Genomic DNA, 57,671 nt, shown 5'->3' on the forward strand with positions numbered 1-57,671 from the left:
GACGGATCGCGTTCGGGACTTCATGATCTGGGAGCGCGGCACGATCCAGCCCAAGTACGGCATCAACTACGGCGTGGAATACACGCATACGATCGGGGTCGCGGAGCTTTACGACTACGAATGGTACTTCGGCGGATTTCCCTTCTCCACGAGCCCGGAGTTCGCTCGAAGTCTGGGGATCAAGCCGGGCGAGAAGGTCGTCTACTTCCCGCGCCGGTCGTTCGACATGTGGAACACCCGATACTTCATCCTCCCTTCGTTCACGAGCGACTGGATGGACGAGGATCGCGGCTTCGCGGCCTTCGTTTTCGACTCTGAGATCATCGTCCCGCAGAAGGAGGGGCCGGACACCCCGGAGTCGACCGCCAAGGCCCGGGAGTGGGTGGAGACGAAGGATTACCAGATCCGTCGGAATCGCCGATGGTTTCCGCGGGCGTGGATCGTCCATGGCGCGGTCGAACTGCCCAAGATCACGGGGCTCACGCGGGAGGCCCGAACCGCTCCGATGATGGACATCATGTACGACGACCAGGATCCGATCTGGCGAGATCCCACGCGCGTCTCGCGCAACCCGCACGAGGTCGCCTGGATCGAAGAAGCGGACGCGATCACGCTCGCCCCGTTCACCCGTCGCACGCCCGTCAGGCCCTCGGAAAAGGTTCAGGTCGCTTATCCCGAGTCGACTCGCGTCGAACTGACGGCGACTTTGGAGACGCCGGGGATCGTCGTTCTGGCCGACGTCTACTATCCGGGCTGGAAACTCACCATCGACGGCCAGCCGGCTTCAGTCTATCGCGTGAACCGCATGATGCGCGGGGCGGCGCTTGCGGCGGGGACTCACAAGCTCGTTTATACGTATGAACCGATGTCGTTCCGGATCGGTCTGGCGGTCACGGTCGTCGGACTGGTCGCGACGCTCGGTCTGGCCTCGCTGGCGATCCGGCGGCCTCGCACACCGCTCCCCTGGACTCAGGGGGGGCCGACAGAGGGAGAGTGAACCGATGATGAAGAGATCCGTTCTCCGCACCGCCGCGTTCCCGGTCGTCCTGGCCTGGGCGGGGGCAGTCCAGGGTCAGACGGCGGCGCAGCCGAAGATCCAGCCCGGCCCCAACGAGCCCGACTGGGTCGTCGTGCTGAAGGACCGCTACGGGCTTTCCATGTTCGGCGACCTCCTCAATCCGGTCAAAACGACCGCCACGGCCACGCCAGGGCTGTTCCGCAAGGCCGGGCCGGGACCCGTGATCTACCGCCCGGTCATCGCGCTAGGGCTTGAGACGAAGAACCGGGGCGGCTGGTATCGTCCGGCCGCCGACGCCGCGCCGGAGAAGATGGAACTCTGGTCGTACGTGTTCAAGAACACGACCAAGGATCTGGAGTCGGGCGCGAACCTGCCGCCGCCGATCGATTCGGCGTCGAAGATCGAATTCGAGCCGGGCGACGCGCCGTTCGGCCTCTGGATCTCCAACGACGGCCTGAACGACGGCGGGGTGTTCTCGGAGCCGGCCCAGGTCGCCCGAGTCAACAAGCGGCTTGCGAGCCAGCCCTACAAGGCCATGATCTACCCCTACCGCGACAAGGCCACGGGGAAGGACGTTCCCAACAGCTACCTCATCGGCTGGGAATATTCCACCAACGACGACTTCCAGGACGTCGTCTGCCGGATCGACAACGTCGTGCTCGTCGAACCGGCGAAGTGAACCGAACCCCGCGCGGGCGGACGAATCGCCCGCGCGGGCATTGCCGGGCGATCAAGGAGCCTTGGCGGCCTCGGGCTTCGCCACCTCGGCGGGGGCCGCGGGCTTGGGCGCCTCGGCCGGAGTTGGAGCCGGGGCAGGAGCCGTTGCGGCCGGTTGCACAGGTTCCGGCTTGCCGAGCTTGTCGAGGTAATACTCGATCAACGGCTTGACCGCGAGGTCGGAGGATAGCTCCAGGGCCTTGGCGAAGTGGACGGCCGCCTGTTGCGGCTCGCCCCATTCGAGGAGGCACTGGGCCGTGTCGAACTCCCAACTCGCCTGACGGCTGAGCATGGGCCCGACGGCGGCGGCTTCGTTGGTGGTCGCGACGAGATCGCCGTGCATCGAGCGAACGGCCACCCCGAGCGCCCGATTGGTGCGGTCGTAGGCCAGTCGAGGCAGAGCCTGCGTCTGCCAGAGCATCGACGCGTACGAGTAATTGCCCATCAGCTTGTAGACCAGGCCCTGACGGAACGAGGCGATCGAGGGTTCACCCAGATTCGGATCCGCGCCGGCGGAGGGCTTGATGATCTCCAGCGACCGCTCGGGCTGGCCCGTGCTGCAGTAGAGGTCGACGAGCTGGGGCTTCACCACGGTTGGGCTCAGGTTGCTACGGTCGGCGTCCTCGAACTGGGTGATCGCCAGCCCCACCGCGCCCTGGTTGAGCGCGAACTGACCGAGTTCGATCGGCCCCGCCTGACGCTCGATCTGGAGGCTGCTCATCGCCTGCTCGATCTGGCCGATCTGCTGGTTGTACTGATCGAGGGTCGTCTGATACTGGGCGCGAGCCTCCTGATTGAGGTCGCCGGCTTTCGCGGTGTCGAAGACGGCCTGCAACTCGTCGCGGGCTAGGTCGACGAAGCCGAGCTGCGAGTAGGCGTCGAACAGGTCGAAGTGGAGAGAGATCAACTCCATCCGTTCCTGCTGAGTACGAACCGGCGGAGTGGTCTCCACGGCGTACTTCAGCGCGGTCACGACCTGACGGATCCGCTCGTTCATCAGCGTGCCGGAGGGCTTGATCGCGGCGATCCGGTCGCGGTTCTCGGGCGTCAGTTTGATGCCGGAGATCAGAGCGGCCTCTTGCTGGGCGAGGGCTCGATAGGCGATGGCGAGCAATCGATAGGCCGAGAAATCGTCCGGGTTCTGGGCGAGGGCGCCGCGGGCCTCGCGGATCGCCATCAAGCAGCGGGCCGGGTCGGGAGGAGCAGGGGTGCCGTCGGGGTTCGTCCCGCCGGCCAGCCAGCGCCGAGCGGCGTTGGTCTGAGACCGCGGCGGCGTCAGCGATCGGCTCCGGACGATGTCGTCGATGAACTCGACGGGCGTCGGCGGCCGGTCGGGCGCAGGGCTCGGGGATGCGAGCTTGTAGGCTCGCCGCTCGGGTTCGAGGCGTCGGTCGCGGAAGGTGACCACGTCCGGCTCAGCGGCGTCGGCTCGGCCGAACATCGTCACTCGTCCGTCGTCGTAGAACGGGATCCAGTTCGGGCTCTGCGAGAGCTTCTGACGGGTGTTCGGGGCCGACTCGTCGACCATGACGGCCGAGATCTTGTACTCGTCGAGGATGGGCTTCCAGACCGCGGCGTCGTCGTCGCGGAGGGCGTTCAGAAGCGTCCGGTGCTTCTCCTGGATCTCGGACGGGAAGAGGAGCGAGCGGCTGTCGACGAAGGTTTTACGCGTCGGGCCCGCCTTCCAGACGATGGCGTCGCCCTCGCCGAGACTCCAGTTGAAGACGTTCCCCTTGATCCCCTCGCTCGTCGCCAGGAAGTCGGCCGCCTTGAAGGAGAAATCGTCGGGGTCGAAGCCGAAGCCGAAGCGAAGATCGCCCAGAGACTTGCCGTAGCCGGTGATGGCCATGCTGGTGCAAATGAAGAGGAGCGCCAGGGTGACCAGTCGCCCGCCCGTCGACCAGGTGGTCCAACCGCTTCCCAGTCGCCCGGAGGTCCCGAACTTCCGCTGATACCACTCCTGCCCGTTGAGCGTGGCGACCGCCGCCAGCACCACCGCGAATTCGGCCGCGTAGCGGATGTAGAAGGCCCACGCGACGGCCACGACCACGAACGGCAGGAGCCGCGCCCAGGAGAATCCCTTCGCGTTCAGCACGAACGTCGCCAGCCCGCCACCGACGCAGATGAAGTAGAAGATCATCCACAAATGCCAGACTCCGCCGTACTGCGGGGACCGGATCGTCGGCCCGAAGTACGAGAGCTGGCTGAGAGTCGGGAGGGCCTTCGACCCGCTGAAGAAGCTCGTGATCGGTTCCAGGGCGGCGGGATAGATCCAAATGTGCGAGGGGTTGAGCACCGCGACCAGGGCGCACACCGACAAGATGACGCCTGCAAGAGCCGCTGTGATCGGCGGCGGGGCATCGGTTTCCTCGACTCGGAGACTCCTGGAAGAGGCGGGCGTTTCCCCCTTCTTGCCGTCGAGGAACCTGCCGAGGGTCGCGGCCCCGAAAATCAGCAACCCGAGGAGGAACGTCGGATCGACGTTCGCCCAGAGGAGGAACAGCGGAATCAGAGCGTACAGGGCGAATCGCGAGGAATGCTGGAAGGCCCGGAAGAGCAGGAGCACCTCGACGGCCAGGAAGAAGGTGCTCCAGGTGGTGGAGTCGACGATCGCGGGCTGGCCGATCCCCCCGAGCATCAGCCCCCCCGGCGCAACGGCCGCCCCGAGCGCCAGAGCCGTGCAGACTGCGGACCACCACAGACCGGGGCCCTTGTGACGGACCTTGATCAGGACGAAGGCCGTCGCCAGTCGGAGCAAGGCCGTCAGAGCCACCAGCGCGCCGGTGGCGACCTGTTCAGCCGAGGCTCGGTGGGCGGTCGGGTCGTCCTGGGATTCTGGAACCATCCCGTAGACCATGTCGTAGACCGCCGCCGAGACCGTCTGGAACAGCCAGGGGACGTTCACCCACCGCTTGCCTTCCTCCGTGTAGGAGAAGGAGTCGGTCAGGACGGGCGACCCCTGACGGATGATCTCGCGGCCCATCTGGAGATTCGACCAGAGCGGGGCGTGGTTGGTCCGGACCGCCGACGTGACGAACGCCAGCAGCAGCACGGCGCCCAGGACGTAGAGGTCGTAATAGGCGTTCCACTCGGTGACCCGCTCTGGGGTCCAGGGTTCGGGCTGCGCCTCGGGCTCATCGTCGCCCTCGGGCGTCGCGACGCCCTCTGCGTCGGATGGGACGGCTCGACGGGGATCGTCGTCGTCGCGGTGGGGCTTGCCAGAGGGGGAAGAGGAGGCGTCGGATCGTGTCATGAGACTCAGCCGGCAAAGGAATCCGAAAATGATGGCGAAATCGAACCCTGGTCGGGAGGCGCAGCGCGCAATCCGATCGAGGTAGCGAAGGCTTCATGCTAGAAGCCGCCGCCGAGGGTGGTCAAGGGGGGTGGGGGGGCGGTCGTTGACTTCGAGGGGGCCGCACCTAGAATGCGTAAGTTCACGAAGGCGGCCGACGTCGACAACCCTTGCCAAGCGACGCCGCACCTCGTCACACGCCGGGATACCTCGCCGATGAAGCTCCTCACCGCGATCCCCGTCCATAACGAGGAAAAGTACCTCGAAGAGGTGCTCGCCCAGGTTCTTAAATACGCCGACGACGTTCTGGTCGTCGACGACGGTTCCAAGGACCGAACGCCTGAGCTGCTGAAGAAGTTCCCCGTCCGCGTGATTCGGCACGAGACGAACCAGGGATACGGCGCCGGCCTCAAGACGGCGTTCGCCGCGGCGCTCGAAGGGGGATACGAGGGGCTCGTCACGCTCGATTGCGACGGCCAGCATGAACCCGCGCTGATTCCCGAAATCGCCGCCGGGCTCGCCGAGGCGGACATCGTCTCCGGCAGCCGCTACCTCCAGGTGTTCGATCCTTCGCAGCGGCCCCCCGAAGAGCGCAGGAAAATCAACGTCGAGGTGACCCGCTGGCTGAACGAATGCCTGGGCCTCAACCTGACCGACGCCTTCTGCGGGTTCAAGGCGTACAACCGCCGCGCATTGGAGTGCTTTGACATCACCGATCTTGGGTACGCCATGCCGCTGCAGGCGTGGGTCCAGGCGGTGAAGCACGGGCTGAAGATCGTCGAGGCGCCCGTCCCGTTGATCTACCTGGACGAATCCCGGGCGTTCGGCGGCTCCCTGGACGATTCGACCTACCGGCTGAACCATTACCGGAAGGTCTTCGCCGACGCGCTTGAGCGTGCAGGCCTGGAAGTCGCGGGGGGCTGTCGGGGATGAAAGCCACCCGCCTGCGGGCTCCCTCTCATGACGGCGGCCTGCTGGCGGAACCTCCGCTTGATCGGGCTCCGTCGCTCGCCGAGGCCAACGTCGACCGTCTCGCTTCCTGGGATCATGATTTCCAGGGGCGGAGGGCGTCGTGGCTCCGTCCGTTCGTGCGGACTCAGGCCGTCGAGGCGGCGCGAGGGTATCTTGCGACGATCGGCGTCGAGCCGCCGGACGTTCCCGACGAGCCGAGCGGGTTGATCGTCACTGGGCATCAGCCGGAGATGTATCACCCGGGCGTCTGGGTCAAGAACTTCGCCGCCGCCGCGATCGCATCAAGGCGTGGGACGGCCGCGCTGAACGTCATCGTCGACGACGACATCCCCAAATCGGCGTCGATCCGCGTGCCTCACCTGAAGGACGGTCGACTGGCCGTCGGCCGGGTGGAGTTCGACCGCTGGGACACCGAGGCCCCCTATGAGGATCTCCCCGTTCACGACGAGGAACTGTTCGCTTCCTTCGGCGAACGGGTTCGCGCAGAACTTGGGGGGCTCATCTCCGACCCTCTCATCGATGATTTCTGGCCCGAGGTCGCTCGTGAGCGCGAAAGCGGCCTGATGCTGGGGCTTCGGCTCGCGGCGGCTCGGCGGCGGATCGAGGAATCGTGGGGCGTCTCAAACCTGGAGGTTCCGTTCAGCCGCGTCTGCCAGAGCGAGGGGTTCTACTGGTTCGCCTGCCACATTTTGGCCAACCTGGCCAGGTTCCAGTCCGTTCACAACAAGGCCCTGCGCGAGTATCGAACCCTCTACGGGATCCGGAGCAAGAATCATCCGGTCTCGGCCCTGAAAGCCGAAGGCGAGTGGTTGGAGGCGCCGTTCTGGGTCTGGCGTGCTGGCAGACCTCGCCGCCGTCCGCTGATGGTCCGGCAGGGTCCGACGAGCATGCTCCTGCGGATCGCCGACGAGGATGAGGCGTTCATCGAGCTTCCGCTCGCTCCGGATCGCGAGGCCTGCTGCGCCGTCGAGCGGCTGATGGATCTCCCCCTGACCGACGTCCGCCTGCGGACCCGCGCCCTGACGACCACCATGTTCAGTCGCTTCCTGCTGAGCGACCTGTTCATCCACGGGATCGGCGGCGCGAAGTACGACGAACTGGGAGACGCGATCGCCCATCGCTTCTTCGGCGTCGAGCCCCCCTCGTTCCTGACCCTCTCGCTGACCTCGTGGCTCGGGTTGCCTCAGACGTCCGCGTCCGCGGCCACCCTCGCGGCTCTCGATCGCGAGTCGCGGGTCCTCGAATACAATCCGGACCAGCGTCTCGGCGACGACCTCACCCCCGAACAGATCAGGCTCGTTGAGGAGAAGGCTCGTCTCATCGCCGAGGATCCCGAAACTCACCGCGCACGCAAGGATCGATTCCGGCGGATTCGGGCCATCAACGAGGCCCTTCATCCCGCTGTGGCCGAGCGATCCCAGAACCTTCGCGACGAACGTGCGACGATCGTCCGCGAGGTTGAGGAGAACCGGCTGGCCAGGAGCCGCGAATACGCCGTCGTGCTCCACTCCAGTGAGCGATTGCGACAGGTGATGATGGGAGTCGTCGAGACGCTCGTCGAGCCTGTTGCGGAACCTTCGGATTCCTGACGACGGCGTGGGGCTGCCCTGGCCTCACGGCTTGAGATAACGAGTCAGGAAAGCCTCAGCGGCCTCGTGTTCTGCGCGGCCGAAACCGACGCCATGGCCGCCTCCCTTCACGGTGCGGAACTCGACCGGGACACCGGCCGCCTGGAGGGCGTCGACCAGGAGGACGCTCTGACCGTGTGGGACCAGGGGGTCGTGGTCGCCGTGCACGACGAGGAATGGGGGCGTCTGCTTCGAGACGTAGGTGATCGGGTTGGCCTTCGCGGCCTTCTCCTTCTCCTGCTGGATGGGGCCGCCGAGCAAACGCGATTCGGGCGAACCAGGCGAATCGTGCTCCATGCTCTTGGGAAGGGCCTTTGACTGCTCGGTCATCTTCGTGAAATCGGTCGGGCCGAAGAAGTCGACGACGCAGCTCACATGGCTGGAAACGTCCAGGTTCCCGCCGACGTCGAAAGTCTTCGTCCCTCCCGTCGTCCCGAGCATCGCGACGAAGTATCCGCCCGCCGACGAGCCCCACGCGCCGAAACGCTCTGGATCGATGCCATATTCCTTTGCGTGCTTCCGCAGCCATCGGACGGCCGCCTTGCAGTCCTCGACCGGCGCGGGGAAGATCGCGTCCTGGGAGAATCGATAGCCCAGGCTGGCGACGGCAAAGCCTTTCTGAAGCAACGCGAGCGCCGGATTGCCTCCCCGTTTATCGCCGGCCATGAACGCCCCACCGTGAATCCAGATCACGAGGGGCTTCGGCCCGTCCCCCGGCGGGATGAACAGGTCGAGCTTCTGACGGAGGTGGCCGTTCTCGACGTACGCGGCGTCCCAGACGGCCCGAGTCCCTTCGGGGGCCTGCCTTGGGAGCGGCGGATCTTCGGCGGCGAAAGCGGCCAGGGCCAACGTGCAGGGGATCGCCAGAAACAGGGACATCAGAGCCTCCTCGATCGATGTCGAGCCGGACCTGGAAGCGCCGACCTCGCGAAGTCCGGCCTCGTCCGGTATACTAGGCTTTTACCCCCCCTGTACAGTCTCACCCATCAAGGTTAGGCGATGGCCAAGCACATCTTCGTGACGGGCGGAGTGGTCAGCTCGCTCGGCAAGGGGCTCACCTGCGCGTCGATCGGGATGATCCTGGAGCAACGCGGGCTGCGGGTGCGGCTCCAAAAATTCGATCCCTATATCAACGTCGATCCGGGCACGATGAGCCCGTATCAGCACGGCGAGGTCTACGTCCTCGACGACGGTTCCGAGACCGATCTCGACCTCGGCCACTACGAGCGGTTCACCCACGCCAAGCTCACCAAAGACTGCAACTACACGACCGGCAAGATCTACCTCTCCGTCATCCAGAAGGAGCGGGAAGGTCGGTACTACGAGGGGAAGACCGTGCAGGTCATCCCTCACGTCACCGATGAGATCAAGGCGGCCGTCCACCAGATGGCGACCGACGACGTCGACGTCGTCATCACCGAGATCGGCGGCACCGTCGGCGACATCGAAAGCCTGCCGTTCCTGGAGGCGATCCGTCAGTTCGCCCTCGACGTCGGCCGCGAGAACTGCGTCTACATCCACCTGACGCTGGTTCCATATCTCAAGGCCGCCGCCGAACTGAAGACGAAGCCGACCCAGCACTCCGTCGGCGCGCTCCGACAGATCGGCATCCAGCCCGACATCCTGATCTGCCGAACCGAGCACCCGATCCCCGGCGACGAGAAGGACAAGATCGCCCTCTTCTGCAACATCGAGAAGAAGGCCGTCATCGAGGAGCGCGATCGCCAGTACAGCATCTATGAGGTGCCGCTCAGCCTGGTGCAGAACGGCCTCGACAACCTGCTGGTCAAGCGGCTCGGTCTGAAGGCCAGCCCGATCGACCTGACCGTCTGGTCCGACATGGTCGAGCGGCTGGTGCACCCGAAGCACGAGGTCCGGATCGGCGTCGTCGGCAAGTACATGAAGCATCGCGACGCGTACAAGTCCGTGTACGAGTCGCTCGACCACGCTGGCATCGCCCACCGGGCGCGGGTGTCGGTCGTCCGGATCGAGGCCGAGGAAGTCAGCGCCCGCGGAGCCGACGCCCTGCTGGGCGGCATCGACGGCTTGCTCGTCCCCGGCGGCTTCGGCATGCGGGGGATCGAGGGGAAGATCGAAGCCATCCGCTACGCTCGCACGCGGGGCATCCCGTTCTTCGGGATCTGCCTGGGGATGCAGTGCGCGGTGATCGAGTATTCCCGCAGCGTGCTCGGACTCGAGGACGCCAACAGCACTGAGTTCGAGAAGGACTGCGAGCACCCGGTCATCGCACTGATGGAAGAGCAACTCGCCGTCACCAAGCGCGGCGGGACGATGCGGCTGGGGGCCTGGCCGTGTGCGCTGGAGCCGAACTCGCTGGCTCGCAAGGCGTACGGCCAGGAGCAGATCTCCGAGCGGCACCGGCACCGATACGAGTTCAACAACGCCTATCGCGAGCCGCTGGAAAAGGCCGGCCTGACCGCCTCGGGCAAGAGTCCGGACGGCCAGATCGTCGAGATCGTCGAGATGGCCGATCATCCCTGGTTCGTCGCCGTCCAGTTCCATCCCGAATTCCAGTCCAAGCCGACCGATCCCCATCCCCTTTTCCGCGACTTCATTGGCGCGGCGCTTCAGCGCCGTGAGGCGGGTCGGACGGCCGCGGACGGTGCCGCCGCAAAGGCGGCGACCCCATGATCGTCACCGCACGAGATTGGAACGATGGCCGTTGGATCGAGGTCGAGGTCGTCGACGGGGCGATCGCCCGGGTCGAAGCCCTCGATCCCGCGCGGCCGGCTTCCCCGGACGACCCCTTCATCGCGCCGGCGTTCTGGGACATTCAGACGAACGGTCGCTGGGGCCATTCGTTCTCCAGCTCCGACCTGACCGTCGAACAGGTCGTCGACATCGTCCGCGCCCAGCGGAACCTCGGCGCGGGGCGGATCTGCCCGACGCTCATCACGGCGCCGCCTGAGCACACGCTGCACGGGCTGCGGACGATCGCCCAGGCGTGCGACGAGAATCCCGACGTCGACCGCATGGTGGTCGGGATTCACCTGGAAGGGCCGTTCCTCTCCGAGAAGACCGGCTATCGCGGGACTCACCCCGCCGAGTGCATGCGCGACCCGGACTGGAGCCTCTTTGAGAAGTTCCAGGAGGCGTCGGGCGGTCGGGTCGTCTTGATGACGCTCGCGCCGGAGCGTGAAGGTTCCGCCGAGTTCATCCGTCGAGCCGTCGCCGCCGGGATCGCCATTTCCCTCGGTCACACGGCGACCGACGCCGATGCCCTCGCCGCCGCGGTCGACGCCGGCGCGACGCTGAGCACCCACCTGGGGAACGGCATCGTCGCCGAACTTCCGCGACACCCGAATCCGATCTGGCTTCAGGCGGCCGAGGATCGGCTCTACGCATCGTTGATCGCCGACGGCCACCACTTGGGGCCGGCGGCGCTTCGCGTCTTCGCCCGTGCCAAAGGCTGGAATCGGCTGATCCTGGTCAGCGACGCCGGCTGGCTCGCCGGGCTTCCCGCAGGCAATTACGGAGCCTGGGACGTCGACCCCTCAGGCAAGATCGTGCTGGCTGGTACGCCGTATCTCGCCGGTTCGGCGCTGGGGCTGGAGGTGGGGCTTAGGGTTCTCGACGCCGTCGAGCCTGCCTTTCCTCGGCCCTTGCTCGACACGGTCACGACCAACCCGGCCCGGCTGCTGAAGCGGCCTGAACCGCGCTTAGCCGTCGGCGAGCCGGCGGAATTCGTCCTGTTGCGTCGGCCGGCTCCCGGCGGACTGACCCTGGAGCGGACGTGCATCGGCGGCGAGTGGTTTGAACGGGCAGACTGAGTTCAGCGGACGGGTCCTTCGAAACGACAAGGCCCCGCGGAAATCCGCGGGGCCTTGCTGATTAACGGAGCTTGCTCAGGCGTGGTCGGCCGGGTCGCGGCCGTCGACCCACGCGCCTTCGAGCTTCTGGTATTCGGGCGGAACCAGGAGCGAGCCGGTTTCGCCGGCCTTCCAACCCATGACCTGGGTCGGCTTGCCGCGGAGCTTGCTGCGCTCTTCCCAGCGGGCGGCCCAGGCGCTGTCGGCGGAGACGACGGAGCCGTCTTCCTTGTTGATGTAGTAGGCTTTGCCTTCGCGGTGCGACTTGACGCCCAGGTTGACGGTGGCGATCGCGGCGTAGCCGAGTTCGACCGGGCAGAGCGTTTCGGGGTTGCGCGAACGGCAGCAGCCGAGGAAGTGCTCCCACAGGGCGCGGGTGTCTTCATGGGGCTGGGTCGGGTTGAACTTGTCGCCGCCTTCGCCCATGTTGGCGCCCGGAGGGGCCGGACGGCTGGACAGCTTCTGCTGCGAGATCGTGTAGCCGTTGCTCGGCGTACGATCGAAGGTCATCGTGGCGTTGTGGCCGCGGATGACTTCGGGGAGCTGGGTGTCGTTGCACATGGTGGCCGAGATGAGGACCTGGCAGCCCTCGTCGTAGTCGGCGACCACGGTGGCGACGTCCGGCACGTCGCGGCCGTCATATTCCATGTACAGGCCGCCGGCGCCAACGACCCGCCGGGGCAGGCGGACGCCCATCGCCAGGATCAGGTGGGTGAGCTGGTGGACGAAGAGGTCGGTGTACATGCCGCCGCCGAAATCCCAGTAGCAGCGCCACTGGGCGTAGCGGGCGCGGTCGAACGGCTGGTCCGGGGCTAGACCGAAGTCGGTTCCCAGGAACATCTTCCAGTCGACCGTCTTGGGGGTCATGTCCTTGGTCAGCTTGTAGTACCGCCACTGGCCGACTTCGCTGTTTCGGTAGTACGAGGTCTGCCCCTGCATGACCTTGCCGATCTTGCCCTCGGTGATCTGCTTGTTGGCGTCGCGCCACCGGGGATCGGCCGTCGACTGCACGCCGACCGTGAAGACCTGCTTGGTCCGATTGACGGTCTCGACGAGCTTGCGGGCTTCGTCGATGGTGTGCGTCATCGGCTTCTCGCAATAAACGTCCTTGCCGGCGTTCATCGCGTCTTCGGACATCTTCGCGTGCCAGTGGTCGGGCGTGGCGATCAGGACGACGTCGATGTCCTTGTTTTCAAGGAGGCGACGGTAGTCCTTGGTGATCCTGTCCTTGTCCTTGCCCTCGGCGTCGAGCCCGACCTTCTTCGCCGAGTAGTAGAGGCCGCGCTTGGCCTCGTCGTTGCCGTCCCACACGTCGCAGAGGCCGACGATGTCGACGAGCTTGGTCTCTTCCTTCAGACGGCCCAGGATGCGGAGGTGCTCCTGAGCGCGACCGCCAGGGCCAAGGATGCCGACGTTGATCCGGTCGTTCGCGCCCTTGACGGCGCCGACGGCGGGGTGAGCGAAGGTTCCGACGGCCGCCGCCGCGCCGGCGGCTGCGCCGGTCGTCTCCAGGAAGGTGCGACGGCTCACCAGGGGTTTGTTCTGCATTCTGAAGATCTCCGGGCAGGAATAGAATACGGAGGAGACGACCGTAAGCGATCGGAGCGGCGGGCGAGGGATCGGACGGCGCGGACTCACCAGGTCGGCAAACGAGCCCGACAGCATGGATCTCTCGGCCGACGGTTTCGACTTCAGGCTACCCCTCTCGGGACTGGCCAGTCAAGGACCCGCCGGCTTGTGCGAGGGCGTTGCAAGTATAGCCGGGTCTCCTCCACGGAAGGCCTCGACCTTGACCCATTCCCGCGCGAATCGCCCGAACGACCCTTATTCACCGGCGGAAGCATGTAGATTCAGTGATCCGTAGACTCGCCGTGAACGCCCCGGTTTCCCTGAGCCGCGCAGTCCACTGTCGAACGACTCGATGCGGCTCGGCGAACAAATAGGCTGGATCGTGGCACCCGCATTTGTTAAAAACGTGGATGAAGCATGATTGCGTTTATCGTCCTTTGGAGTCGGCCGTGTCGCTCAAGCGGTTCGTCAAGGAATCCCGAATCGCGGCCCCTCCTGAGGAGGTCTTCGCCTTCTTCGAGCGTCCTGACGCTTTTGAGAAGTTGATCCCGCCGGATGAGGACGTCGAACTTCTGAAGGCGCCTCGCTCTCTAAACGTCGGGACGCGCGTCGTCATTCGGACCCGACTCGGCCCATTTCCGATCGAATGGGAGGTCGAGCACATCGAATACATTCCCGGCCGGCTGTTCGTCGACCGACAGGTTCGAGGCCCCTTCGCCGCCTGGACGCACCGCCACGAATTCAACGACGACGGCCAGGGGGGAACGATGCTCAGGGACGTGGTGGACTACGCGCCGCCGGGAGGAATGCTCGGGGCGGCGGTGGGGGGACGATTCCTCGAATCCAAGCTCGCGAAACTCTTCGAGTATCGTCATCAGGTCGTTCGCAGCGCACTCGAAAACTCTGACGGCGAAACCGGTTGAACTCCGACGGGTTCCATATCGTAGACTCTAAAGGGGAGCGCCGAGGATCTTCATCGGACTTTCGTCGCGCCCCCCATCGAATAAGCTTCTCGGTCGAACGTCAGTAGGGTAGACTCCCGGATAGTGTGTGTGGATCGACGGGCAGGAGCCGACGCCCCCTCTCCCACTCTATGGCGACGGTTTCGGCGGGATGAGCACGAAGCGCACCGTATCGACAGGCCACGTGAACATGCCGCGCACCATTACCTGCGACCAATGCCAGGCCGTTCTCAACCTTCCCGACCAGGTTCCGGCCGGGAAGCGTTTGAAATGTCCGAAGTGCCAGCACCGGTTCGTCGTCACGATCAAGGACGCCAATTCGGCCTCGACTCGCCCCGGCGAACTCGAAGCCGCCAATGCGACGTCCACCTTCAGCCCGGCCCACACGGAACTGCCGGTCTTCGACGACCTTCCCGTGCCCCGCGCTGAGGGGGACTTGCGCGAGGCGTTCGATCTACCCCTGCTGGCCGGCGAGGCTGAGAAGAGTCTCGGCGCTTCCCCGGCCGCCGCCGCTGTCAGCGACGCCGCGGCCCTCTTTCAAGACGAGCCTCGCCGTCGCCGCAAGGCTCACGGCGCCGAGGCCCGGTCGTCGGCTCGCCGCTGCCCTCGATGCGGCGGCGTTGTGCCTCAGGGCATGTCGATCTGCCAGTCGTGCGGGACCGACGCCGATACCGGCATGTTCGTCGGTCTGGACGACGACCTGACGCCTCCGCCCCCGCCGCGACCGACCGGGATTCCGCTCCTGATCGCGGTCCCGGGACTCTTGTGCGGCCTGGCTGGCGGGCTCCTTACGATTCTGTCGCTGATCCAGTCGGTTCGCGTCGAACCCGGCGTCTACCAGTACGGCTGGCTAATGCTCGGCGTCGTGGCTGCCTACGGCGTCTACGGCGCGGTGCAGTTTCTCCGCGGCAAGTCGGTCAAGGTGCTGATCCTGGCCCTGACCCTCGGCGCGATCGTCAACGTGATCTCCATGATCGCACTGCCGATCTTCGAAGCGAACTTCGCCGAGACCGCCGACATCGTCACGCAGTCTCAAGTCGCCGAAGACGACCCGAACGCGAACGATCTCGCGGCCACCGAATACAAGCCGATCATCGACCGCCTCGATCAGACCCGGATCAAATCGGGCGTGGCGATGCTCATCCTTTGCGCCGTCATGGTGGCCTACCTGAATTCGCAGCCGGTGAAGAAGTACTTCTTCCGGAAGTCGATTCCCACCTACTGAGCCGTGTCCGCGAGGCGGAGTCGCCTCGCGGCTCTGGACCAGCCGATCGATCAGGCCGTCGCGGAGTCGAGTGGGCTCCGCCAGACGGCCTGGACGGGGAACAGGACGCGCGCCGCGTCGAGGGCCGTCGCCGTAGAGGCGACGAAGCCGTCCTCATTGGCGGCCTCGTCGACGCCGACGTGACCCATCGCCAGCCGGACGAACGTCGCCGAGCTGAGCGTGAGGTGACGGCGGCTGAGCTTGTCAGGCTCGACCCGAGACCCCTTGCCGTCGGCGTGGATCAGCCAGCGGTGGTCGTCGACGGTCAGGCCAAGTTCCAGGGGGACCGAGCCGGCCTCCTGGGCTCGCTTGCTCAGTTCGGGCAGGATCGCCTTCAGGAAACGCCCCACGTCGGGCACGTTATACATCGAGACGGACCCGTCGACGGCGTCCTGATCGAACATCTTACCCGAGGCTGATCGGCCGGCGTCGAGCGCCGGGTGGCCAATCGGGGCGTTGATGGTGACCTCGGGGTAGGCCCGTTCCAGGGCCTCCGCGCGAACGCGTCCCAGGAGCGCCTTCAGCGCCTGGGGATGGGCTGGATCAGTGGCGATCTCCAGGATCCGATGGTCCTTGACGAAGGCGTAGCCGCGAACGGCCTCCCCCTGGCAGGCGACCCAGATCACGTGGGCGTAGCGCCGGCCGATCAACCACCGCCAGTATTCCTCGGAGCGGTCCACGGTTCCGGTGGTGGTGCGGAACTGGGCGTCGTAGAGCGACATCAAATCGCCCAGCTCGACCTGCCGCCAGGGACGGACGTGCCAGCCGCCGCCTTTCGCCTCGACGATGCCGTCGACGGCCTGCGGCAGGTTCCGGCTCAGGATCTGGCCAAAGGTGCCGCGACCACAGATCCCCCATCCCATGGGTTTGTAAAACCGGGGCATCCGCGTCGTGAGGGCCTGGACGACGGCCCCCGTCGCGCGCGAACGCTCTCCCGCGAGCCGCATCAGGTTCTGGGCGAAACCAAGACCGCGATACTCGGGGAGAGTCCCGATCCACATCACCCCGTTCATGGGGATGGAGACGCCGCCGTAACGGATCTTTCGTTCGGTCAGGTGGACGTGACTCGCCACCCGGCCGTCAACCTTCACCAGCAAGCGCTGGTCGGGACGGTATGCCGGGTCGCTGAGGGTCCCCAGGAAGGTTTCGCGATCGGGTCCGTGGAAGACGTGGAGCAACGTCTGGTAGACCGCCTCATGGTCGGCCTCGGTTCCCAGACAGTACTCCACGGATCCTCGACGAAACGGGAGACGAGTCTCCTGGGTGGAGGCTTTCATCAGGTCGACCATCTTTCGGACGCGCCGCGAGGGCGGGGAGGCAACCGTGAAACCGGCGAGACCGTCGCTGATCACGACGCGACACCGTAGTACTCCATTCTACGGCGTCTAACTCGCCGCCGCCCGAAAAAGTCGCTCCGGCGGTCTTTTTTTCTGACCGGCCCGGAATCCAGGGCTGAAAACCCCGGTGGACGAGAGACCCTAAGTGTTCGGGATAGGCCGAAAGTGCGGATTACGCCAACGAAACGGCTCACTCCCGCCTTCGAAAGGCGCTATATATAACTGCATTTCATCAAGCCGGCTGGCATGCGTTGGTGGAGGCGGCCGGTCTGATGGTCGGACCTCGATCAGGGGGCGGCTTGCGTGGGGGTGGAGTCCTTGATGCAGCGGAAGCCCAGGTGCGACATCCCGGAGTCGGTGGCCGTCCCCTGGCGGGCGCTGGGGCGGTAGTTTGTGCAGTAGTTCGAGCTGCACAGAAACGAGCCGCCGCGGGTGACTCGCTTGGGCTGATAGCGTTCGTCCGGGTCGTAGCTCTGGTCGGGCCCCTTGGGGTTGATCGTGAGCGTCGTGTCGCCGTTCATTCGATAGCTGTCGGGGCGGTACCAGTCGGAGCACCATTCCCAGACGTTGCCGATCGTGTCGTACAGTCCGAAAGCGTTGGGGGGGAACATCTTGACCGGCGCGATGCGGGGGTAGCCGTCGTGGTCCTCGACGACTTCCGGGAACCGACCCTGCCAGGTGTTCGCCAGGCGCTTGCCCTCGGGCGAGAACGTGTCGCCCCAGCCATACTTCTGGCCTTCAACGCCGCCGCGCGAGGCTCGTTCCCATTCGGCCTCGGTGGGCAGGCGTTTGCCGGCCCATTTGGCGTAGGCCTCGGCGTCCTCGAAGGAGACGTGCACGACGGGGAGATCGTCCTTGCCGTCGATCGAGCTGTCCGGTCCTTCCGGATGCTTCCAGTCGGCGCCGGCGGTCCAGCGCCACCAGTTGGAGATGTCGTCGAGTCCGCCCGGCGGCAGGGCTCCGACCGGCGGGGTGAAGACCAGCGAGCCGGGTTTGAGCATCTCCTCGGGGGGCTTCTCCGTGCCCGGCGGCAATTGGGTCTTCATGACGTCCCAGTCGACGGGGCGTTCGGCGACCGTCTTGTAGCCGGTGGCGTCGACGAACTTGCGGAACTGGCCGTTGGTGACTTCCGTCGCGTCGATCCAGAAGCTGTCGACCTTCACCTTGTGGGCAGGACGCTCGGAGGGGTGGGCTTCCGGGTCGTCGGTCCCCATCGTGAAGACGCCGCCGGGAATCCAGACCATTCCCTCCGGGGGCGGAACGGCGGCCTTCTCCGGCGCGGCCGAGGAAGCGGACGGCTCTCCCGACGCGGGCGAGGTCGTCGCGGCGGGGGCCGGCTGCGTCAGTTCGCCTGCAGGGGTCTTCTCCTTCTGCTCGCACCCACCGAGAACGCCGGCCCAGGCCGCAAGGGCGATTGCGAGGAACGAGGTCGACCGCGACTTCTTGAGGGTGTTCGTCATGCTTGTTCGGGCCAGCCGGCCGTTCGCCCCTTGTTTTCGGTCTCAAGCCACTTCATCAACGGTTCAAAGTACGCCACGAGCGGCCGCGCGGTCAAACCTTCGCCCGTGGCCTCGCGCAGGACGGCGTTCCAGTCGCGCGTGGCGCCGAGCTTGAGGATGTTCCGAAGGAACTCGCCGACCTTCGCGTTGCCGAAGTAGTTGCACTCGCGCGGGTCCTGTTTCAGGATCTCCCGCGCGATGTGGTCGTGGAGCTGGAACTTGAGGACCGTCCCGATGGCGTAGTCGTAATACTGGCCGGGGTCGTCGTTGATGTGGGTCTTGGTGGCGGCGTCGCAGAGGGTCTCGGGCCGGTCCTCGGGAGGGACGATCCCCTGATACTTACCGACCCGCGCCCACCAGCCGGCGTTGAGGGCGTCGTCGGCGATCGCTCCCGAGTAGAAGTCGCGCTCGAAACGGGTCATGACGCCCGCCGCCCAGGGGAGGAAGACGATCGACGACCCCTCCAGGGCGGAGCTGAGCAGGAAGGTCTCCGTGGAAGCGGCCTGCGCCTCGGGAGTGAGCAACCCCACTTGCTTCAGATAGGGCCGTTGACCGGCGGCGAGGCCGATCAAATCGCCGACGCCCTCATGGAACGCCCGGTTGGCCCCCTGGCGGAGCAGGTAGGGGATCTCGGGCGTGGAATAGCTGAGGAAGTAGTAGATGTGTCCCAACTCGTGGTGCGCCGTGTCGAACCACTGGTTGTCGGGCTCGATCGACATCAGGCTGCGGACGTCGTGGTCCAGGTCGATGTGCCAGGCGCTGGCGTGGCTGTTCTTCTTCCGGCCGGTCGCGGGATCGGCGGGGAAGAGGTCGGACCGAGTCCAGAAGGTCGAGGGGAGCTTGGGGAAGCCCAGGGAGACGTAAAATCGTTCCGCCTGCTCGGTGATGAACTCCTTGGGTTTCCCCTTGAACGGGGCGTCCATGTCGACGCCTTCGACGAATCCCGGCCAGTTCTGGCCCCAGCGATTCGAAAGCCAGTGCGCTGGGATGGGCCCGGCGGGGACGTCCACGCCGTACCGCTTGGCCAACTGGTGTTTGGCCCAGGTGTGAAGCTGGAGGTAGAGCGGACGGGTTTCGGCGATCATGCGGTCGCAGAGCGCGAGCATCGCGTCGACGGTCATTCCGTAATCGGCGACCTGAAGGGCGAAGAAGTCGGAGAAGCCCAGCCCCTGGGCGACCTTGTTACGGAGGTCGCGGAGTTTGAGCAGGCCCGGCCTGAGCGGAGCGCCGATCTCCTTGGACGCCTTCCAGTAGGTCTTACGCTCCTCCAGATCCTTCGAGGCCAGAAGCACCTGGTCGATCTTGTTGGCCGAGGGGTGTTCGACGGAGCCGTCCGGCTTCGTGACCGTGTAGGCGAACCCGTCCTGGGCCGCCGACTGCTTGGCCTCGGCCTCGACCCGAGCCTTGACGACGTCCGGCAACGTGCCGGGGGCTTCCGCGGCGCGGAGACGGATCTTTTCAAGCTCGCGGAGCTGGAGGTCGCTCAGCTCGGCCTTTCGCCCCAGCATTCGGGTGACCTTTTCGATCACGTCGGGATCGCCGACGACCGCATTCACGGCCTGGTTCGCCGTGACCTGGGCGGCGGTATGGGCCTCGGAAACGTCCGTCGAGGCGGCCCAGGCCGCCTGACTGGCGCTCGTTTCCAGCGGAACCCACTTCGCGACGTACTCCTTGAGGAAGGCGTCGACCTCGGTCGAGGCGCTGGCGGCGGCCTGGCTCGCGGCGGTCGTCCGGGAGGCCGGGAACGCAGCGGCCGTCGCGCCGAGGGCGGCGGCTTTCAGGAAATCGCGACGGTCCAACGGGGAGTCGGTCCGGCCTGGCGTTTCGTCGGCTTGCACGATCGATCGCTCCTCTCGACGTCGGTCCCTCGATCACTGGCGACGCCCGAAGATAACCCATCGCGACGAGAGACTCCAACAGCCCGCTCAGGCGGTGTGGGGAAAGCTTGGGAGAGGCCCTTGCGTCGCATGCGAGGGTCGACGATCTTTGTAAGCATCGACCTGTTCAAACAGACGAGGAGTCGCGGGAAGGGGCTCCCCCGCGCCGCTCGATGCGTCCGCCCGTGCGAGGCCGCCATGTCGCCAGCCCGTTCTCTCCCGCGTCGCTTCGCCCTCGGCCTCCTCTTGACCTTCGCGGCCTGCGCGGCGCGAGGAGAAGAGGGCTTTCGACCAACCGACAAGACCGGACGCCCGCTCAACCTCGACTTCGAGACGGGCGACCTCCGTGACTGGACTCCCGAGGGGGACGCCTTCCAGGGCCAACCGGTCGAGGGCGACGCCGTCGCCGCTCGCCGGAAGGACATGAAGAGCGGACACACGGGCAAATTCTGGGTCGGGACCTACGAGCGCGGCGGCGACGTCCCCAAGGGGAGCCTCACTTCCACGCCGTTCGTCCTGGCGAGACCCTTCGCCCGCTTTCTGATCGGTGCGGCGGCTCACGAGACGACGCGTATGGAGATCGTCTCGGCCGACGATCAACAGGTCCTCTTCAAGACGTCTGGCGGCGGCGTTGAAGACATGACGCCGGTCGTCGCCGATCTCTCGCCGCACGTGGGCAAGACCGTTTTCATCCGGCTGGTGGACGACGACTCGCGCGGCTGGGGCCACATCAACTTCGACGACTTCACGCTCTGGAACTCGCGCCCGCCGGGACAGGCGCGGATCGCGCCGAGCAGCCCCGACTCATTCCTCCACGCCGGCCTGAAGCCCGAGGAAGCGGCGCGGGCCATGACCCTGCCTCCCGGCTTCAAGGCGACGCTCTACGCCGGGGAGCCGGACGTCGTCCAGCCCATTGCCTTCACGATCGACGATCGCGGCCGCCTCTGGGTGGTCGAGTCGTACACGTATCCCCGCCGACAGCCCGAAGGGCAGGGGAAGGACCGCATCCTCATCTTCGAGGACACGAACGACGACGGGAAGTTCGACACCCGCAAGGTCTTCCAGGAGAAGCTGAATCTCGCCAGCGGCATTGAGGTTGGATTCGGCGGCGTATTCGTCGGCGCCGCGCCCGAGTTCCTCTTCATCCCCGACCGGGACGGCGACGACAAGCCCGACGGTCCTCCCGTCGTGCTCCTGGACGGCTGGGGATACCAGGACACGCACGAGACGCTCAACTCGTTCAACTGGGGCCCCGACGGCTGGCTTTACGGCTGCCACGGCGTCTTCACGCACTCGCGAGTCGGCAAGCCGGGCACGCCCGACGCGGACCGCGTGCCGATCAACGCCGGCATCTGGCGCTTCCATCCGACGAAGCACGTCTTCGAGGTCTTCGCCAACGGCACCAGCAACCCCTGGGGCGTCGACTTTGACGCCAACGGTCGGGCGTTCCTCACGTCCTGCGTCATCCCGCACCTTTATCAGGTGATCCAGGGGGCTCGTTACGAACGCCAGGCGGGGAGCGACTTCAACCCGTACTCGTACGACCTCATCAAGACGATCGCCGATCACCGCCATTACCTGGGCGGCAACCCCCACGGCGGCAACGGCCGTTCGGACCTCGCCGGCGGCGGACACGCCCACGCCGGGGCCCTGATCTACCAGGGGGACGCCTGGCCCCGCGAGTACGTCGGCTCGATCCTGATGAACAACATCCACGGCGCTCGTTTGAACCGCGATCTGCTCATGCCCGCCGGCTCCGGCTTCGTCGGCCAGCACGGTCCCGACTTCCTGATGGCCAACGATCGATGGTCGCAGATTATCAGCCTGAAGACCGGGCCCGACGGCCAGATGTACATGATCGACTGGTATGACGAGAACCAGTGCCACATGACCGACCCCAACGCCCACGACCGCACCAACGGCCGAATCTTCGTCGTCTCCTACGGCGACGTGAAGGGCAACGCGCGGGCGATCGATCCGAGGACCGTCTCGACGGAAGCCCTCGTGGCGATGCTGGCCAGCCCGAACGACTGGCACGTCCGCCACGCCCGGAGAATCCTCCAGGAGCGCGCCGGCGTGCTCGACGGCGCTGCGCAGGCGAAGCTCGCCGAGGATCTCACCGCTTCCGCCTTTGACGCGCCTGATCCGAAAACGCGGCTCAACGCCCTCTGGGCCCTGCATACGACCGGTGCTCTGGACGAGACGACGATTTTGAAGGCGTTGGCGTCTCCCGACCCAGACTTCCGGGGCTGGGCGGTTCAACTCGCCACCGAGGCCGGCGCGCCGAATATGCGAGTGCTGGACGCCTTCTCCCGGCTGGCGCGCGACGACACGTCGCCCGTCGTTCGGCTCTACCTCGCCTCGGCGCTCCAGCGGCTGCCGATTCCCTCCCGGCGGCCGATTCTGGAAGGGCTCGTTCGCCACGCCGAGGACGCCAACGACCACAATCTGCCGCTGATGATCTGGTTCGGCCTGGAGCCTGCCGCCGCCGAGGGGCCGCAGTGGGCGCTCGACCTGGCCTCGGCCTCTCGGATCCCGGGCGTTTTGACGAACACCGTGCGTCGCGTCGCTGCGCTGGGGACGCCCGAGGCGTTCGACCTGATCGTCGCGGCTCTTGACCAGGCGACGTCCGACCCCGTCCGACTGACGATCCTCCAGGCTGTCAACCAGTCGCTCCAGGGTCGTCGAGCCGTCGATATGCCAACGAACTGGGCGTCGGCTTTCGAGAAGCTGTTGGGGAGTCCCGATCTCGACGTCCGGTCGCAGGCCACGGCGCTGGCCGTGACGTTCGGCGATCCGAAGGCGCTGACTGAGTTCCGCAACGTCGTCGGCGACGCGGCCCAACCGCTGACCGCCCGCCGCGACGCGATGGCCTCGCTGCTGAAGGCTCGCGACCCCGGGATGGCGCCGGTCCTGAGGAAACTGCTCGCGGAGCCCCAGCTTCGTGGCGCCGCCATCCGCGGTCTCGCCGCATACGACGACCCCGAGAGCGCGCCGATCGTCCTGGACCTCTATTCGAGCCTGGCACCGCCTGAGCGCCGCGACGCCCTGAACATGCTGGCCGCGCGGCCTGGTTCGTCGAAAGCGCTGTTGGCGGCCGTCGAGGCCGGCAAGCTGGCCTCGAAGGATCTCTCGGCCGACGTCGTCCGTCAGCTTCGCAATCACAAGGACGCCCAGATCGACGGGCTCATCGCCAAGGTCTGGGGAGCGGCCCGCGAGACGACGGCCGACAAGTCGAAGCTGATCGACAAGTACCGCCAGATGCTGACGGCCGGATACGCCCGCAAGCCCGACCTGGAACTGGGCCGGGCCGTCTTCGCCCGGACCTGCCAGCAGTGCCACACGCTCTTCGGTGCGGGGGCGGCGATCGGCCCCGACCTGACCGGATCCAACCGGGCCGACCGAGAGTACGTCCTCGCGAACGTTCTGGACCCCTCCGCGCTGATCGGCAAGGACTACCTGGCCCACGTCATTGCGACCACCGACGGACGCGTGCTGACGGGTCTGATCAAGTCGGAGGACAAGGACGCAATCACCCTCCAGACGGCCAACGAACTGCTTGTGATCCCCAAGGGGGACGTAGAACAGCGCCGGCCGAGCGAGTCGTCGATGATGCCCGAGGACCTCTGGACGCCGCTCTCCGAGTTTGAGATTCGTTCGCTCACCGCCTACCTGGCCTCTCCCGGCCAGGTGCCGATGCTGGCGACCCCGGAGAACGCCTCGGGCTTCTTCAACGGCAAGGACCTCGCCGGATGGGTCGGCGACGCCGGCCTGTGGTCGGTGGAGCAGGGGGAGATCGTCGGCAAGACTCCGGGCCTGAAACGGAACACGTTCCTCAAGAGCGAGATGTCCGCCCAGGACTTCCGCTTGACCTTCCAGGTGAAGCTCGTCCGCAACGAGGGGAACAGCGGCGTGCAGTTCCGCAGCGAGGCCCTTCCCGACGGCGAGATGAAGGGCCCCCAGGCCGACGTCGGCGCCGGCTGGTGGGGCAAGCTCTACGAGGAGAACGGCCGAGGTCTTCTCTGGCCCAAGTCGGCCGAGGAGAACGTCAAGCTCGGCGAGTGGAACACTTACGAGATCGTCGCGGTCGGCGGATCGATCCGGACGCGTATCAACGGCAAGCCGGCCGTCGTCCTGGACGACCCCAGGGTTTCCAAACGCGGGATCTTCGGCCTGCAGCTCCACTCCGGAGGTGCGACCGAGGTCCGATTCAAGGACCTGAAATTGGAACTGAACCCGACTCTCGACCCACCGACGGCGGCCCGATGAGCGACCCCGAATACATACCCGGCGTCTGCAACATCGGCGGGGCGGAAGTGCGTCTTCGGATCCTGGTAGGCTGGGCGGGACTGATCGGAGCCGTCGCCCTCTGGGGATGTCTGGCCTGGGCCCACTCGCCTCCCGCCGTCCGACTCTGGGTCGGCGGGCCCGCCCTGATGTCGGCGCTCGGGTTCCTCCAGGCGCAGAGGGGATTCTGCGTGAACTACGGCCTCGGCGGCGTCTCCAGCTTTGGTCGCAAGGCCGGCGAGACGACGGCCGTCGAGGACGAGGACGCCCGCGAGATGGATCGCCGCGCCTCCTGGAGGATCATCGGCCAATCGCTGCTGATCGCGGCCGTCGTCGCGATCCTCGCCTACCTTCTGCCTGGCTGAGAATGAACCGACTCCATGCCCTGATCGGTGAGCCGCCGTTCATCCTCGACGGCGCACAGGGGACCGAACTCCAGAAACGTGGCCTGCCGATTGGCGAATCGTCCGACGTCTGGAACCTCTCACGGCCCGACGTCGTGCTGGCCGTCGCCCAGTCGTATGTCGAGTCCGGCTCGCAAGGCGTCCTCACCAACACCTTCCAGGCGAATCCGATCGCATTGCGGCGTTCCGGCCTGGAATCGGAGACCCGCCGAATCAACGAAGCCGGCGCGGGGATCGCCTGCGACGCGGCTGCCGGACGCGCGCGAGTTTTCGGCTCGATCGGACCGGTCGGCGCCGCGACTTCGGAAGCCGCCGATGGATTCGCCGTCCAGGCCCAAGCACTGGCCCTCGGCGGAGTTGATGCCATCGTGCTGGAGACGTGCCTGTCACTCGCCGAGGCCCGGCTCGCCGCGTCCGCCGCGCTCGAGACCGGGCTGCCGGTCGTGGCTTCGTTCCACTTCCACCGAGTCGACGGCGAGTTGAGGGCGTTCGACGGGACGAGCCCCGAAGACGTCGCCCAGGCCATGGTCGAGGCGGGCGTCGACGGCGTCGGCGCCAACTGCGGCGAGGGGCCCGGCGACTTCACCGAAATCTGCCAACGCCTGGCCTCGGCTTGCCACCTGCCGATCTGGCTCAAGCCGAACGCCGGCCTGCCGACGATCGACGCCGGTCGGGCGGTCTACTCGACGAGTCCCGAGGCTCTCGCCGATCGACTCTCCGAGTGGCTGGAAGCCGGGGCCTGGTGCGTCGGCGGCTGCTGCGGGACGACCCCCAAGCACATCGCCGCGCTGCGTCGCCGGGCCGATTCTCTCGGTCACTTCCTCAGCCAGTAAACGTAGTCCGTCATCGCCGGCGTTCCCCCGGCGGCCTTGACGAGCATGGCGATCTGGCCGCGGTGGTAGAACGAGTGTCCGAAAAGCTGCGTCAGCAATTCCTCGACGGTGTTGCGGAACGGCGAGCCGTCGAGCGTGCGGTAGTCGACGACGCGGGCCAGGCCCTCGTCGTCCAGGGCTTCCAGGAAGGCCGACCAGTCCGAGGCGGTTTCCGCCCAGGCCGTCTTAACTTCCTCGAGCGTCCGGCCAGGGGGGAAGGTGTTCTCATTCGGGCGGCTGGTTCCTTCGATGCGTCGTTTCCAGATGCCTCGGGCCTCGTTGAGGTGGGCCATCAGGTCGACGGCCCGGCGGTATTCGGGGGAATCTCGACGATCAGCGGGGACGCTCTCGATCGCCGCGAGAGTCCATTCGTGGACTTCATTCTCGTAAGTGAACCATCGGCGGAATCGGTCGGCGAGGATTTGTGACATGAGGGTCGGTTCCAAGGATCAGGGGTGATGTTCGTCGATGCAGACGGTTGCGAGATGCAACGGGTTCGGTCGCCCTCGGCTGACGAAAACGGACGTCCGCGCTGGTATCATGGTCGACCTGCGAGCCCCGACGACCGAGGATCGATCATGCCTGAGAGTCGCCCCCGGACCTCGCTGAAAAGCGAGACGCCCACGGAAACCCCCGCCGAAACGCGCCGTTGGCCGCTGGCCGCGACGGTCGCCGTGTTCATCGGGGCGCTTGCGGTTTTGGTCCCGACGACGGGCGATTTCGGCGTCACCTGGGACGAGCCGGCGTATCGCTACAGCCAGTCGATTTCCGCGCAGTGGTGGCGGCAATGGGCCTCGGTCCGATCGTGGGGCGACGTCGAAGCACAACTGGACGCCGACGCCCTTCTCTATTACTGGCCCTACGCCCGGTTCGGAATCAACTTCCATCCGCCGCTGGCCGGCCAGCTCAGCCTGGCGGCGAGCGCAGCGACCGGCACGGTGATGAAGGATTACCCGTCCCGACGGATGGCGTCGGTCATCGAATTCGCACTCACGATCGCGATCGGGTGCCACTTCCTGGCCAGGCGGTACGGCTCGCTCGTCGGCCTGACGATGGCCGGGGCGCTTCTGTTCATGCCTCGGGTCCACGGTCAGGCGCATCTGCTCGATACCGACATCCCCGGGCTGTTCATCTGGGCCTGCACGGCGCTGGCGTTCTGGAAGGGGCTGAATGAGCCCGACTCCCGCCGCTGGCGAGTTCTGGTCGGCGTGCTGATGGGGTTGGCGTTTCTGGAGAAGATGGCGGCGGTGGCGGTGCTCCTGCCGCTGCTCGTCTGGCTCTTCGCATCTCGGCTGCCGATCGCCTTCACGAAGCGAGCCGGCAAGGGCGCCTGGATCGACGCGGCGGTCACACTCTTCCCGATGCTCATCCCTCTGGGCGTGGCCTTCGTGGAGATCCAACTCCTCCAGCGCAGGCTGCCTCCTCCCTCGCAGACGGACCTCTTCTTCCAGGCGACGCCGAAACCGGCCGTATTCATACCTGGCGCAATTCTCGCGATCCCGCTGATCGTTTGGGGGTTGAGGAGGCTTCTGGGACGGCTTCGATCGAAGAGTCCGATCTGGGGCGTCGAGCGGCCGGGGCTGGAGACGTTCGCGTCGATTCTGGCCTTCGCTCCGGTCGTCGGCTGGCTCGGGAATCCGGCCTGGTGGCGCGAGACCATCGTCCGGATGACGCACTACTACACCCTGAGCAATGACCGTCAGGGCGCCCTGCCGGACATCCTGATCCTCTACGCGGGGCAGATCTACAAATTCAGCCTCCCCTGGCACAACGGCTGGGTGCTCGCGGCGATCACGGTTCCGCTGACGATTCTGCTGGCCGGAATCGTCGGAGTCGTCTGGGGCTTGCGGGGATGGAGAACCGATCGGCTGCCCCTCTATTTCCTGCTCCACATGCTCACCCTGCCGGCGCTTCGGATGCTCCACACGCCGGCCCACGACGGCGTCCGGCTCCTGCTCCCGACCTTCTTCTTTCTGGCGGGCTTCGCGGGATGGGGCGTCGCCTGGATGGGGGCGGCCGTCGCGCGTCGGGTCCGATGGGGAGGCGTTCTCACCGCCGCGGCCGTGCTGCTGCCGGCCCTGGTGTCGCTCGTCAGCATCCATCCCTATGAGCTGTCGTACTACAACATCCTGGTCGGCGGCACGCCCGGAGCCTGGCGGCGCGGGTTTGAGATGACTTACTGGTACGACGCCTTCACACCGGCCGTGATCCGGGATCTCAACGAAAAGCTGCCGACGGGCGCGGAACTGGACTACCTCAGCGACAAGACCGATACGTCGATGCAGGTCTTCAGCGACCTTCAGGCCCTGGGGCATCTTCGGCCCGACATCGTGCTGGGCCGGCGGGCCCGAGAACGGTTCCCCTACGTGATCCTGCTGAGCCAGGATTCCAAGGCCACGGCGTTCACCCGTCTCCTCTTCGTGACGAAGCCCTGGTACGCCTCGGAGCCCGCGCAGATCGGCGGGCTTCGGATCTTGACGATCGCCGATCCGGTCGCCGTTTCTCGAGCCTGGGCGCTCAACCTGCTCCTCGACGCTCCCGCCGAGCATCGCCCGCCGCCGCCGACCGCCCCGGGTTGGGTTCACGACCTCGCTCCGTTCCTCAAACGGTTCTGGGGGGAGGGCCTCCAGCTCGACGACCCCCTGGGCGTGAACACGAAGGTCCTCGAATGGGCGCGCAACGACCCCGAGGGTTTGAAGGCCGCCGCGCGAAAGCTCATCGACGGAAAGGACGGCGAGAAGGACCAAGGAGTCGCGCGGCTGTCGCGGCTCCTCGTCCCGGTGACGAACGGCGTCCCCAGCCCTCTCCGCACGGAATTGCTCGAGCAACTCCGCGCAGCGCGCCCCGAGGGGCTGATCGAGGCCGTCGAGATCGTGACCGCACACCCCGACGCCGTCGCCGAGGTCATCACCCGATACCCCTACACCGACCCGGCCAGCCTCGGCGGTTATCTGGATCGCGACCTGACGACCGAGCGAATCGCCCACCCCTGAGCCGATTCGCTCACCAATCGTCGATCCGTGGTATGGTTCAGATAGATAGCCGGTGTGGGAGAGGTGCGCGCCAAACCCCTCCACGGAGGGTGGCGCGGCCCACCGTCCGGAGCCGTCGCGAAGTCACACGTTCGAGCGGTGGACGGCGCCATCCCACGGGAGCCCACCAAAAACGCGTCAGAACAAGCAGCCACAGTTCCGCGAAAGTCGACAAACGAACCCATCGGGATTGCGATGTAAAGATCGATGGTCAAAAGAGTTGCAGGTCGATCACGGCACCCGCTGAACCCAAATCGAAGCCAATCACCCGCCCAGACTTGCCGGTCCAAACCGCCATTGACCGGCGTGGCTTGCCGGCGGGGAAGGGGAGCCAGATCGATCTGCGAAACGGAACAACGAGGGCTCAGGGCGTGCGAAGTTGAGCGAGCGAAGCCAACTCGGTTTGCTTGCAAGGGTTTTTCATAGAAGGCCTTGCGACGATTGTCTTTCGTCGAACGGACCCAAAATCGAAGCCGATTGCGTCGAGGACGCCAGGTCCGACGACATCGACACGCGGAATGACCCTTTCTGTACGCAAGATCAGTGTATAAAATGAAGGGTTTGGAGGACGGTCGAGCGTCCGGGGAGGGGTGAGATGGGTGTCATCCAAAAACTGCCGCCGTCGGTGGTGAATCAGATCGCCGCGGGCGAGGTCGTGGAGCGCCCGGCTTCGGTCGTCAAGGAGATGATGGAGAACGCGATCGACGCCAAGGCCCGTCGGCTGGAGGTGAGCGTCGAGCGCGGGGGGAAGGACCTGATCCGGATCGCCGACGACGGCGAGGGGATGTCGCCCGAGGATCTCCCGCTGGCCTTCACCCCCCATGCGACGAGCAAGCTCCAGACGGCCGAGGATCTCCACCGGGTGCGCACCCTTGGGTTCCGAGGCGAAGCTCTGGCGGCCATCGCCGAGATCTCCAAGGTGCGCTGCCAGACTCGGCGGGCCGACGCTTCGGAGGGGTCGGAGGTCCAGATCGAGGCCGGCGTCGCGGGGCCGATCAAGAGCTGCGGCTGCCCGGTCGGCACCGTCATGGAGGTCCGCAACCTCTTTTTCAACACGCCGGTACGGCGCGCCTTCCTGAAGTCGGATTCGACCGAGGCCGGGCACGTCGCCGAGACCTTCGCTCGGGTCGCCCTGGCGCATCCCGAGGTCCACATGACCTTTCGGTCGTCGGGGAAGATCGTCCACGACCTGCCGGCCGTCGCCGGGATCCGGGAGCGGATCGCCGCCTTTTTCGGCCGTGAGTTGGCTGAGTCGCTCCTCTGGGTCGAGGGGAAGCTCGATCAGACGAGCCTCTGGGGATACGTCGGCCACCCCTCGCAGAGCCGGTCCAGCACGAAGGGCCAGTATCTGTTCCTGGGCGGCCGGTACGTCCGCGACCGCAGCCTGAGCCACGCCCTCAACGAGGCTTATCGCGGGTTGTTGATGGTGGGCCGGAATCCCGTGGCCTTCCTCAACCTGGAAATCCCCCCCGAGGAGGTGGACGTGAACGTCCACCCGACCAAGATTGAGGTCCGATTCCGCGACCCCCAGCGCGTCTACAGCCACCTCCTCTCCACGCTCCGTCAGACGTTCCTCGGCAGCGACTTGCACAGCCGGCTTCAGCCAGTCCCCGGCGGCAAGCCGACCGGCCCGCCGACGCCCGTCGTCGAGGAGCCTGCCCCGTCCTGGTCGCCTCCGGCAAACCGGCCGACGCCGACTCCTCCGGCGAGTCCGGCCTTCAACCTGGACTCCGAACCGGCCGACCGTCAGGAGATCGCCGCGTGGTTCCAACCCTCGCGGAAGCCGGCCTCGCCGCCGATGATCCCGGACTCCGTCGGTCAGATCCAGCCGCCGGAATGGTCGCACTCGCTGCCGGGCCGGTTCGAGTTCGCCAAGGGGGAAGCGTTCAACGAGTTCTCATCGTTGGAGGAACGGCGCGACGAGGCCCCGATCCAGGCAGCGCCTTCCCCTGCGCCGGTCCGGCTCGAGCCCGCCCGCCCGGAGCCTCGCCGCGAGGTCGATCCCGTCGGCCACGCGAAGGCCATCCAGGTCCACGACAGCTACCTGATCGCCGAGACGAGCGAGGGGATGATGGTCATCGACCAGCACGCCCTCCACGAGCGGATCATCTACGAGGAGCTGCGCAAGCGCGTGGCGGAAGGGCGCGTCGAGTCGCAGGGGCTGCTGGTCCCGGAGCCCGTCCACATGGCGGCCGATGAGGCGGCCGTCGTGCTGGAGCATGCCGACCTGCTGGCGACGCTGGGCCTGGAGATCGAGGGATTCGGCGGCGACACGGTTCTCGTTCGGAGTGTCCCCGCGATGCTCTCCGGCCTCCAGCCCGACCGGCTGCTGCACGATCTGGGCGAGCATCTGGCGACGCAGCCGATTCCTCCCACGCGCGACGGGTTGGTGGCCGAGCTGCTCCACATGGTCTCGTGCAAGGCGGCCATCAAGGCAGGGCAGAAACTGACGGCCGAGGAGATCGACGCGCTGCTTGAACGCCGCGAACTGGCCGCTGATGCTCATCATTGTCCACATGGCCGCCCTACGGCTCTGATTTTCACCAAGAGTGAATTGGAGAAGCAGTTTGGGCGTATCTGAAACGCTTGCGGGCTTGCTCTATCCACCCCCCGGCCGGCTGTCGTAAAATCGGCGGCGGGTCGGGCCGATGCGAGCCGTAAAGGTCGAACGGATAAGCAAAAGCGGTCCCCCCGAGGCGGAGAGTTTCCGACGATGGCTGTGATCTGTACGACGATCGGGCGGGGCCGGCATTCCTCGCTTCTGGAGGAGTGGAAGGCCGCGGCTGAGGCTGGGGCCGACATGGTGGAGCTTCGCGTCGACTGCCTCCGACGCGACCCCGACCTGAAACGAATCCTCAAGGTGCGGCACACCCCCTGCGTCTTCACGCTCCGTCGCGGCGCCGACGGCGGCATGTGGCGGGGCGATGAGGAGAAGCGCAGGCAACTCCTGCGTGAAGCCATCGTGATGGGCGTCGACTACGTCGATCTGGAGAGCGACGTCGCCGGCGACATCCGTCGGTACGGCAGCACCAAGCGGCTGGTCAGCTATCACAACCTCAAGAAGGTCCCCGACGACCTCGACGAGGTGGTCGGCAAGTGCAACGAGTGCGACCCCGACGTCGTCAAGATCGCCGTCGCCGCCGGCTCGCTCGCCGAGGCCTCGCGAGTCCTCCATCTCGGCGTCGGCGCCAAGCACCCGATGATCACGATCGCGATGGGTGAACGGAATCTGTTCACCCGTATTCTCAACGCCAAGTACGGCGCTCCGTTCACCTACGCCGGCTTCAACCCCGAGCGCGTCTTCGCCCCGGGCATGCCGTATCTGAATGAACTGAAGCGGGACTTCTTCTACGACCAGATCAACGCCGAGACCGAGGTCTACGGCGTGCTCGGCGATCCCATCGGCCACAGCCTGAGCCCGGCCGTCCACAACACGGCGTTCCGACATCTCGGGCTGAACAAGGTCATGGTCCCCTTCCAGGTCGCCAAGGGGGGACTGGAAGAGTTCTTCCGCGAACTGGCCTGGGTCGGAATCAAGGGGTGCAGCGTCACCATCCCCCACAAGGAAGACCTCATCCCCTTGCTCCAACACAAGGAGAACGCCGTCGAACGCGTCGGCGCGTGCAATACGGTGGTGATCGCCGCGGACGGGTCGAAGACGGGCTATAACACCGACTATCGGGCGTCGATGGATTCGCTCGAAGAGCTTATGGGGAAGAGCGAGGCGCCCGACGCCCCCAGCCCGCTGCTCGACAAGCAGGCCCTGATCCTGGGCGCCGGCGGCGTGGCCCGCTCGATCGCCTTCGGCCTCCAGCGCCGTGGGGCCGCGGTCACCATCATGAACCGCCACGACGAACGCGGGAAGCAACTCGCAGAAGACGTCGGCTGCAAATCGGCGAACTGGTCCCAGCGAGCGACCCAGATCGTCGATATCGTCGTCAACTGCACCCCGGTCGGGATGCACCCGAACGTCGATGACACGCCGATGCCCCCTTCGGCGTTCCCGAGGTCGGAGATCATCGTCTTCGACACGATCTACCACCCCGAGAACACGATGATGCTCAAGCTGGCTCGCCAGCGAGGGTGCAAGACGCTGACGGGCGTGGACATGTTCGTCCGCCAGGCGGCACTGCAGTTCAAGCTGTACACGGGCCAGGACGCCCCCGTCGATGTGATGCGGAGCGTCATGAAGCGCAAACTGGGCCACCTGAAGGACGCATGAGTCTGCCATCGATGAGCGAAGCGACGAAGGGGTCGGGCCTGGTGCTGGTGGGCTATCGCGGCACGGGGAAATCGACGGTCGGCCGGCTCCTCGCCGAGCGGACCGGGCGGACGTTCTTCGACGTCGACGACGAGATCGTCGCCCGCGCAGGACGGACCATCCGGGCGATCTTCGAGGAGTCCGGCGAGCCCGTCTTCCGCGAGTTGGAAGAGGCCGTGGTCCGCGACCTGACCAAGACCCACCCCGGGGCCGTTCTGGGAACCGGCGGCGGGACGATCCTGCGCGAGTCGAACCGCCAGGCGCTCCGGTCGTTCGGCCTCGTCGCCTGGCTCCGCGCCGAGGCCGACGAACTGGCCCGCAGGCTGGAAGCCGACGCGATCACCCGTGAGCATCGACCGGCCCTGACCTCCAAGGGGACGCTCGAAGAGATCGTCGAGGTGCTCGCGTATCGGACCCCGTTCTACGAGGAGGTCGCCCACGTCGCCGTCGACGCCCAAACGCATGGGCCGGCGGAGGTCGCCGACCTGATCCTGGATCACTGGAAGCCGTCGAAGGGTCAGACGCTGGCGGAGGGAGCCCCCTCGTGTTCGTAAGCTGGCCGATCCTGGTCTTCCTGGGTTTCGGCGTCTTCTGCGTGGGGACGGTCGTCGGCAGCTTTCTGAACGTCTGCATCTACCGTCTTCCCTGGCAGAAAAGCGTCATCTGGCCGGCCTCCCACTGCCCGCGATGCCACGGGGCGCTCTCGCCTAGCGACAACATCCCGATCATCGGCTGGATCGCTCTCCGCGGCGAATGCCGGATGTGCGGCCTGCCGATCTCGGCCCGCTACCCGCTGATCGAGGCCCTGGTAGGCCTGCTGTTCCTGGGGCTTTACGTCGTCGACGTGCTTCTGGCGCCCACGGAAGCCTGGGGGCAGATCCCCGTCTCGGCCCTGGCGACCCTCGGTTACCACTGCCTTTTCATGGCCCTCCTCGTCGCGGCCACGTTCATCGACTACGACCTGATGATCATCCCCGACGAGGTCACAGTCACCGGGATGGTGCTGGGGATCGGTCTGGGGACGCTCTTCCCCTGGATTCGCCCGGAGCCCTCGACGGCCGTCAGCCACTGGGCGGGGCTGGGCGTGGGGATCCTCGGCCTCCTGGCGGGGGCTGGGCTGACGGCTTTCATCCGGTCGTCGTTCTCGTTCCTGCTGCGTCGCGAGGCCATGGGATTTGGCGACGTGACCCTGATGGGAATGATCGGCGCGTTCCTGGGATGGCAGGCGGCCGTTTTGAGCTTCTTCCTCTTCCCATTCTTCGGCCTGGCCCATGCGGGCTGGAAGTTGATGAAGTACATCGGGAAACGGATGGCCGGCATCCAATCCTCGAGCGCCGATCGCGAAATACCCGCAGGGCCTTACATTAGCATGGCCGCCGCGTTCTTGATGTACAGTTGGCCGTGGCTCTGGCCCCTCTGGGCCAGGAACCTCTTCGAGATGCTCCACGCCATCTTCTGGTTCATGCTGGGGGTGAACGTGGGGCCATTGCGATAACCTCGCGGCGAATCGGCGGGAACCGGGGGGGACGGCGAAGGCGTTTGCGGCTAGAATCCCGCGCGGGTCGTTCTGGAAGGGGAGGGAGGCGAGGCGATGGCGTATCAATACAAGCGGCGCCGGCCGTCCATCATCCGGAACTTCTGGGTCTACCGTCGGCTGATCGGCACGGCCATGCTCATGGGCCTGATGCTCTGGTTCATCTGGGCCAACAACGAGCAGGTGAAGGTCTCATTTCCTTTTCGCATCGGGACTTACGATAGTTCCGTGGGCGTCGTCATTCTCCTCAGCGCCTTGTGCGGGTCACTCCTGACGGTGCTGGCGATGACGGTTTACTTCGCCCTTCGGAAGATCCGGTCGGGGCAGGCGCCCTCTGATACGGTGGAGACGTGCGATCTTGACGATGATCGGCCTCCGTCCGACTACGCGGCGAAAACTGAGGACGGAATTCGCAATTCTCAATGGTGATTCGGTCGAAGATAAGACTAACGCCAATCACGTCCCCAGGTCACCGGATGCTCGCCGTGGCTCGCGAAACCCCTGGTAGAGACCCCTGGATCGATTCGCCGAACCTCCTCGGCATGTGCGGAGGACGTTTGCTCGGTTTGCTGGCTGTTGCGCTGTTGGCTGGGTGCTCGGGCCGAGGGACTTACATCACGGGCGGCCCCTCTCAGGGCCAGCTCAAGTCGAGCCTCAGCCATCTGGAATACGAGAACGACCAGCTCAAGACGCAGGTCGCCCGGCTGAAGGAAGAGAATCGGACCTTCGAGGAGCGCCTGGTCCAGGAGCAACTCCACAACGGCGAGATCACCGCCAAGCTCGACAACGCCCGGAACCTCCTGCGCGACGGCGGCAATCCCGATTCCGACCTCGACGCCCCCCTGGCCGGCGCCCGCACTCTCCCCGCCGGACGCTCTTCCTCCACCAGAAGGAAAGCTCCCGCCGCTCAGATCTCGCAGGTCAAAGAGTCCGACGAGATCCCCCCCATCCGGATCGACGATGCGCCTCGCGGAAGCCGCTCCTCCTCGACCCGGTCGAAAACCGCGAGGCCCCAGGACGACTCACTGGGCTTCAACGAAGACGACCTGCGCTGGACGCCGATCGCTCGCGACGACAAGTCGGCCGCGCCCAAGCGCTGAGCTGGTCCGAACCCGTTCAGGTCGGTTGGCGTCGGACGACTCGTCCGGATACCATCGAATCCGGTACGAGTTTCGGTCTGAACACTGAGGCGGGGCATGATCGTCATCATCGACTACGGGATGGGCAACCTGCGGAGCGTACAAAAGGCGTTCGAGGCCGTCGGGCATGAAGCCTCGATCGTCGCGGAGCCCGAACGGATCCGCGACGCCTCGCATGTGGTGCTCCCTGGGGTCGGAGCCTTCGCCGACGCCATGACCGAGCTGCGCCGGACGGGAATGGACCAGGCCTTCACCGAGGCTGTCCGGGCCGGTAAGCCCTGCCTGGGCGTCTGCCTGGGCCTTCAACTCCTGTTCACTACGAGCTTTGAAGACGGCGAGTTCACCGGCCTGGACCTGATCCCGGGCCGCGTCGTCCGATTCGAGGCTCGTCCCGGGCTGAAGGTCCCTCACATGGGCTGGAACACCCTGAGCGTCCGCCGGCCGATCCCGCTGCTCGAGGGGATCGGCGCTGATCCCTCCGTCTACTTCGTCCACTCCTACCACGCCGTCCCCGATGATCCGGCCGACGTCGCGGCCGTCTCGGATTACCCCGATCCATTCCCCGCGATCGTCAACCGCGAGAACCTCACCGCCTGCCAGTTCCATCCTGAGAAGAGTCAGCAGGTCGGCCTGGCGATGTACGCCAACTTCGCCCGGCAGTAACCCCGCTGGGCGGACAACCCCCTCCACCCAGACTTCCGTCACGACCCACTTGCAAATTTCCCCGCTTTTCCGCCCTCGCTTATTTCCCCAGGTTACGATTCTTTCCAAGGACCGCGCGCCGCGCGGACGAGGTCGAGGATCGACCCGGCCAGGAAGGCGGGCTCGTCGGAGGACGGACGAATGGGGAATACCGCGCGCCGGCGTCGACTGCGGCCAGAGTTTGACTCGCTCGACTCGCGTCGGCTGCTGTCGGGATTCACCCCGTCGCAGATCCAAACCGCCTATGGACTTTCCGACGTCGCGCTCCCGACGAGTTCGGGAGGCACGGTGGTCGGCGACGGTTCGGGGCAGACGATCGCCATCATTGGTGCGTTCCACAACCCGACTATCCAGTCCGACTTGGACGTCTTCGACTCGGAGTATGGTCTTCCCCACACCACGGTCACGGTTGTCAACCTGGGGACGTCGGAGACCCACTCGACGTGGGCCTCGGAATCGGCGATGGACGTCCAGTGGGCTCATGCGCTCGCTCCCGGCGCGTCGATCGTCCTGATTGAGGCCGCGTCCGACGGCGCGGATGACGTCCTGAAGGCGGTCGACGTCGCTCGCAACCTGCCGGGGGTGAGCGTCGTCTCCATGAGCTTCGGATTCACGGAGACGGCCGGGCAGCACGCCTTCGACGGCTATTTCACGACCCCAGCCGGCCACACCGGCGTGACGTTCATTGCGGCCAGCGGCGACCACGGCCCGCAAGGCGGGGCGATGTACCCGGCCAGCTCGCCGAACGTCCTGGGAGTCGGCGGCACGACGCTCACCCTGGACGCCGCCGGGGATGTGCTGTCGGAGGGCCTCTGGTCGCTGAGCGCCAGCGGGCCGGGCCGGTACGCCTCGCGGCCGAGCTACCAGACCTCGTTCCAGCAGGGAGCGAGACGGACCACGCCGGACGTCGTCTTCCTGGGCGACCCGAACACGGGGGTCGCCAGCTTCTACACCGACCCCGAAACGGGACAAGCGACCTGGCGGATCGTCGCTGGTACGAGCCTCGGTGCTCCGGCGTGGGCCGCCATCGTGGCGATGGTCAACCAGGGCCGCGCTCTGCTCGGGGCCGGAACTCTCGACGGGGCGTCGCAGACGCTGCCGGCGCTCTACGGCCTGAACGGGACCGGTCTCCGGGTGGTGGCGAACTCAGTCTCGGCGACGGCCGCTGGTCTGGGGGCGCCCGACGGCCGCACTCTCATCCCTGCGCTCGTTCAAGGCACGATGCCGAAGGTCGAGACGGCCGCCGCCGGGACGACGACCATTGCGGCCTCCGAGTCCACGACATCGACGGCCACGGTCGGCCCGATGCGTCGCCAGCTCGCATTCCGACGTCGTCAGATCACCGTGAAACGGACGGTGGCTCCGACGCCTTCCCGACCGACTCGGCTCGTTCGCCAGCCCCTTCGGACGCGCCGGACGGCCGCCGTCGCCTGACCGGAAAGGGCAGGGGCCGTCCGCGAGATCGTTGCGTCCGCTCCCCACGCCGGCCGCTCGGTCCTTGCGATGACCCTCGCGGTCGGCTACAGTCGAGATTGTTAAGACAGTCTTTATGTTTCGGTGAAGTTCCATGCAAGTGATCCCGGCTATCGACCTGCGAGGCGGTCTCTGCGTTCGCCTGCGGCAGGGGGACTACGACCGCGAAACCGTCTTCGGGGACGATCCCGCGGCGATGGCCGGGCGTTGGGTTTCGGAAGGCGCGACGCGGATCCACCTCGTCGACCTGGACGGTGCGAAGGCCGGCAAGCCGGTCAACGTTGAAGCCGTGCGGTCGATCGTGGCGGCCGTGGGTGTCCCCTGCCAGCTCGGCGGGGGCGTACGCGACGAGAAGACGATCGACGCCTGGCTCGACGCCGGGCTCGATCGCGTGATCGTCGGCACGCAGGCGCTCCGCGACCCCTCCTGGTTCCGGTCGATGGCCGAGAAGCACCCGGGCCGGCTGGTCCTGGGGCTCGACGCGCGTGACGGAATGGTGGCCACCGACGGCTGGCTTGAAACGTCGGACGTCTCCGCGGCTGAACTGGCCGCGACGTTCGACGCCCTGCCGCTGGCGGCGATCATCTATACCGACATCGCGCGGGACGGCACCCTGGAAGGCCCCAACCTGGACGCGACGGCTGCGCTCTGCCGCCGCGTCAAGACCCCGGTGATCGCCTCCGGAGGCGTCGGTGAAATCACCGACGTCGATCGGTTGGCGACCCTCCCGGTGGCCGGCTGCATCGTCGGTCGGGCCCTGTACGAGGGCAAGTTCTCGTTGAAAGACGCCGTGGAACGCGCGGAGCGGGCTTCTTCCCGTTCCTGAGCGTAGCGAGCCTGTCAGCGCGCCCCTCTGGCGTCCAGACAGATCCGATCGGTAGGTACGCGACGGCCCCCGTCGCCTCGTCGTGAGGCATCGGGACCACGGCCGCACGTCCTCGCTCGCGCGGACCTTCGCCGCATCCCACGACCTCTCTCATGAGGACACTTCGATGACTACGACCTATCATATCGCTGATATCAGGAACGTCGCCCTCGCTGGACATGGGGCGTCGGGGAAGACCAGCCTCGCCGACGCCCTCCTGTTCGCCGCGGGCGCGGTCGCCCGCAAGGGTTCCGTGGACGACGGGACCAGCACGCTGGATTCCGACGACGAGGAGAAGAAGCGCCACTTCACCATCGACTGCCACCTCGGCCATCTCGCCTGGGACGGCCGGCAGATCCATCTGATCGACTCGCCCGGCTACCCGGACTTCATCGGCAACGCCCTCAGCGCCCTGGCCGCCGTCGAGAACGTGGTGCTCGCGGTCTCCGGCCCCGCCGGCATCGAGGTCAACACCCGCCGGCTGTTCAACGAAGCCCGCAAGATGGGCCTGGGCCGGTTCATCGCCGTCACCAAGATGGACGCCGAGAACGTCGACTATCGCGCCGACCTTGAGGCGATCCGCGAGACCTTCGGCCCGTCGTGCGTTCCGTTCAACGTCCCCATCGGCCAGGGAGCCACGTTCTCCAGCGTCGTCGACGTCCTCCAGTCTCACAACGAAGACCCCGCCGAGTGTCCGCTGCCGCCGACTGAAGCCTACCAGATGCTCGTCGAGCAGATCGTCGAGAGCGACGAAGCCCTCATGAACCGCTATCTGGAAGGGGATTCGATCGGCGTCGAGGAGCTGCGCAAGGCGGCTCACGATGCGATCGCGGCCGGCAAGCTCGTTCCGGTCCTCTGCGTTTGCACCAAGAAGGACCTCGGCGTCAAGGAACTGCTGGATCTGATCGCCGTCTGCGGCCTGAGCCCTGAGGACGTTCACCGCTACGGCGTCCGAGGCGAGGACGGCGAGGCTGGCGAGGAGGAAGAGATCCACCCGGTTGAGGACGGCACGCTCGTCGCCCAGGTCTTCAAGACGGCCAACGATCAGTTCATGGGCAAGCTGAGCTTCCTCCGGCTCCTTTCCGGTCGGATCACACCCGACACGACGCTGGTCAACCTTCGCAGCGGCAAGAGCACCAAGGCGGGCCACGTCTACGTCCTTCAGGGGAAGACGCAGGAGGAAGTTTCCGAGGCCATCGCCGGCGACATCGTGGCGATCGCCAAGTTCGACGACCTGCATGTGTCGGACACTGTCAGCAACGTCGGCGGCAATACGACCGTCGCCCGGTTGCAGGCCGCGCCGATCCACTTCCCGTCGCCCATGGTCCCGCGCGCCGTCGTGCCGAAGGCTCGCGAGGACGAGGCCAAGATCTCTGCCGGCCTGGCCAAGATCGCCGATGAGGATCCGACCTTCACCATCCGCCGCGACGCCCAGACGCACGAGCTGGTTATCTCCGGGATGAGCGACCTGCATCTGGACGTGATCCAGCAGCGGCTCAAGAACCGCTACAAGCTGGAGATGTCGACTCACGTGCCGCACGTCCCCTATCTGGAGACGATCTCGGCACCGGCCGAGGCCGACCACCGACACAAGAAGCAGACCGGCGGTCGCGGCCAGTTCGCCGAGGTTCACCTCCGCGTCAAGCCCGTCGAACGGGGCCAGGGATTCACCTTCACGGATGCGGTGAAGGGGGGCGTGATTCCCAACCAGTACATCCCGGCCGTTGAGAAGGGCGTGCGGGAGCGGCTGGAGAAGGGGATCCTCTCGGGCAACCACGTCGTCGACGTGGAGGTCGAGGTCTACTTCGGTAAGGACCACCCAGTCGACAGCTCGGAGCAGGCGTTCAAGACGGCCGCCGACCACGCCTTCCGCAAGGCGTTCGAGAAGGCCCATCCGGTGTTGCTCGAGCCGATCGTCTCGGTGGAAGTCACCGCGCCGGCGAGCTACTTCGGCGACCTCTCGGCCGATATGTCCACCCGCCGCGGCCACATCACCGGCATGGATTCCCTGCCGGGGAACATCCAATCGGTCCAGGCCGTCGTCCCGCTGGCCGAGATGCTCTCGTACGCATCAACGCTCAAAAGCATGACCTCCGGCCAGGGCTCGTTCACCATGGAGATGCAGGGCTACGAACCCGTCCCGCCCAACGTCCAGCAGCAGATCGTCGACCGCTACCAGAAGTCGCGAACGGGCGTCGAGGAGGAGTGACGCCCACCCCTGGCTGATCCTCGTGATGAGCGGCCTGGATCTGCTCCAGGCCGCTCACTCCGCGTCATACCCCTTCGGTGCAATGCGGATGTCGAGGCCGATGCGGGTGGTCCAGATTTCCCATTTGTCGCGGTCCCAGCCGACGATGATCCCCGAGCCTTCGAGACGGTCGAACATCTGCTCGACGTAGGCGGGGACGCGGTCCTCGTATTCGGAGGTGAGGTCGAGTTTGCGGCTGATCAGGTTGAAGAGCCCTCGGATCGACGCGGGGCCTTTCTCGCGGATTCGCTCGCGGCCCTCGGGCGAGACCGGGTCGGGGCCTTCGAGTGTCAGGCTCATGGAGCGGAGTAAGCGGCCGAACTGGCTGAACCAGGAGTCGCCGAAGCCGAAGTAGTCGCGGTGGACGATGTGGACCTCGCCGCGACGGACGATGGCCGCCTGGTAGACGGCCTCCAGATAGTTCTCGCCGTAGTCGGTCTGGAAGGCGATGTTCACCGCCTTGGCCAGGTGCTGAAGCGCCTCCGGCACGCCGACCTTGCGCGGGTCGACGTCGAGGCTCAGGTCGCGCAGTTCGCCCGCCTTGCGGGCCGTGACGGTCCCCCCCGCGCCGGGCGTCGTCGAGATCGCCACGCCTACCGGTGGGTTCGACGCCGGACGCGCTTTCGATTCGCCCTGGTCCATCTCCGACTTCGCCATGACCCGGCCCCCCGAGTTGTCCGCACGTCCCGCCGCGGGAGGGCGGGCCGTCGTCATCATACTAGATGTCTTCGTCGATCAGCAGCGGCATGCGTGGGGAGCGGGTCATGACCTGGTAGTAGTGGGTCGACGGCACGCAGATCATGTAGGCGACGGCGACGCCCCGCTCGTCGGGGACGAGGATGCCGCGGATCCCCTGGCGGACCCGGAACCAGACGCCGCGGTCGTAGCCGAGCATGGCGGGGATGTCGACCGGGACGGCGCCGATCTCGCGCCAGTAGCCCAGCTCAAGGCTCTCCTTCCAGGTCCAGCCGGTGGCAGGGAGGAACCGGCTTTGCAGGCATCCGTTGCCCCAACGCACGATCTGCAGTCGGCCGTCGCGCCAGATCGGCAGCCGAGGGCGACGGTCGCGATAGAGAAAGCGGATCTCGCGCTCGCCCCCACGTTCGTGGGCGCGGCGTTCCAGCCCATAACGCCCGATCAGCTCCGTGGGCAGCTCGCTCCATGCCAGAGAGATTCCGACGCACACGATTGGAAGGCCGCAGTGAATCCCGGGTAAGGTGAGAGGGGGCGGGTCAGAAACAGATCTTCCCGCGGACGTCGCAGATGTCGTACTCGTTGGCCGTGTCGCGATAGATCGCCGGCAGGTAGAGCGTGGCGGCGCTTCGGAGCGCGAACCGGCCGATCTTCCCGTTGATCCGCTCCTTGAGGCGGTCGACGTCCTCGCCGCGAATCCGGTTCGGGAGCGGGTCGAAGAACGCCAAAGCCGTCTGACCGCGGGGCGCCAGGTCCTCGGCGATCAGGTGCATGTGCGTCGCCGACTGGCCCTTGCTCCAGGCCTGCCGCAAGCACGGGCGGGCGACGTCGATGAGAACGTCGAAACGGTCGCCGGGGACCGCCAGCGTGCGCTGGCCGAGGCCCGTGTGGCCGCTCTTGTAGGCGAGGATGACTTTGAGGCGGCCGGCCGCCACGCCGTGATATCGCAGCTCCTCGATCAACCGTTCCAGGTTGCGCACGAGCCAGGCGTAGAGGGCCATCGGGTCGTCCGTGGCCCCTCCCAGGCTGCCGCCGCGCGAGAGCGTCTTGTGCGCCGGGCGGCGGGTGTGGATGGGCTGCACAGGGTCGCCGTTGATCTCCCACCAGAGGACTTCGCCCGAGGCCGTCAGCAGCCGTCGCACCAGCGTCCGGTCGGCGCGGGCCAGGTGGAGGCACGTCGTGATCCCCCAGGACGACAGCGTCGCCGCCCGCCGGCCGGCGATCCCGGTGATCTCCGTCACCGGCAGCCCTGCCAGCAATTCCTCCTCCCGGTTCGGCTCCAGCACGGCACGGGCGCCGTGCGGCTTGGAGGCGTCCGAGATCAACTTCGCCAGCGTCCGCGTCCGGGCGATCCCCACCGTCACGGGGACGCCCACGCATTCCTCGATCCGATCGCGGATCGTTCGCGCCAGCCCATCGAACGTCTCCCCCCGGCGCAGTTCGGCCCTGAAGAAGAACTCGTCGATCGAGTAATACTCGACCTGCCGCGAGGCGTTCTGCACCACCTCGAGCATCATTCGGCTGAGGACCTCGTACCAGCGGAAGTCGCGCTTGATGTAGATCCCGTCCGGGCACTTCACCAGGGCGTCCCAGATCGGCTCCCCCGTCTTCACCCCATGAGCCTTCATCTCATAGCTCTTGGCGATGACGCACGCCCCCTGATTCCCCAGGACGCCCACCGGCTTGCCCCGCAAAAACTCGTCCCGCACCCGCTCCGCGGACACGTAAAAACAGTCCGCGTCGAGATGACCGATCGCCGTCGCTGGCCCGTTCGCATTCATGTACGAAAACATAGATTGCACGTCTGATCAGGTCAAGCCGGAAAGGGCGGCTGTCGTCGAAAACCTGGGCGACGCAACGGGGAATCCAGAAATGAACGCGCTCCGACGGTCGGACGCAGGCCCGACACTTTCGAGGCGGCGGGGAATTGCGGCGATCCGTCGTCGAGAACGGACTTCCCCCCTTGCGGGGGAAGACAGACCGCGCAGCGGTCAGATGAGGGGGATGACCGGCATGGGACGCGCGGTCGATGTTCGATCCATCGCAACACCGATCCCCCCTCATCCGGCCTTCGGCCACCTTCCCCCGCGAGGGGGGAAGGCCGTCATGATCGCTTCCAAGGGTCGGCGGGGGCGGGATCCGCCCCCCGGACGTGGGTATCATGGCGCACGTCGGGCCTTCGCCGCCGCGACCATTCCGCGCGGGGCGGGTCCGCCGTTCGGAGGAATCGTAATGTCGGATCGACTTCGATCGTGGGGGGGCTTGCTCGGGGCGTTGGCGATCGTGGCGGGGGTCTTCGGATCGGCGCCGGCGCGAGGCCAGGAGGCTCAGGAGAGCCCGAACGCCGCCGCGAAGCGGTGGTTCGAGGACGCCAAGTTCGGGATGTTCGTCCACTGGGGCGTCTACTCGCTGCTGGGCAAGGGCGAGTGGGTCATGAACAACGACAAGATCCCGATCGCCGAGTACCGCAAGCTCCCTCCCCAGTTCAACCCGGTCAAGTTCGACGCCGACGAGTGGGTGAAACTCGCGAAAGCCGCCGGCATGCGCTACATCACCGTCACGACGAAGCACCATGACGGCTTCTGCATGTACGACAGCAAGCTGACCGACTACGACGTCATCGACGCCACCCCCTACGCCAAGGACCCCATGAAGGCCCTGGCCGAGGCCTGCCGCAAGAACCGCGTCAAGCTGTTCTTCTATTACTCGCTCCTCGACTGGCATCATCCCGACTACTTCCCGCTGGGCAAAACCGGTCATCACACGGGCCGCGAGAAGAAGGGGGACTGGGCGAAGTACGTCGCCTATTACCAGGGGCAGGTCCGCGAGCTTTGCACCAACTACGGTGAGATCGGCGGCCTCTGGTTCGACGGCTGGTGGGACGCCCCCGACGCCGCCTGGGACCTGGAAGGGACCTACAAGATCATCCACGACCTCCAACCCGGCGCTTTGGTGGGCAACAACCACCATGTAACTCCGTTCCCGGGCGAGGACTTCCAGATGTTCGAGCAGGACCTTCCCGGCGAGAACTCGGCCGGCTTCAACAAGGCCGAGGCGACCACCGCGCTGCCGCTGGAGACCTGTCTCACGATGAACAAGTCGTGGGGCTACAACGCCAAGGACGACCACTACAAGTCGCCCGAGCAGGTCGTGCACGCCCTCGCCGGCGCTGCGGGGAGGGGCGCGAACCTGCTGCTGAACGTCGGGCCGAAGCCAGACGGCACGATCGGCGTGGAGTTCGCCGAGCGGCTGCTGACCGTAGGGCGTTGGCTGGAATCCAACGGCAAGGCGATCTACGAGACCCGCCGGGGACCAATCCCGCCCCAGGCGTGGGGCGTCACCACGGAGCGCCGTCCGACCTTAAACCAGGCGCCAACCATCTATCTGCACGTCCTCAAGCCCGACGTGAAGGAGATTCTGCTCCCCGAATCCCTGATCACGGCCGTCGCCCAGCCGCTCGGGAAGCCGACTCCCCTGGAGAACGCGCCTGCGCCGGGCGGGGTGAAGATTACGATCCCCGACGACGTCCGCGACCCGTATGATACGATCATCATGGTGACGCTCCCCGTCCCCACGCCCGTCCCAAGGTCCGCCAAACTCAGATGATGAGTCTCGGCCGTCCTCGACCCCAGGCAGGAGTCTGACCATGACGGCTGAACTCGACTGGCCGGACGAGGACGAAGTTGGGGACGAAAGCAGCGACGTCGTCGCCCCATCGCGCGACCGCGTCAGCCTGGTTCTGACGGCGTTGACCATCGCCCTGGTCGCGGGGGCGGCCTGGCTCCGGTTCGGCCCAGGGTTCTTTCCCAGGCCGATCCGGGTGGGCGAGCCGATGCCGCCCACCCGGCTGAACCGCCTGAACGACGCGGACTCTCGGCTGTTGCTGGGGGTGGAGGGCCGGGTCCTCTGGCTGGTCTTCGTCTCGACCGAAGGCGATGGGCCAGTCCCCGTGCTGCCGGAGTTGGAGACGGCCTGGAAACGGCTTCGATCCAATCGCCGATTCGGCATGGCGGTCGCGGCCGTTGACTCGTCCGGGCCGGACCGGGCGCGACAGGCGCTGGCGACGTACAAGGGGGAACTGCCGCTGTACGTGGCCGGCCGGGACGCGCCGCGATCCTTCGGGGTCGATCCGGGAGGCGGTCCCTGGCACTTCCTGATCGACCCTCACGGCCGGGTGGCCGCCGTCGCGCGGGGCTCAGGGGCGGAAACGATCAACCGGCTGTCGAAAATGGCCTCGAGTTGGCTCGATGCGATGGCGCCTGCGGCGGACCTCCGATTTCAATTGGTTCGGATGGGGGCGGACGTCGGCGCGGCGGCGAAGGGATGGAATATTGTCGCCAGAGCCCCTCGCGGGTAACGTAAAGAGTCGCAAAGACCTCACCGCCGGCCCCGGCGAACGCGCCGGGGGCCCAGCCGCCCTGCGCGGGCGGCCCGTGCGACGGGGATGAGGCCGGCCCCCCAGGCCAGCCCCTCCGAACGCCCACCTTTTTGAAGAACCAGAGAATCTGGACGGAGTCCTTATGTCCGCCTCCCCGAGTCCCGCGCCGTCCGTCACGCCCCAGCCGACGGGACGCAAGATCAAGCGCGTGGCGATCCTCTTCGCCGGCGGCCCGGCCCCGGCCGCCAACGCGGTCATCTCGACCTGCGCCGCCTCGTTCCTGCAGCACGGCGTCGAGGTCCTCGGCGTCATGAACGGCTATTCGCATCTGGTCGAATTCGCCCCGAACAACCCGATGCAGGAAGGGCGCGACTACGTCCTGCTGACGGGCAAGAAGCTCCGCCGCACCCGCAACACCCGCGGCATCATGCTGGGCACGGCCCGCACCAACCCGGGCAAAGACATCTCCAGCCCCGACCACCTGACCGACGCCAAGCGGACCGCCCCGATGCGGACCGTCTTCGAGGCTCTTTCCTCGCTGGGCGTGGACGCGCTGGTTTCCATCGGCGGCGACGACACGCTCAAGACGGCCAACAAGTTCCGGCTCTTCCAGCAGACGCTGCCGGCCGACGCCAAGAAGATCTCGGTCGTCCACGTCCCCAAGACGATCGACAACGACTACCGCGGCATCGACTTCACCTTCGGCTACTTCACGGCCGTTGAGACTCTGGCCGAAGAGATCCGCAACCTCCTGGCCGACGGCGAGGCCACTCGTGGCTACTTCATCGCCGAGTGCATGGGCCGTTCCGCCGGCTGGCTCGCCTACGGCGCGGCCATCGCCAGCGAGGCCAGCCTCGTGATGAGCGTCGAGGACATGGTCGGCGACCTCATGACCGAGGAGACCGTCACCGATCCCAAGACGGGCGTCTCGACCAAGCGCAAGATCGTGAACATGGACGCCTTCGTCGACAAGATCGTCGACCTGATGCTCTCCCGCGAGAAGCTGGGCAAGGAGTACGGCGTCGTCGTCCTGGCCGAGGGCCTGGCCTCGTTCCTCCCCAGCGCCAACCTCGAGGGTGCCAAGTTCGACGAGCACGGCCACCTCTCGCTGGGCGGCACGAACATGTCCCGGCTGGTCAACAAGCTGGTCGAGGCTCGTTATGAGAAGCGGACCGGCAAGAAGCGGCGGATCACCCCCGTCCAGCTCGGTTACGAGTCGCGCTGCGCCCTGCCGCACGCGTTCGACGTCATGCTCGGCAGCCAGCTCGGCGTCGGTGCCGTCCGGGCCCTGGTTGAGAAGCAGTATGACGGCGTGATGATCTCCACCGCCGGTCAGCTCGACCTCAACTACGTCCCGTTCGAGACGCTCATCGACCCCAAGACCCTCGTCACGGTCGTCCGCTTCATCGAAACGGACAGCGACTTCCAGAAGCTCGTCCGGCTGCTGGAAGCCTCGCAGAACTATTGAGCCTCGACGCGACGAGTTCGAACAAACAACCGGCCGCCGAGCATCGCGCTCGAGCGGCCGGTTTCGCTTTCGAACGACGACCGTCTGCATTACCCTGATTCGTAGGGGCACCCCTTGTGGGTGCCCGATCGCTGCGGACATCCGATGGCGGTTGGGCGCCCACAAGGGACGCCCCTACGAGTTTCCTATTCGCTTTCGCTGAATGCGATCCGAACGAGAACCGCGCTGAAACTCGCCTCAGCCCTTCATGGCCCACTTGGCCAACTCGGCGATCGTCGGGGTCTTTCCCTGCATGAGGAGGCCGGTGCGGAAGATTCGCCCGCCGACCCAGACGCAGAAGACGGCCGTGGCCGTTGTGAGGACGACGGAGAGGATCACCTGCCAGGCCGGCGGTGCGGGCTGCATGGCCATCCGCATGAGCATCAGGAAAGGGCTCGCGGTCGGGAACAGCGACATCCCCACGGAGAGCGGGCTGGCCGGGTTCCGGAGCACGGCCGTCCAGACGAACATCGGCAGCATCGACAGGATCATCACCGGCCACATCAACGACTGGGCGTCCTTCAGGTCGTTGCACGCTGCGCCGATGGCCATATAGAGCGAGCCGAAGACCAGGACCGCCAGGAACAGGAAGAAGACCAGGGCGAGCAGCAGGCCGGGCGAAATCACGTCGGCGTACCCATGGTAGGCCGCGACGGCGTAGCCCGCGCCCAGGTAGAGGATCGCCAGCAGCATCGCCACGCCGACGTTGCCGATCAGCTTCCCCATCATCAGGTTGAACGGCGAGACCGATCCGAGCAGCACCTCGCTGATCTTGCTCATCTTCTCTTCGATGACGCTGTTGAGAAGCTGCGGGCCGTTGGTCATCACGATCATGAAAACGAGGAACAGCAGCACCGCCGGCACCACGGACGTCCGGATCGGATCGACGCGCTTCGCACCCCCGGGGTCGCTGCGTTCGGCGAGCTGGAGGTTCTCCGTCTGCACGGGCCTGCCGAGCTTCTCGGCGACGGCCTGGTCGATGTTCGCCGCCTTGAAGCGGCGGGCGCGAAGCTCGCCGTTGACGACGCTGGTGATCCAGCCGCGGAGCATGTCGTCGTTCGGGTTGTTGGAGTGGTACTGGATCGTCGGCGAGGCGTCCGGACCGTCGCCGACGGGACCGATCACGACGTAGGCGTCCAACTCGCCGCATCGGATGAGGTCGGAGAGATCCAGCTCACGCTCGGCCGGAGTCCGGTCCTTCCCGTAGGGCTCCTTTTCCATCACGAACGCCGGCCTCGTGGGCTTGCCGCCTGGCGACGCAACCGTCGCGTTATAGGCCTCAGCCGCCGTGGCGATGACCGACTTGAACGAGCCTGAGTCATCGACGACCACGAACCGCCTCGGCTTCACGTCCACCTGCTTGCCGGCCAGCACCTGAAGCCCAATCGACGCGCCCATGATGATCGGCAGCGCCAGCAGGCTGATGATGAACGACTTGGTTCGGACCGAGGAGGAGAACTCGTTGGAGGCGACGACCCCGATCTTGCGAAGGTCAAGCGACATGGGCCGGCTCCTCCTGTGCAGGAATCTCTGACGGCGATGCAATTCGGACGAAGATGTCGTTGAGCGACGGCCGGGTGATCTCGAACCGAGTGATCCGCGTTCGGTCGATCAGGGCTCGAAGGAGATCCTGCGGGTCGCCCGCGTATCGGACCTCCTGGAAATTCCCCCGATCGGCGACGTCGCGGACGCCGGGGATGCCGGCGAAGGCGTCGGAGCCGGCGTCGGTCGCGACGCGGATCGTGTCGGCGCCGTAGATCGACTGGATCTCGTCGAGCGTCCCGTCGAGCACCTTGCGGCCCTTGTAGATCATGAAGATCCGGTCGCAGAGCCGTTCGGCGACGGACATGTCATGGGTGGAGAAGACGACGGTCGTCCCCTCCTTGCGAAGCTTGAGGACGGCCTCCGTGAGCACGTGGGCGTTCACCGGGTCGAGTCCCGAGAAGGGCTCGTCGAGGATGAGCAACTCGGGACGGTTGAGCACCGCCGAGATAAACTGGACCTTCTGCGCCATCCCCTTGGAAAGAGCGTCGATCCGCTTGTCGATCCACTCGGAAAGCCGCATCGCCTCCATCCAGCGGTCGATGTCGCGGTCGAGGTCGGGCTGCCGAGCCCCCTTGAGCGCCCCGAAGTAACGCAGCAGCCGGCGGACGGTCATCCGCTTGTAAAGCCCGCGTTCCTCCGGGAGGTAGCTGACCCGGTCATGCGCCGCGCGGGTGTCGCGGTCGCCGAGGACCTCGATCTCCCCTTCGTCGGGAAGGATGATCCGCATGATCATGCGCAGGGTCGTCGTCTTGCCTGAGCCGTTGGGTCCGATGAAGCCGTACAGAGAGCCCTCCGGCACGGTCAAGTCCAGGCGCTGAACCGCCTCGACTTCCCCGAACCGTTTGATGGCTCCTCGTATCGCGATCGCGTCACTCATGTGGAATCCGATCGTCGTTCGTCAACGCGGCCGAGGATTCGTCCCGGACTGTCGTCGTTGACGTTGTCGAGGGGATTCGTCCGGCGGGAACAGATATTGATCCTGCCCATCCGGACGATCTTGACGACCCTGTTCGTCTCTTATAGAAGTAGGTTTTGAGGCTTGGACCAAGGATGAATCCATCAAGCAACCAGGGAAGGTTTGCATGCCTGGCCAAATCGGCGGAACCTGTCGGGCCGTTCTCGCGATCACGGCGACAGTCGTCATGCTCTCGTTGACGGGTGGAGAGTCGGCGGCGACTCCCATCACGCCGTACTATCAGGTCTCGGCAGCGACCGAGTACGCGTTCTGGACCTTCAACGGTCAACAGTGGGCGACGGGCTTTTTTCTCAACATGCCGCAGGGTTTTCCCTCGCAGGCCGGAGACTACGAGTTCCACTGGAAGTGGGATGGCGACATCAACCACACGCAGGTCGACACCTACCATCTTGAAGTGTCGAAGGCGGGGGGAGGCCCGAATTCCACCTATCGAATCGACCCATTGCCGGGTGATCTCCATAATCCCGCCATGACGCTCAACACCCTCGGGCACGTCGTCGGGGGGTCGACATCCGCGAACAGACTGAACTGGGAGGATCCTCAAGGGTTCAACGGCGAGCACGCTTACTACTTCTCACCCGAGACCGGCACGATCGCTCTGAACACACTGAACGGAACGCTCGGCCTGCCGACCTGGGTCAATAACCATGACCAGATCGTCGGCGTTTCCTATACACCGGACGGCTCGCTCCACGCTTTTATCACCCGCCCCGGCGCGCCGGGGCTGGATCTGAACAACCTGATCACTCCTGGGAGCGGATACACGATCATCGCCGCGGACACAATCGAGGACTCAGGACGAATCCTGGCGATGGGACAGGACTCCCTGGGCCGCGACCACATGCTCTGGCTGACGCCGATCTCGGGACTCGACCCAACCTTTCCGGGCGGAGGGGAGACCTATCCCGATCCGTCTCCCACCCTGCCGCCCGACTCGACCCCCGTCCCCGAGCCGACCACGCTGATGACGCTCGTACTCGGAGGTCTCGGCCTGATCGCGCGTGCTCGACGTCGTGGCCGCGGTTGACGTCGCCGTGAAGATCAGGCGACGGGAGGGGGCTGCAGGCCGAAGCTGCATTGTGTCCGCCGCGACGGAGCCTTACGCTAGGGTGCTACGTAGCATCCGAACCGTGAAAAGCTCCGCCGCATTGCAGACGCGGAGCAGCCTGGAGGAGTTCCCCGAGGCATGGCTTCCCCGCTCAACCTGAAGCAACCCGTCAGCTCGGTCGAAGATCCAATGGACAAGACGTGCATCGACACGATCCGCACGCTCGCCATGGACGCCGTCCAGAAAGCCAACTCGGGGCATCCCGGCACGCCCATGGCGCTCGCGCCGGTGGCCTATCAGCTCTGGCAGAAGCACCTGCGCTACGACCCGTCCGACCCCGTCTGGCCGAACCGCGACCGCTTCGTCCTGTCGTGCGGCCACGCCTCGATGCTCCTCTATTCGCTGCTGCATCTGACCAAGGTGCAGGCCGTCGATGAGCGGTATGAGACGCTCGGCAAGCCGTCGGTGAGCCTGGAGGACATCAAGAACTTCCGCCAGCTTCACAGCCACACGCCCGGCCATCCCGAGTATCACCTGACCTCGGGAGTCGAGACGACCACCGGGCCGCTGGGGCAGGGGGTGGCCAACAGCGTCGGCATGGCGATCGCCGAAAGGTGGCTGGCAGCCCGCTACAACAAGCCGGGCTTCGAGGACGTCATCGACTTCAACGTCTACGCCATGTGCTCCGACGGCGACATGATGGAGGGGATCTCGCACGAGGCCGCCTCGATCGCCGGGCACCTCAAGCTCTCCAACCTCTGCTGGATCTACGACGACAACCGAATCACCATCGAAGGCAGCACCGAACTGACCTACGGCGACGACGTCGCCGAGCGGTTCATGGCCTACGGCTGGAACGTCACCCGAGTCGGCGACGCGAACGACCTTGAACTGCTCGAACGCGCCTATCAGGCCTTCCTCCACTGCGACGACCGGCCGACGCTCATCATCGTCGACAGCCACATCGCGTGGGGCGCTCCCAACAAGCAGGACACCAGCGGCGCCCACGGGGAACCGCTCGGCGAAGAGGAAATCCGTCTCACCAAGAAGTTCTACGGCTGGCCCGAGGACGCCAAATTCCTGGTGCCGGACGGCGTCTACGAGCACTTCCAGAAGGGCGTCGGAGCCCGCGGCCAGCAGCTTCGCGAAGCCTGGTTCGACAAGCTGGAATCCTACCGCTCCGCACACCCCGACCTGGCCGACGAACTCTACCGGATCCAGCATCGCGAACTCCCCGACGGCTGGGACGCCGACATTCCGACGTTCCCCGCCGACCCCAAGGGCGTGGCTTCGCGCGAGTCGTCGGGCAAGGTGCTCAACGCGGTCGCCAAGAACCTCCCCTGGCTGATCGGCGGCTCGGCCGACCTTGCACCGTCGACCAAGACGCTCATCAAGGACGCCCCCTCGTTCGACGCCGAGGATTACGCGGGCCGCAACTTCCACTTCGGCATCCGCGAGCACGCCATGGGGGCGATCCTCAACGGCATGTCCACGGTGAAGGTCCGCCCCTACGGCGCTGGCTTCCTGATCTTCAGCGACTACGGGCGGGCCCCGATCCGACTCGCCTCGATCATGGAGCTGCCCGTTATTTATGTGTTCACGCACGATTCGATCGGCGTGGGCGAGGACGGGCCGACGCACCAACCGATCGAGCAACTGCCGTCGCTGCGGGCGATTCCAGGGCTGATCGTGCTGCGGCCCTGCGACGCCAACGAGGTCGCCGAGACCTGGCGGACGATCATCCCGTTCCGCCACAGGCCCACCGCGCTGGTGATGACGCGACAGGCCATCCCGACGCTCGACCGCACGAAGTTCGCCCCCGCCTCGGGCCTGGCGAAAGGCGCCTACGTCCTGGCCGACGCTGAGGGGGGCAAGCCCGACGTGATCCTCATCGGCACCGGCAGCGAGGTCTCGCTCTGTATTGGGGCCTACGAAAAGCTCAAGGCCGAGGGGATCAAGGCCCGCGTCGTCAGCATGCCCTGCTGGGAGCTGTTCGACGAACAGGATCAGGCTTACCAGGATTCGGTCCTGCCGCCTGACGTCCTCGCCCGCGTCTCGGTCGAGCAGGCCTCCACCTTCGGCTGGGAGCGATACGTCGGCCGTCGCGGTGCGATGATCGGCATGAAGTCCTTCGGCGCCTCCGCGCCGCTGAAGGACCTGCTGACCGAGTTCGGCTTCACGGTCGACCGCGTGTACGACGCAGCCAAGCAGCAGCTGGCAGCCCACAAGGGCTGATTCGTCGAGCCTGGCGCGGCGGGAACGACGATGGACGTCTTCTATACGGACCAGTTCGTCCTCCCGCTGCCGCCGACTCACTCGTTCCCGTCCGCGAAATACGCGCTTCTCCGGGAGCGGTTGCTGGCCGAGGCGATCATCCGGCCGGACGAGCTGCACGTCCCCGAACGAGCCTCGTTCGAGGAGATCATCCGCGTCCATGACCCGGACTACTATGCGAGGGTCGTGGAAGGGCGGATGTCGGAACGAGAGGTCCGCGAGCTGGGCCTCCCCTGGTCGCCCGAGTTGGTCGAACGATCGCTGCGTTCGGTCGGTGCGACGCTCGCGGCAGCGCGTTCGGTGCTCTCGGTCTCGAATCCGAACCACGATGGACTCTGCGTCGCCTTCAACCTGGCGGGGGGGACGCACCACGCCTTCCGCGACCATGGAGCGGGCTACTGCGTGTTCAACGACGCCGCGGTCGCTATCAGGGCCATGCAGGCCGAGGGGCGATGTCGTAAGGCAGTCGTCATCGACTGCGACGTCCACCAAGGGGACGGCACGGCGGCGATCTTCGAAGGCGACCCTGACGTCTACACCTTCTCGATCCACGGCGCGAAGAACTATCCCCTGCGCAAGCAGCGCAGTCGGCTCGACGTGGAATTGCCCGACGGCGCCGGCGACGACGCGTACCTCGCCGCGCTGGAACCTGCGCTGGCGACGGCCATCGAGGACTCAGAGGCCGAACTCGCCGTTTATCTGGCCGGCTCCGATCCCTACGAGGGAGACCGACTCGGCCGGATGAAGCTGACCAAAAGCGGGCTCGCCGCTCGCGATCAGATGGTCTTCGAAGCCTGTCGCGACGCCGGCCTCCCCGTCGCCGTGGCGATGGCCGGCGGCTACGCTCGCGACGTTAGAGACACCGCGGTGATTCAGGCGGAGACGGTCCGAATCGCCGCGTCCCTTTCGCGACGGAAGCTCAGGGCCGGCTCAGGCGGCCCATGAAGAGGATCGCGCCCGATTGGGTGTCGCGGATGAGGTAGAGGAAGGGGTGGTCTGCGCGGAAGATCACATCCTTCTGAGGAAGCATCGCTGAGGATCGGACGCCCACCACGGCCGTCGCGGCGGCGGCCTCGGTCCCCTTCTCCTCGACCTCGATGAAGGCCTTATGAACGACGGCCGCGATCGCAGTGTCGCGCTTGCCGGTGATCCCCGAGAAGTCGGCCTTCGCCGGATCGAAGGCGTCGGGCATGCCGAGCGAAGACAGCGTGTTCTTGAGGTCGAACTCCGCCGTCGACTGGAACTTCGGCAGGCTGAGCTTGACCCTGGTCGGCCGCATGTTCGTCGACCACGCCTGGAGATCGCTCGCGTTCAGCGACGCCTCGACGTCGGCCAGTCCGTCCTCCTTCCTCGGGAGCACGACGACCATCACCAGCGAGCCGTCCTTGTAGGGAAGCGTCACAGCCTTCAGGGCGTCGTTCTCGAAGTAGGGCAGACGGCTCGCGGTCTGATTCATCAGCTTGATCGGAACGAGACCGCCGTCAGTCCTGAACTGGTCGTCGGTGGTGGCCTTCGCGTCGAAGGGGAACGTCCAGAAGCCTTTGAAGTAGATCGCGCTGGTGAGGACGAACGTCGTGCCGGGGCGGACGTTGTCCGGCTTGAGCAGGTCGCGAATCCGGTCGCGGGTCTGGTCGGCAACCCAACGATTGATGGTTTCCCGGGCGGCGTCGGCCGAGTGGGCGAAGTCGACACGGTGAGGCGCTGCGTGGTAGGAGCGTTCCAGACGGGCGATGAATTCCGGCAGAATCTCGGTCGACTCGTCGAACCATCCAGCATTGGCGGACCAGAGCCCGGGCGACTTCTCAACATCTGCGTTCGCCGCCGGCCTGATCGCTCCTTTGACCTCCGCAAGGAGGTTGCCAAGCCCGTCGTGCGCGGCGTCGCCCAGGCGCTCAAGGTGAAGCGTCCTCGCGATCTGATCGGCGGTCTCGCCCTTGGCGCCCGCGGCGGTCATCGACACGGCGGTCGCCACGTTGAGCGGCGAACAGAAGACGTTTCCGGGCTTCGCCGCGAGCGCCTTGTAGAGATCGACAGTGAACTGCCCAACGCCGGAAACGACCCTCGGATCGGCAGCCTTAGGTGTCTCGTCGGCCGCCATGACGGCGGCGCCCATGGCAAGAACGCCGCCGGCGGCGAGCTTCGCGATCGACTGGATCATGTCATGTCCCCCGGCAAAGATCCTACGCCTTGAATCGTCGCAGCGTCCCCTCGGGAAGACTACGATCGAGGCCCAAGGTTTTCCAAGGGAGCCGATGAAATTCAGGGCCTGGCCTGTCAGCGATGCGATCCCTGGCGGCGGGGGCCGCGATGGCCGCCGCCCTGGTTCTGGCCTGACTTTTCCGGCGGTCCAGCCGGACGGGCTGCGTCCTTGGCTCCCTCGCCGCTGACGCGAGTCACCATGTAGGTGCCGCTCTTGGGATTGCGTTCGATGTCGACCAACTCGACGTTGTCCGCGTCCTCGAGGAGGTGGGTGAAGCTGCGGTAGCCGAAGTAGCTCTCGTCGAACGAGGGCATCTTTCGTTTCATCGTGTCCTTGATCATCGAGGCGTAGAGCACCTCGTGATTCTCGCGCCGGAGGGCGGCGCAGGCCTCGACGAGCAGGCTGAAGACCTCGCGCTGCTTCTCGGTCAGGTTGGCCGGCAGGTACGAGTTGAGGTCGATGGCGAGCTGCTGCTCGTTCTGCTCCTGGCGTTCCAGGTCCTCGTAATAGATGAACTCGTCGCAGTTGTCGCGGAGCAGTTCCGAGGTCGAGCCCTTCATCCCCAGTCCGATGACGTGCTTGCCGTTCTCCTTCAGTTTGGAGACCAGCGGGGAGAAGTCGGAATCGCCGGAGACAATGACGAAGGTGTCGACGTGGGGCTTGCTCCAGGCCAGATCCATCGCGTCGACGACCAGCCGGATGTCGGCCGAGTTCTTGCCCGTCTGAGAGCGTTTGGGGATCTCGATCAGCTCGATCGCCGACTCGTGGAACGGAGCCGTGTAGTTCGGGTATCGGCTCCAGTCGGCGTAAGCCTTCTTGACGATCAGCTTGCCCTTCTCCACCAACCGTTCGAGCACCTTCTGAACGTCGAATTTGATCTTGCGCTGACTCTGAAAGCCCATCGCCAGGTTTTCAAGGTCGATGAAGACGGCCAGGTTGCGCTCTCGCTCGTGTTCTATCTTGGGCATCGTGATGACTGCGCTCGCGAGCTGCCGCGGTTGGATGGGGGCCGTAGTTCAGGGCGGTTTTTCTGGGCGAGACGGCCCTGATCCCGCACCCTCCGGCCGGATCGGCTCATGTTACGCCAATCCTGGACAGGCCTCAACCCGCCCCCGGAATTCCCTTCTCGAGTCGCACCGAGGCTGAGAACACCTCGGATCTCGGTTTAAGGGAGACCTAGGCTTTTTTATATGGCGGTTTCAGGCGCCGAGAACCTGATTTCAAGGCTTGAACCGGAATGGGTTCTGCATGATGGGACGAAGAAGGGAAGTGGGTCGCAAGGGCCGTCTGGCGGAGCTGGTGAGGAATAGTGTGATTATAACGGTGAAGACTGGGCAGTTTGGGAAATCTGTATACTGCGGTTGTCCGAGTGATGGAAACGGTCGAGAGGCATGGCTAGATTGATTGGGATTGGAAGGTTCGGATGCTTTGAACGGTTGGGGTGATGAGTCGATCTTCGCCTTCTTCCCGTCTGCCGCGAGGTCTTCGAGGGGATCGGCGTCGATGCTCGTGGATGACGGCACTTTGTTTGGCAACAGGGGGACGACCATGAGAAGAGATGGCGTGCTGCGTCGCGGGATCGCGGCGGGGTTGATCTCGGGGCTGTCGCTGGTCACCACGGTGTCGGCGGATGACAAGCCCGCAGCGTCGGCTCAGGCGGTGGCGGGTGGTGCGGCCGCACCGGCGACCACGACCGTCATGGTGCCGCAACGGCAGTTGACGTATGAGACGGTCTACGACATCCGCTGCGTCTGCGTGCCCGTGACGGTCGACAAGACCTGCTATCGGACGGAGTGTCGCACGGAAACCGTTCCGGTCACTCGGACTGTCTTCGAGACCGTCCCGACGACGGTGAACGAAACTCGGTATCGAACCGAGACCAAGTCCCAGACGGTGCCCGTCACGAAGACGATTTACGAGTCGGTCCCCGTCACGGTGAATCAGACCCAGTACCGCACCGAGTACAAGACCCAGACGGTGCCCGTCACCCGGACGATCGTCGAGAGCGTCCCGGTGACGGTGAATCAGACTCAGTACCGCACCGAGTACAAGACTCAGACGGTGCCGATCAGCCGGACGATCGTCGAATCCGTGCCGGTCACGGTCGACGAAACCCGCTACCGGACCGAGATGCGGACGCAGATGGTCCCCGTCAAGAAGGTCGTCCCTGAGACCGTCAATGTGGAGCAGACCTACACGGTCAGCATCCCCAAGCAGGAAACGGTCAATCAGACGGTCACGAAGACCATCATGAAGCCCGTGACCACG

The 57,671-nt window shown here is 66.0% G+C and carries 43 protein-coding genes (2 of these 43 running past the window's edge); 29 read left to right on the forward strand and 14 right to left on the reverse strand.

Annotated elements, in window-relative coordinates:
* Both G5C50_RS20635 and G5C50_RS20640 read left to right on the forward strand, forming a co-directional pair.
* Nucleotides 1-997, forward strand: partial view of a YfhO family protein gene (locus G5C50_RS20635; protein ID WP_165072469.1) — the 3' portion only. 2,015 nt of this gene lie to the left of the window's left edge; 997 of the gene's 3,012 nt are visible here — the last part of the coding sequence; the start codon falls outside the window, past its left edge; its stop codon occupies nt 995-997.
* Nucleotides 998-1,001: 4 nt separating this feature from the next.
* On the forward strand, nt 1,002-1,697 hold the full coding sequence (locus tag G5C50_RS20640; RefSeq protein ID WP_240907293.1) for a hypothetical protein: 696 nt from the start codon (nt 1,002-1,004) through the stop codon (nt 1,695-1,697).
* Nucleotides 1,698-1,748: 51 nt separating this feature from the next.
* Here G5C50_RS20640 and G5C50_RS20645 read toward each other — a convergent pair whose 3' ends face one another.
* Nucleotides 1,749-4,988: a tetratricopeptide repeat protein gene (locus G5C50_RS20645; protein WP_165072328.1), complete on the reverse strand. Its 3,240-nt coding sequence runs from the start codon at nt 4,986-4,988 to the stop codon at nt 1,749-1,751.
* 171 nt (nt 4,989-5,159) lie between these two features.
* Between G5C50_RS20645 and G5C50_RS20650 the strand changes: the two genes are divergently transcribed.
* Both G5C50_RS20650 and G5C50_RS20655 read left to right on the forward strand, forming a co-directional pair.
* Nucleotides 5,160-5,960 carry a glycosyltransferase family 2 protein gene (locus G5C50_RS20650; protein WP_240907294.1) on the forward strand — a complete coding sequence of 267 codons (801 nt, stop codon included), beginning with the start codon at nt 5,160-5,162 and terminating at the stop codon, nt 5,958-5,960.
* Nucleotides 5,957-7,588 carry a hypothetical protein gene (locus G5C50_RS20655; protein ID WP_165072472.1) on the forward strand — a complete coding sequence of 544 codons (1,632 nt, stop codon included), beginning with the start codon at nt 5,957-5,959 and terminating at the stop codon, nt 7,586-7,588. The genes G5C50_RS20650 and G5C50_RS20655 overlap by 4 nt, the downstream gene beginning before the upstream one ends.
* A 24-nt stretch (nt 7,589-7,612) precedes the next feature.
* Here the strand turns inward: G5C50_RS20655 and G5C50_RS20660 are convergent, their stop codons facing one another.
* Nucleotides 7,613-8,506: an alpha/beta hydrolase gene (locus G5C50_RS20660; protein ID WP_165072474.1), complete on the reverse strand. Its 894-nt coding sequence runs from the start codon at nt 8,504-8,506 to the stop codon at nt 7,613-7,615.
* Between the two features lie 120 nt (nt 8,507-8,626).
* On the opposite strand from G5C50_RS20660, the gene G5C50_RS20665 reads away from it, so the two are divergent.
* Both G5C50_RS20665 and G5C50_RS20670 read left to right on the forward strand, forming a co-directional pair.
* Entirely contained in the window at nt 8,627-10,279 is a 1,653-nt protein-coding gene (locus G5C50_RS20665; protein ID WP_165072476.1) for a CTP synthase, read from the forward strand.
* Nucleotides 10,276-11,418: an N-acetylglucosamine-6-phosphate deacetylase gene (locus tag G5C50_RS20670; RefSeq protein ID WP_165072478.1), complete on the forward strand. Its 1,143-nt coding sequence runs from the start codon at nt 10,276-10,278 to the stop codon at nt 11,416-11,418. The genes G5C50_RS20665 and G5C50_RS20670 overlap by 4 nt, the downstream gene beginning before the upstream one ends.
* Nucleotides 11,419-11,493: 75 nt before the next feature.
* Here G5C50_RS20670 and G5C50_RS20675 read toward each other — a convergent pair whose 3' ends face one another.
* Nucleotides 11,494-13,005 (reverse strand): Gfo/Idh/MocA family protein, encoded by a 1,512-nt coding sequence (locus tag G5C50_RS20675; RefSeq protein ID WP_165072480.1) that lies wholly within the window; start codon nt 13,003-13,005, stop codon nt 11,494-11,496.
* Between the two features lie 470 nt (nt 13,006-13,475).
* On the opposite strand from G5C50_RS20675, the gene G5C50_RS20680 reads away from it, so the two are divergent.
* The gene (locus G5C50_RS20680; protein WP_240907295.1) at nt 13,476-13,949 is read left to right on the forward strand and encodes an SRPBCC family protein; all 474 of its coding nucleotides are present in this window, start codon (nt 13,476-13,478) and stop codon (nt 13,947-13,949) included.
* Nucleotides 13,950-14,139: 190 nt separating this feature from the next.
* A complete protein-coding gene (locus G5C50_RS20685) occupies nt 14,140-15,213 on the forward strand; it encodes a zinc ribbon domain-containing protein (RefSeq protein WP_165072483.1) in 1,074 nt (357 codons plus the stop codon).
* Between the two features lie 50 nt (nt 15,214-15,263).
* Here the strand turns inward: G5C50_RS20685 and G5C50_RS20690 are convergent, their stop codons facing one another.
* The 3 genes from G5C50_RS20690 to G5C50_RS20700 all read right to left on the reverse strand — a co-directional run bounded on the left by G5C50_RS20690 (nt 15,264) and on the right by G5C50_RS20700 (nt 19,926).
* A complete protein-coding gene (locus G5C50_RS20690; protein ID WP_240907296.1) occupies nt 15,264-16,481 on the reverse strand; it encodes a GNAT family N-acetyltransferase in 1,218 nt (405 codons plus the stop codon).
* Between the two features lie 395 nt (nt 16,482-16,876).
* Nucleotides 16,877-18,049 (reverse strand): formylglycine-generating enzyme family protein, encoded by a 1,173-nt coding sequence (locus G5C50_RS20695; protein ID WP_165072492.1) that lies wholly within the window; start codon nt 18,047-18,049, stop codon nt 16,877-16,879.
* The gene (locus G5C50_RS20700; protein ID WP_165072494.1) at nt 18,046-19,926 is read right to left on the reverse strand and encodes a M2 family metallopeptidase; all 1,881 of its coding nucleotides are present in this window, start codon (nt 19,924-19,926) and stop codon (nt 18,046-18,048) included. The genes G5C50_RS20695 and G5C50_RS20700 overlap by 4 nt, the downstream gene beginning before the upstream one ends.
* Before the next feature lie 237 nt (nt 19,927-20,163).
* Here G5C50_RS20700 and G5C50_RS20705 point away from each other — a divergent pair, with 237 nt between their 5' ends.
* From G5C50_RS20705 to G5C50_RS20715, 3 genes are read left to right on the forward strand one after another with little or no spacing between them, the layout of a single operon-like run.
* Nucleotides 20,164-24,234, forward strand: coding sequence for a PVC-type heme-binding CxxCH protein (locus tag G5C50_RS20705; RefSeq protein ID WP_165072496.1), 4,071 nt, complete (start codon nt 20,164-20,166; stop codon nt 24,232-24,234).
* Entirely contained in the window at nt 24,231-24,617 is a 387-nt protein-coding gene (locus tag G5C50_RS20710) for a hypothetical protein (protein WP_165072498.1), read from the forward strand. Before G5C50_RS20705 ends, G5C50_RS20710 begins: the two co-directional genes overlap by 4 nt.
* Before the next feature lie 2 nt (nt 24,618-24,619).
* On the forward strand, nt 24,620-25,489 hold the full coding sequence (locus G5C50_RS20715; protein ID WP_165072500.1) for a homocysteine S-methyltransferase family protein: 870 nt from the start codon (nt 24,620-24,622) through the stop codon (nt 25,487-25,489).
* Here G5C50_RS20715 and G5C50_RS20720 read toward each other — a convergent pair.
* Complete coding sequence (locus tag G5C50_RS20720) at nt 25,471-25,959, reverse strand: DinB family protein (protein ID WP_165072502.1); 489 nt, start codon at nt 25,957-25,959, stop codon at nt 25,471-25,473. The genes G5C50_RS20715 and G5C50_RS20720 overlap by 19 nt on opposite strands.
* Nucleotides 25,960-26,106: 147 nt before the next feature.
* Here G5C50_RS20720 and G5C50_RS20725 point away from each other — a divergent pair, with 147 nt between their 5' ends.
* The 11 genes from G5C50_RS20725 (at nt 26,107) to fusA (ending at nt 40,743) form a co-directional block, all read left to right on the forward strand.
* A complete protein-coding gene (locus tag G5C50_RS20725) occupies nt 26,107-28,521 on the forward strand; it encodes an ArnT family glycosyltransferase (RefSeq protein WP_165072504.1) in 2,415 nt (804 codons plus the stop codon).
* Between the two features lie 634 nt (nt 28,522-29,155).
* Complete coding sequence (gene mutL, locus G5C50_RS20730) at nt 29,156-31,141, forward strand: DNA mismatch repair endonuclease MutL (RefSeq protein WP_165072506.1); 1,986 nt, start codon at nt 29,156-29,158, stop codon at nt 31,139-31,141.
* Between the two features lie 132 nt (nt 31,142-31,273).
* On the forward strand, nt 31,274-32,782 hold the full coding sequence (aroE, locus tag G5C50_RS20735) for a shikimate dehydrogenase (protein WP_240907297.1): 1,509 nt from the start codon (nt 31,274-31,276) through the stop codon (nt 32,780-32,782).
* Between the two features lie 11 nt (nt 32,783-32,793).
* On the forward strand, nt 32,794-33,375 hold the full coding sequence (locus G5C50_RS20740; protein ID WP_165072508.1) for a shikimate kinase: 582 nt from the start codon (nt 32,794-32,796) through the stop codon (nt 33,373-33,375).
* Nucleotides 33,366-34,316, forward strand: a complete 951-nt coding sequence (locus tag G5C50_RS20745; RefSeq protein WP_165072510.1) for a prepilin peptidase — start codon at nt 33,366-33,368, stop codon at nt 34,314-34,316. Before G5C50_RS20740 ends, G5C50_RS20745 begins: the two co-directional genes overlap by 10 nt.
* Nucleotides 34,317-34,412: 96 nt before the next feature.
* Complete coding sequence (locus tag G5C50_RS20750) at nt 34,413-34,784, forward strand: DUF1049 domain-containing protein (protein WP_165072512.1); 372 nt, start codon at nt 34,413-34,415, stop codon at nt 34,782-34,784.
* 56 nt (nt 34,785-34,840) lie between these two features.
* Nucleotides 34,841-35,455 carry a hypothetical protein gene (locus G5C50_RS20755; protein WP_165072514.1) on the forward strand — a complete coding sequence of 205 codons (615 nt, stop codon included), beginning with the start codon at nt 34,841-34,843 and terminating at the stop codon, nt 35,453-35,455.
* A gap of 96 nt (nt 35,456-35,551) precedes the next feature.
* Nucleotides 35,552-36,157 (forward strand): imidazole glycerol phosphate synthase subunit HisH, encoded by a 606-nt coding sequence (gene hisH, locus G5C50_RS20760; RefSeq protein ID WP_165072516.1) that lies wholly within the window; start codon nt 35,552-35,554, stop codon nt 36,155-36,157.
* Nucleotides 36,158-36,337: 180 nt separating this feature from the next.
* The gene (locus G5C50_RS20765; protein WP_165072518.1) at nt 36,338-37,630 is read left to right on the forward strand and encodes a S53 family peptidase; all 1,293 of its coding nucleotides are present in this window, start codon (nt 36,338-36,340) and stop codon (nt 37,628-37,630) included.
* Between the two features lie 133 nt (nt 37,631-37,763).
* On the forward strand, nt 37,764-38,495 hold the full coding sequence (gene hisA / locus G5C50_RS20770) for a 1-(5-phosphoribosyl)-5-[(5-phosphoribosylamino)methylideneamino]imidazole-4-carboxamide isomerase (protein ID WP_165072520.1): 732 nt from the start codon (nt 37,764-37,766) through the stop codon (nt 38,493-38,495).
* A 166-nt stretch (nt 38,496-38,661) separates the two neighbouring features.
* Nucleotides 38,662-40,743 (forward strand): elongation factor G, encoded by a 2,082-nt coding sequence (gene fusA / locus G5C50_RS20775; protein WP_165072522.1) that lies wholly within the window; start codon nt 38,662-38,664, stop codon nt 40,741-40,743.
* Nucleotides 40,744-40,797: 54 nt separating this feature from the next.
* Here fusA and G5C50_RS20780 read toward each other — a convergent pair whose 3' ends face one another.
* The 3 genes from G5C50_RS20780 to G5C50_RS20790 are packed head-to-tail and all read right to left on the reverse strand — an operon-like array spanning nt 40,798 to nt 43,256.
* Nucleotides 40,798-41,499 carry a hypothetical protein gene (locus G5C50_RS20780; RefSeq protein WP_165072523.1) on the reverse strand — a complete coding sequence of 234 codons (702 nt, stop codon included), beginning with the start codon at nt 41,497-41,499 and terminating at the stop codon, nt 40,798-40,800.
* 1 nt (nt 41,500) lies between these two features.
* Nucleotides 41,501-41,968, reverse strand: a complete 468-nt coding sequence (locus tag G5C50_RS20785) for a hypothetical protein (RefSeq protein ID WP_165072525.1) — start codon at nt 41,966-41,968, stop codon at nt 41,501-41,503.
* A 46-nt stretch (nt 41,969-42,014) separates the two neighbouring features.
* The gene (locus G5C50_RS20790; protein WP_165072527.1) at nt 42,015-43,256 is read right to left on the reverse strand and encodes a DNA polymerase Y family protein; all 1,242 of its coding nucleotides are present in this window, start codon (nt 43,254-43,256) and stop codon (nt 42,015-42,017) included.
* A gap of 451 nt (nt 43,257-43,707) precedes the next feature.
* Here G5C50_RS20790 and G5C50_RS20795 point away from each other — a divergent pair, with 451 nt between their 5' ends.
* From G5C50_RS20795 to G5C50_RS20805, 3 genes are all read left to right on the forward strand, one after another.
* A complete protein-coding gene (locus G5C50_RS20795) occupies nt 43,708-45,081 on the forward strand; it encodes an alpha-L-fucosidase (protein WP_165072529.1) in 1,374 nt (457 codons plus the stop codon).
* A 40-nt stretch (nt 45,082-45,121) separates the two neighbouring features.
* Nucleotides 45,122-45,832: a thioredoxin domain-containing protein gene (locus G5C50_RS20800; protein ID WP_165072531.1), complete on the forward strand. Its 711-nt coding sequence runs from the start codon at nt 45,122-45,124 to the stop codon at nt 45,830-45,832.
* 163 nt (nt 45,833-45,995) lie between these two features.
* Nucleotides 45,996-47,321, forward strand: a complete 1,326-nt coding sequence (locus G5C50_RS20805; RefSeq protein ID WP_165072533.1) for a 6-phosphofructokinase — start codon at nt 45,996-45,998, stop codon at nt 47,319-47,321.
* A 237-nt stretch (nt 47,322-47,558) separates the two neighbouring features.
* On the opposite strand, the gene G5C50_RS20810 is transcribed toward G5C50_RS20805, so the two are convergent.
* Nucleotides 47,559-48,863 (reverse strand): ABC transporter permease, encoded by a 1,305-nt coding sequence (locus tag G5C50_RS20810; RefSeq protein ID WP_165072535.1) that lies wholly within the window; start codon nt 48,861-48,863, stop codon nt 47,559-47,561.
* Entirely contained in the window at nt 48,853-49,782 is a 930-nt protein-coding gene (locus G5C50_RS20815; protein WP_165072537.1) for an ABC transporter ATP-binding protein, read from the reverse strand. The genes G5C50_RS20810 and G5C50_RS20815 overlap by 11 nt, the downstream gene beginning before the upstream one ends.
* A 205-nt stretch (nt 49,783-49,987) precedes the next feature.
* On the opposite strand from G5C50_RS20815, the gene G5C50_RS20820 reads away from it, so the two are divergent.
* The 3 genes from G5C50_RS20820 (at nt 49,988) to G5C50_RS20830 (ending at nt 54,148) form a co-directional block, all read left to right on the forward strand.
* Nucleotides 49,988-50,908, forward strand: coding sequence for a PEP-CTERM sorting domain-containing protein (locus G5C50_RS20820; RefSeq protein WP_165072539.1), 921 nt, complete (start codon nt 49,988-49,990; stop codon nt 50,906-50,908).
* Nucleotides 50,909-51,067: 159 nt separating this feature from the next.
* Nucleotides 51,068-53,164, forward strand: coding sequence for a transketolase (gene tkt / locus G5C50_RS20825; RefSeq protein ID WP_165072541.1), 2,097 nt, complete (start codon nt 51,068-51,070; stop codon nt 53,162-53,164).
* Between the two features lie 30 nt (nt 53,165-53,194).
* Nucleotides 53,195-54,148 (forward strand): histone deacetylase family protein, encoded by a 954-nt coding sequence (locus tag G5C50_RS20830; RefSeq protein WP_165072543.1) that lies wholly within the window; start codon nt 53,195-53,197, stop codon nt 54,146-54,148.
* On the opposite strand, the gene G5C50_RS20835 is transcribed toward G5C50_RS20830, so the two are convergent.
* A complete protein-coding gene (locus tag G5C50_RS20835; protein ID WP_165072545.1) occupies nt 54,123-55,361 on the reverse strand; it encodes a serpin family protein in 1,239 nt (412 codons plus the stop codon). The genes G5C50_RS20830 and G5C50_RS20835 overlap by 26 nt on opposite strands.
* Nucleotides 55,362-55,477: 116 nt before the next feature.
* Nucleotides 55,478-56,371 (reverse strand): NYN domain-containing protein, encoded by an 894-nt coding sequence (locus tag G5C50_RS20840; protein WP_165072546.1) that lies wholly within the window; start codon nt 56,369-56,371, stop codon nt 55,478-55,480.
* A 580-nt stretch (nt 56,372-56,951) separates the two neighbouring features.
* On the opposite strand from G5C50_RS20840, the gene G5C50_RS20845 reads away from it, so the two are divergent.
* A protein-coding gene (locus tag G5C50_RS20845) for a hypothetical protein (protein WP_165072548.1) crosses the window boundary here: on the forward strand, nt 56,952-57,671 show its 5' end (the start). Its footprint extends 1,230 nt past the window's final position; 720 of the gene's 1,950 nt are visible here — the first part of the coding sequence; its start codon is at nt 56,952-56,954; the stop codon falls past the right edge of the window.

Source organism: Paludisphaera rhizosphaerae (genome assembly GCF_011065895.1).
In the GTDB taxonomy this organism is placed as follows: domain Bacteria; phylum Planctomycetota; class Planctomycetia; order Isosphaerales; family Isosphaeraceae; genus Paludisphaera; species Paludisphaera rhizosphaerae.

What these genes read in the sequence shown, in the direction of transcription:
- G5C50_RS20640 (WP_240907293.1), top strand. Translation starts at nt 1,002, where the DNA reads ATGATGAAGAGATCCGTTCTCCGCACCGCCGCGTTCCCGGTCGTCCTG.
- G5C50_RS20645 (WP_165072328.1), bottom strand. Translation starts at nt 4,988, where the DNA reads ATGACACGATCCGACGCCTCCTCTTCCCCCTCTGGCAAGCCCCACCGC.
- G5C50_RS20650 (WP_240907294.1), top strand. Translation starts at nt 5,160, where the DNA reads ATGCGTAAGTTCACGAAGGCGGCCGACGTCGACAACCCTTGCCAAGCG.
- G5C50_RS20655 (WP_165072472.1), top strand. Translation starts at nt 5,957, where the DNA reads ATGAAAGCCACCCGCCTGCGGGCTCCCTCTCATGACGGCGGCCTGCTG.
- G5C50_RS20660 (WP_165072474.1), bottom strand. Translation starts at nt 8,506, where the DNA reads ATGTCCCTGTTTCTGGCGATCCCCTGCACGTTGGCCCTGGCCGCTTTC.
- G5C50_RS20665 (WP_165072476.1), top strand. Translation starts at nt 8,627, where the DNA reads ATGGCCAAGCACATCTTCGTGACGGGCGGAGTGGTCAGCTCGCTCGGC.
- G5C50_RS20670 (WP_165072478.1), top strand. Translation starts at nt 10,276, where the DNA reads ATGATCGTCACCGCACGAGATTGGAACGATGGCCGTTGGATCGAGGTC.
- G5C50_RS20675 (WP_165072480.1), bottom strand. Translation starts at nt 13,005, where the DNA reads ATGCAGAACAAACCCCTGGTGAGCCGTCGCACCTTCCTGGAGACGACC.
- G5C50_RS20685 (WP_165072483.1), top strand. Translation starts at nt 14,140, where the DNA reads ATGAGCACGAAGCGCACCGTATCGACAGGCCACGTGAACATGCCGCGC.
- G5C50_RS20695 (WP_165072492.1), bottom strand. Translation starts at nt 18,049, where the DNA reads ATGACGAACACCCTCAAGAAGTCGCGGTCGACCTCGTTCCTCGCAATC.
- G5C50_RS20705 (WP_165072496.1), top strand. Translation starts at nt 20,164, where the DNA reads ATGTCGCCAGCCCGTTCTCTCCCGCGTCGCTTCGCCCTCGGCCTCCTC.
- G5C50_RS20710 (WP_165072498.1), top strand. Translation starts at nt 24,231, where the DNA reads ATGAGCGACCCCGAATACATACCCGGCGTCTGCAACATCGGCGGGGCG.
- G5C50_RS20715 (WP_165072500.1), top strand. Translation starts at nt 24,620, where the DNA reads ATGAACCGACTCCATGCCCTGATCGGTGAGCCGCCGTTCATCCTCGAC.
- G5C50_RS20720 (WP_165072502.1), bottom strand. Translation starts at nt 25,959, where the DNA reads ATGTCACAAATCCTCGCCGACCGATTCCGCCGATGGTTCACTTACGAG.
- G5C50_RS20725 (WP_165072504.1), top strand. Translation starts at nt 26,107, where the DNA reads ATGCCTGAGAGTCGCCCCCGGACCTCGCTGAAAAGCGAGACGCCCACG.
- mutL (WP_165072506.1), top strand. Translation starts at nt 29,156, where the DNA reads ATGGGTGTCATCCAAAAACTGCCGCCGTCGGTGGTGAATCAGATCGCC.
- aroE (WP_240907297.1), top strand. Translation starts at nt 31,274, where the DNA reads ATGGCTGTGATCTGTACGACGATCGGGCGGGGCCGGCATTCCTCGCTT.
- G5C50_RS20740 (WP_165072508.1), top strand. Translation starts at nt 32,794, where the DNA reads ATGAGCGAAGCGACGAAGGGGTCGGGCCTGGTGCTGGTGGGCTATCGC.
- G5C50_RS20750 (WP_165072512.1), top strand. Translation starts at nt 34,413, where the DNA reads ATGGCGTATCAATACAAGCGGCGCCGGCCGTCCATCATCCGGAACTTC.
- hisH (WP_165072516.1), top strand. Translation starts at nt 35,552, where the DNA reads ATGATCGTCATCATCGACTACGGGATGGGCAACCTGCGGAGCGTACAA.
- G5C50_RS20765 (WP_165072518.1), top strand. Translation starts at nt 36,338, where the DNA reads ATGGGGAATACCGCGCGCCGGCGTCGACTGCGGCCAGAGTTTGACTCG.
- hisA (WP_165072520.1), top strand. Translation starts at nt 37,764, where the DNA reads ATGCAAGTGATCCCGGCTATCGACCTGCGAGGCGGTCTCTGCGTTCGC.
- fusA (WP_165072522.1), top strand. Translation starts at nt 38,662, where the DNA reads ATGACTACGACCTATCATATCGCTGATATCAGGAACGTCGCCCTCGCT.
- G5C50_RS20780 (WP_165072523.1), bottom strand. Translation starts at nt 41,499, where the DNA reads ATGATGACGACGGCCCGCCCTCCCGCGGCGGGACGTGCGGACAACTCG.
- G5C50_RS20790 (WP_165072527.1), bottom strand. Translation starts at nt 43,256, where the DNA reads ATGAATGCGAACGGGCCAGCGACGGCGATCGGTCATCTCGACGCGGAC.
- G5C50_RS20795 (WP_165072529.1), top strand. Translation starts at nt 43,708, where the DNA reads ATGTCGGATCGACTTCGATCGTGGGGGGGCTTGCTCGGGGCGTTGGCG.
- G5C50_RS20800 (WP_165072531.1), top strand. Translation starts at nt 45,122, where the DNA reads ATGACGGCTGAACTCGACTGGCCGGACGAGGACGAAGTTGGGGACGAA.
- G5C50_RS20805 (WP_165072533.1), top strand. Translation starts at nt 45,996, where the DNA reads ATGTCCGCCTCCCCGAGTCCCGCGCCGTCCGTCACGCCCCAGCCGACG.
- G5C50_RS20810 (WP_165072535.1), bottom strand. Translation starts at nt 48,863, where the DNA reads ATGTCGCTTGACCTTCGCAAGATCGGGGTCGTCGCCTCCAACGAGTTC.
- G5C50_RS20815 (WP_165072537.1), bottom strand. Translation starts at nt 49,782, where the DNA reads ATGAGTGACGCGATCGCGATACGAGGAGCCATCAAACGGTTCGGGGAA.
- G5C50_RS20820 (WP_165072539.1), top strand. Translation starts at nt 49,988, where the DNA reads ATGCCTGGCCAAATCGGCGGAACCTGTCGGGCCGTTCTCGCGATCACG.
- tkt (WP_165072541.1), top strand. Translation starts at nt 51,068, where the DNA reads ATGGCTTCCCCGCTCAACCTGAAGCAACCCGTCAGCTCGGTCGAAGAT.
- G5C50_RS20830 (WP_165072543.1), top strand. Translation starts at nt 53,195, where the DNA reads ATGGACGTCTTCTATACGGACCAGTTCGTCCTCCCGCTGCCGCCGACT.
- G5C50_RS20835 (WP_165072545.1), bottom strand. Translation starts at nt 55,361, where the DNA reads ATGATCCAGTCGATCGCGAAGCTCGCCGCCGGCGGCGTTCTTGCCATG.
- G5C50_RS20840 (WP_165072546.1), bottom strand. Translation starts at nt 56,371, where the DNA reads ATGCCCAAGATAGAACACGAGCGAGAGCGCAACCTGGCCGTCTTCATC.